Genomic DNA, 56,934 nt, shown 5'->3' on the forward strand with positions numbered 1-56,934 from the left:
TCGTCAGGCGTGCGGCCGCGCAGCGGTGAGTCGATGTCGGCGACCGCGATCTCGATGAGCTGGGCGAGCAGCTGGGTACAGGTAGTGTGTACCGCGGAGCTGACAGCGCTGGCACCGATCGAGCCGACGGTGGCCGCGACGTTCGGGTAGTCGGTATTGCCGATCTCGAAGCGGATCCGATCGAACGGCATGCCCATGGCGTCGCAGGCGACCTGCGACATGGCGGTCGCGACACCGGTGCCGAACTCCTGGGTGCCCGCCTGGACAACGAGCGAGCCGTCCGACCGCAGCCTGGCGTGCGCTCGCTGCGGTTGGCCCGGTTCGTACACCGGGTAGCCCGCCGTGCCGACGCCCCAGCCGATGAGCCAGTTCCCGTCGGTATGCGATCCGGGGGTCTGCTGACGACCGTCCCAGCCGAACCGCTCGGCCGCCAGCCGCAGGCATTCGGGGTAACCGTCCGAGCTCCACGGGTTTCCGCTCTCCGGGTCGACGGCGGCATGATTGCGCAGCCGCAGTTCCACCGGGTCCGCGCCGAGCTGTTCGGCGAGCTCATCGACGGCGCATTCCAGCGCGACCATGCCGGAGGCCTCGCCGGGCCCGCGCATGAAGGTCGGCGTCATCGTGTTGCCCTTGATCAGCCGATACTGGCCCTCCCAGTGCGGAATTCCGTAGGCCTTGCTCGCCACCTCCAGCGACGGCTCCGCCCAGTCGTCGAAATGCGAAGTGACGGAAAGCTTGTGGTGACGCAGGCCGGTGAACCGGCCCTCGGCGTCACAGACCAGGGTGACGCGCTGCTCCTGCTCCTCGCGTAATCCGGTGCCGTAGAACATCTGCTCGCGATTCAGGATCACCCGGATCGGCCTGCCCAGCTCCCGGGCGATCAGCGGGGCGAGCGTCACGTGCGGCCACATCATGGCTTTGCCGCCGAACCCGCCGCCGACATAGTCGGTGACAACGCGCACCTTGCTCGGCGAAATACCGAGGTGTGCCGCGATGGTCAGCTGGCTGGCGACGATGCCCTGGGTGGCGTCATAGACAGTGACCGAATCCCCGTTCCACATCGCGGCGGTGACCGAGCATTCGATCGGATTGTGATGGTTGGCGGCGAACCGGAATGTCGCGTCTACGGTGTGCGCGGCGGCCTTACTCGCACTCGCGAAATCGCCGCGCGACTGGGACGCCGGGATCTGGCCCGCGAAGATGCTGTCCGGCGGGTACTGCTCGTCACGTCCGTCGTCCAGGCGCACCAGCGCGGGCCGCTTGTCATAGGTGGCCTCGACCAGGCGGGCGGCCTGCTGCGCGACCTCGAAGGTGTCCGCGACTACGACGGCGATCGGCTGACCGAAGTAGTGGATTGTGGTGTCCTGCATGGGAAAGAAACTCTGCCCCGGCGCAGGTTGACCGAACATGGACGGCAGCAGTGGCACCGGCGCGACGCGCGGCAGATTCTCATGGGTCAGCACGGCGACCGCACCGGCACGCAGCGCGTGGCTGACGTCGATGGATTTCACTGTGCCGTTGCCGATCTCGGCGCCGACGATGACGCCGTATGCGGCGTTCGGCATCGGGATCTCGGCGGTGTAGCGCGCGGCGCCGGTGACTTTGGCGTGCCCGTCGATGCGGTCGAGTCCCTGGCCGACGAGCTTGGGGACGGTGGGTGTGCTCATTTCCGGCCTCCCCGCTGCGCGATCCGCTCGGTCACCATCTCCAGGGTGCGCACCATGGTGCGTTGTGCCAGTTCGATTTTGAACCGATTCATCGGATAGCTGTCGTCGGCGGCGGCCAGCTCGGTGGCGGCCGCGGCCGCGAAGTTCTCCTTCGTCGCGGGCTTGCCGACCAGCAGCGCCTCGGCCATCTTGGCGCGCCACGGCTTGGTCGCCACACCGCCGAGGCCGATACGGACATCCCGTATCTCGCCGTCCGCCAGATCCAGCGCGACGGCCGCGGAAGCGGCGGCGAACTCATAGGATTCGCGGTCGCGCACCTTCAGATAGTGCGAGTTCGCCGCGAACGGCAACGGCGGCACGTCGATTCGGACGATGAGCTCGTCGGCGGTGATCGGATGTTCGAGATGCGGTGTGTCACCGGGCAAGAGGAAGAAATCGTCGAAGGCGATGGCCCGGGTGCCGCGCGGTCCCTGCACGTGGACCACCGCGTCGAGTGCGGTCAGCGGGATGGCCATGTCGGAGGGGTGCATGGCGAAACAGTGCTCGCTGGTGCCCAATACGGCATTGCCGCGGTGCAGTCCGTCCAGTGCGCCGCATCCGCTGCCCGGTTCCCGCTTGTTGCAGGCGAACGCGACGTCGCGGAACTGCGGGCAGCGCACCCGCTGCATCAGGTTGCCGCCCATCGACGCCATATTGCGGACCTGCGCGGACGCGCCCTTCCACAGGGCGATGGACAGGAACGGAAAGCGTTCGACGACACCGGGATCGGCGGCCACCTCGCCCATCCGGACCATCGCGCCGATGCGCAGCCCACCGTCCGGGCGGTGCTCCAGATCGGTGAGCGGCAGCCGGTTGATGTCGACGACGTTGTCCGGCTCCATCGCGCCGATCCGCAGCATGTCCACCAAAGTGGTACCGCCGGCGAGGAATACGGTGTTCGGGCGGGCGGTCACCGCGGCAAGGGCCTGGTCCACTGTCTCGGCGCGGGCAAAGGCGATGGGCTTCATCGGTTTTCACCCATCTCGTCGCGCGCGCTCTTGATCGCGTCCCTGATGTTCTGGTAGGCGGCGCAGCGGCAGATATTGCCACTCATCCATTCGGCGATCTCTTCGTCGCTGTCGGTATGCCCCTCTTCGATGCACTTGATCGCCGACATGATCTGTCCCGGCGTGCAATACCCGCACTGGAAGCCGTCGCAGCTGATGAACGCGCGCTGCACCGGGTGCAGCTCTTCCCCCTCCGCAACACCCTCGATCGTGGTGATCTCACGCCCCTCCACACTCAATGCCAAGGTGAGACAGGACAATTCACGCTTACCGTCGACCCACACCGTGCACGCGCCACAGGCTCCCTGGTCGCACCCCTTCTTGGTGCCGGTGAGCCGCAGGTATTCGCGGAGGGCGTCGAGCAGGCTGACCCGAGGTTCCAGCGCCACCGGGAAAATGTGGCCGTTCACTCGCAGTGTCGCCAGCGTGTAATCGGGACCGGCGAACTCTGGCTGCCGGGTGTCCTGCTTGGGTAGCTCACCAATAGTCATAGACGTATCTCCTGCTCATGAGCGCGCGTTAGGGGCGGCATCTTGAAGTACAGAATGCGAACGTAAGACCAAACAACACTCTAGCGTCCAGTCAGCAAACATGCTTGTCAAACAACGAGCATGTGTTGCCAGCCCATGACTTTCGATAAAAAGCAACGAACCCGGGTGCTACCGGCACCCGGGTTCGCGCGTCGAGATATCGGTCAGGCAGCCGCCCACTCGGGGCGCAGCGTATTCATCGGCGGTCGATCAGCCAGCGACACCTCGGTGCTGTGCGCGGTGAAGGCATCCCCGACCAGCGGGAACTGGGTGAGCGCCGCCCCGGAGTCCTGCACGCCGCTGCGGCCGAGCACGGTGCCGAGGATCTGCCTGCTCATCACGCCGAGGTCGGCCAGCGGGCGGTTCCGGTGCGTGCGCACCCCGAGGTTCACCTGCCCGATCGCGGACAGGCCGAGCTGATCGTAGGTATCGAGCAGCAACCCGATCTCCACGCCGTAGCCCGGCGCAAACGGGACCGCGGTGAGCAGCTCGCGGGTGCCCGCGTATTCGCCGCCGAGCGGCTGCAGCACCTGGGAGAGCTCGGGCCGCAGCGCGGCGAGCAGTGGACGGGCGACGAGCTCGGTGACCCGGCCGCCGCCGTGTGCGTCCACCGCACCACCCTGCCGTAGCGGCCTGCGATAGTAGGCCTTGACCAGGTGCATCGCATCGACCGTGAGCAGCGGGCCGAGCAGTTTCGGCACGAATTCCGGATCCGGGTCGATGAGGTCGGAGTCGACGAAGGCGATCAGATCGCCGCTGGTGACGGCCAGCGAGCGCCACAGCACCTCGCCCTTGCCCGGCACCGGGTCCAGTTCGGGCACCGCCTGCTCGCGGCTGATCACCTCGGCGCCCGCGGCGCCGGCCCGTTCGGCGGTGGCATCGGTCGAGCCGGAATCGAGCACGATCAGCTCGTCGACCAGGGTGCCGAGCAGCGGCATGATGCTGGCCACCACGTCGGCGACGGTGTCTTCTTCGTTCAGCGCGGGCAGCACCACCGAAACGGTGCGGCCGTCTTTGGCGGCGACGAGTTCGTCGACCGACCAGTGGGGGCTGTCCCAGGTGTTTGTCGTCGCCCACGCGGGGCTGTGTTCGCGGCCGTGGGGGTGGTGGAATTTCATACCAAACCTCGCAGGGTGCGTGCTGGGGGCCGGATGCCTTGGATCGCGGCGATCATGTCCACTACTCGCCGGGTGGCGGCGACTTCGTGGACTCGGAAGACTCGGGCGCCGGCGGCTGCCGACCATGCTGTTGCTGCCAATGTGCCCTCCAACCGTTCGGAAAGATCGACACCTAGAGTCTCCCCGATGAAATCCTTGTTGCTGAGTGCCATCAAGACAGGCCACCCGGTATTTACAAGAACGTCCACTCCGCGCAACAACTCGAGCCCGTGATAAGTGTTCTTGCCGAAATCATGGGTCGGATCGATCAAGATCGAATCCGCCCGCACGCCCGCGGCGACCGCTTTTTCGGCCGCCAGGACCAATGTTTCGGTCACTTCGGCCACAATGTCGGCGTAACGGACACGATGCGGGCGGGTGCGCGGGACCTGTCCGCCGGTGTGGCTGCAGACGATGCCGACGCCGTTCTCGGCGGCGACCGGTACCAGGTCAGGGTCGGCGCCGGACCAGGTGTCGTTGATCAGATCCGCGCCCGCCCGCACCGACGCCAGCGCCACATCGGCCCGCCAGGTGTCGATGCTGATCAGCAACTCCGGATACTTCTCGCGGATGGCCGCGACGAACGGGACCACCCGGCGCGATTCCTCCGCGGCGTCGACCAGTGCGCCCGGTCCCGCCTTCACGCCGCCGATATCCACGAGATCCGCGCCTTCGTCCACCGCGCGGGCGACGGCCGCCATGGCGGCCTCGTCGGTAAAGGTGGCGCCCTTGTCATAGAACGAATCGGGGGTGCGATTCACGATCGCCATCACCAGCGCCCGATCGGTCGCCACCGGCTTGCCGCACAAGGTAGGAAGCGGCGTTGCGGTGGTGCGAGACATTCTCTGACTGTACCGACCGGTGTGCCAGCGGTGTCTCCGCCCAGCGGCCTTGCTGACGGTCAGGCCGGCCGCTGGGCGGTAAGGCTAGTTCTTCGGTGCGCGGCCTGCGGCTACGTCGGCGGGGTAGTCGTCGTAGAAGGGAACGTAGCCGTCGGCGCGGCCCGCGAGGACGTACAGGCTGCCGTCGCCGTCGGACGTGTAGCCCTGCTTGCGCAGTTCGACCTTGCGACTCTTGAAGGTGGAGGTCTGCTCCAGTTCCTTGACGACGCGGATGAACAGTGGGACGGCATAGGCGGGCAGCTGCTGATAAACCTGCCCGGCGATCGCCTTACCGTCGAATTCGGTATCCGGACTCAGCGTCACGGCCGCCATACCCGCCTTACCGTCGGTGCCCGGCACATCTACGCCGTAGACGACCGCTTGGGACAGCGCGTGGGATCGGGTCAGTGCGCCCTCGACCTCGGTGGTCGCGACGTTCTCGCCCTTCCAGCGGAAGGTGTCGCCGAGCCGGTCGACGAAGGCGATGTGATGCCAGCCCTGATCGCGGACCAGATCGCCGGTGTCGAACCAGATGTCGCCCTGCTCGAAGCCGTCGCGGACCAGCTTCGCCTCGGAGGCGTCCTTGTCGGTGTAGCCGTCGAACGGTGAACGGTCGGTGACCTTGGACAGCAGCAACCCGACACCACCGGTGCCGACCTTGTGCAACCGGCCGGCCTTGTCGCGCTTGGCTTTTCCGGTCTCCTCATCGTAATCGACCACGGCGTACGGCAGCGGCCCGAAGCCGGCGGTGCGGTCGACGCTGAACGCGTTGATGAAGGCGATGTTGGCCTCACTGGCGCTGTAGAACTCGACGATCCGATTGATGCCGAACCGGTCCTTGAACTCGTCCCACAGTTCCGGGCGCAGCCCGTTGCCGACCGCAAGCCGGACCTTGTGCTGCCGGTCGGTCGGCTTGGCGGGCTGGTTCAGCAGGTAGCGGCAGAGCTCACCGATGTAGATGAAACCCGTTGCCTGCTCACGGATCACCTCATCCCAGAACCGGGACACGGAGAACTGCCTGCCCATTGCGAAGGTGCCGCCGGAGCCGATCACCGCCGACAGCGCGACGGTCATCGCGTTGTTGTGGTACAGCGGCAGGCAGCAGTACAGAGTGTCGTTGCCGCGCAGGCGAATTCCGAGTCCGGCGATACCCGCCAGGCTCTTGGTCCAGCGCAGGTGCGTCATTACGCTGGCCTTGGGCAGGCCCGTGGTGCCGGAGGTGAAGATGAGGAAAGCGCGTTCCTTCGCGGTGATTTCCGCGCACACCGGCGGGTCGGTGGCGTCCGCGCCCTGTGCGGCGGCCTGCAAATCGTTGGCGGACAACACATTCGCGAGCGGCTCGGCCAGCGAGTCCAGCGCCTCTTTGCATTCCTCGCCGACCACGTTGAGCACGCTGTTCAGCAGGCCGAAGCTGTGCGCGAGCACCTGGTCGCGCTGGTGGTGGTTGAGCAGGCCGACGGTGGCGCCGAGTTTCACCGAAGCCAGTGCGGTGAACAGGGTTTCGGGCCGATTGGTCATCAACAGGCCGACCACGTTGCCGCGCTGCACGCCGCGCGCGGCCAGTACCGCGGCGTAGCGATTCACCTCGGCATTGGCCTCGCCGTAGGTGTATGCGATGCCTTCGAAGCGCAGGAACGTGCGGTCCGGATGACGATGCGCGGCACGCTGAAAGTACAGCCCGACAGAGGATTTGTCGTCCGGCCCGACCAGCATGCCTGCCACATTGCGCAGCATGGCCGGTACCTCGAGCGCCATCGCGGGCAGGTTTTTGGCCAGGCTTAATAGGCTCACCGTCGAGCGGCCATCAGAACTCACTGTGAAGCTCTCCTCATCAGGAAGGTATTGCTCACGCCTCCAGTGCGGTGAAGGCGGACGAAAGATCGGTGACCACGGTAATGCGGTCCATGGCGGGCTGGGGCACGAACTTACGGTCGTAGAGTTCGTCGATCCACTGGAAAAGGCCTCGGTAGAAGCCGTTCGGGTCCAACAACACCACCGGCTTATTGTGCTGTCCCAGATAGCCTCCGGTCCAGGTTTCGAAGAACTCCTCCAGGGTGCCGATGCCGCCGGGCAGAGTGAGGAACGCGTCGGCGCGGTCCTCCATGATCTGTTTGCGCTGCCGCATGGTGTCGGTGACGACCAGCTCGTCGGCATCGACATCGGCGACCTCGCGGTGCACCAGATGCTTCGGGATCACCCCGATGGTGTTCGCGCCGCCGGCCCGTGCCGCGGTCGCCACCTCGCCCATCATCGAGACATTGCCCCCGCCGGACACCAATTGCCAACCGCGCCGGGCGATCTCGGTGCCGACCTGGGCGGCCAGCGCAAGATAGGTGGGATCGGCGGTGCTTGCCGAACAGTAGACACAGACGGAATAGGGCCGCTCGCTCACCACTGATCCTCCGTGCCGAGTACGTCTTCCGCGCCGTTGCCCTCCGCGCTGGCGAGGATGATCTGCACGACCTCCTCGACGCTGTCGGTGACGTGGATCAGGCCGAGGTCGCCGGGCGAGATCTTGCCGGAGCCGCCGAGCGAATCGCGCAACCAATCGACCAGGCCGGACCAATATCTGCTGCCGAACAGAATGATCGGGAACCGGGTGATCTTGCGGGTCTGCACCAGGGTGAGCGCCTCGAACAGCTCGTCCAGAGTGCCGAAGCCGCCGGGCAGGCAGATGAACGCCTCCGAGTACTTCACGAACATCGTCTTGCGCACGAAGAAGTAGCGGAAGTTGATGCCCAGATCGACCCAGTCGTTGAGGCTCTGCTCGAACGGCAGCTCGATGCCGAGGCCGATCGAGTAACCGCCCGCCTCGCACGCGCCGCGGTTGGCCGCCTCCATCGCGCCTGGGCCGCCGCCGGTGATCACCGCGAAACCCGCCTTGGCCAGCGCCGCGCCGATCGCCCGGCCCGCCTGGTATTCCGGATGATCCGGGCCGGTGCGTGCCGAACCGAAAACGGTGACCGCGCGCGGCACCTCGGCCAGCGCGCCGAAACCCTCGACGAACTCGGCTTGGATGCGCAGCACCCGCCACGGGTCGGTGTGTACCCAATCGGTGTCGCCGCGCCTGTCCAGCAAATTCCGGTCGGCTGTGCCGGTCCCGTCCTTGCGGTCCCGGCGGAGCATGATCGGCCCGCGAAACTTGGCTGTCGACTTCTGCGTATTGGCAACCTCGCGGTCAGCGGCGTCGGTGGACATACCGCCCACGCTACCGGGGACTGCGCACCGCAACTGCCTGGAGGCGAGAAGTCGTCCGACGTTCAGTGGCTCGACCCGGGCCCGAGACGGGCCCGCAACCTGCGCCCCAGCAAACCCGTGATTCAGCGCCGTTGTGATCGAACAGATAAGGCGGGTCAGTCAGCCCACTGCGCCGGTCAAATAGTTGCGCAGCATGGCGGTGACGGCGGTGATCTGGTCGACGGGGACGTGTTCGTCGCGCTTGTGGGCGAGGTTGGGGTCGCCGGGGCCGAAGTTCACGGCGGGGATGCCGCGGGCGGCGAAGCGGGCCACATCGGTCCAGCCGTACTTGGCGCGCACACCGCCGCCACCGTGGCTGTTCACCGACGCGATCAGGTCCTTGGCGGCCGGGGCGGTCAGGCCGGGCAGCGCGCCGGGTGCGGAGTCGGTCACCTCGAAGGTCAGCTCGAGACCCGCGAACACCTCGCGGACGTGCTCGATGGCCTGGGCGACCGTGCGATCCGGGGCGAAGCGGAAGTTCACCTCCACCTCGGCGGCATCGGGCACGACGTTGCCCGCCACCCCGCCGGAGGCGCGCACCGCGGACAGCCCCTCGTGGTAGACGCAGCCGTCGATGTCGACCTCGCGGGCCCGATAGTCGGCCAGCCGCTGCAGAATCGGGGCCAGGCGGTGAATCGCGTTGTCGCCCAGCCAGGCTCGCGCCGAATGCGCGCGCGTGCCTGCGGTGGACAGCCGAACCCGCAGCGTCCCTTGACAACCCGCCTCGATCCAGCCGCCGGACGGTTCGCCGAGCACCGCCAGATCACCCTCGAACCATTCCGGCAGCTCGCGTTCGATATGCCCGAGGCCGTTGAACTCCGAGGCGATCTCCTCGCAGTCGTAGAAGATCAACGTCAGATCGTGCACGGGTTCGGCCACCGTCGCGGCCAGATGCAGGAACACCGCATCGCCGGACTTCATATCCACCGATCCGCACCCGTAGAACACCCGCTCGCCCGCCGCGTTCACCGTGAAATGCCCCGGCACGTTATCCGCGATCGGCACCGTATCCAAATGCCCCGCCAGCACCACCCGCGTCGGCAACCCCCGATTCGTCCGCGCCAGCACCACATTCCCGTGCCGCACCACCTCGAACCCACTCGTCTGCTCCCGCAACGCCCGCTCGACGAGATCGGTGATCGCCACCTCGTCCCGCGAAACACTCGGAATATCGACAAGAGCAGCAGTCAACGTAATCGGGTCAGCACGCAGGTCGAGGGTCACGCCCCCACCCTACGACCGCCCCCCAAGCACCGCGCACACATCCGCCCGCCGCGCACCGATCGGCATGCCGCGCGCCGAACATACGGCAAGAACGTGCGCGCGACGCAGATCCGTGCGCGGCACCCTAGTCACGCGACGGCCGCTGGACCGCAGCCAACCAGCACGCCGCGAGAACGGCCATGACACCGCACGCATCCGCCCGCCGCGCACGAAGCAGCCGCCGATTCGGTGCGCGTGACGCGAATCAGTGCGCTGCACTCCTGTGCGCAGCTGTCATTCAGTCCGCGGCTAACCTGCGCGCGCCGCAGCACGAGAGCCGTGTTGAGCGCGGCCGCGCATGTCTTGGTACGCCGCGCACAACACAGCCAGCGATTCCGTGCGCGTGACGCGAATCGGTGCGCGGCACGTCCGTAGCCGTGTGGTGGGGCACATCGACGGAGCGGGCTCACCACTGGTGGGGATGGGTCGGTAACCTCTGTTGACGTGAGCATTCAGGGAGCAGCAGCAGTCGGTATTGCCAATGTGACCGCGGACGGGACCGTGCTGGACACCTGGTACCCGAGCCCGGAGCTCGGCGAGTTCGCCGAGACGGGGACGAAGCGGCTGGATGACGCGCCTGCGGAGTTCGCGGCGCTGCTCGGGTTCGACGAGGCGCGCGGGGTCGACGTGGTCGCGGTGCGCACGACGATCGCCGACCTGTCCGCCGCCCCGGTCGACGCGCACGACGTCTACCTGCGGCTGCATCTGCTCTCGCATCGGCTGGTCCGGCCGCACGGGGTGAACCTGGACGGTCAGTTCGGGCTGCTCAGCAATGTGGTGTGGACCAATCACGGCCCGGCGGCGGTGGAGGGCTTCGAGACCACCCGTGCCAAGCTGCGCGCCCGCGGCCCGGTGACCGTCTACAGCATCGACAAGTTCCCGCGCATGGTCGACTACGTCATCCCCTCCGGCGTGCGCATCGGCGACGCCGACCGGGTCCGCCTCGGCGCGCACCTCGCCTCCGGCACCACCGTCATGCACGAGGGCTTCGTGAACTTCAACGCGGGCACCCTCGGCAACTCCATGGTCGAGGGCCGCATCTCGGCCGGTGTCGTGGTCGGCGACGGCTCCGACGTCGGCGGCGGCGCCTCCATCATGGGCACCCTCTCCGGCGGCGGTACCACCGTCATCTCCATCGGCGATCGTTCCCTGCTCGGCGCCAACGCGGGCGTCGGCATCTCCCTCGGCGACGACTGCGTCGTAGAGGCCGGCCTCTACCTGACCGCGGGCACCAAGGTCACCACCCCCGATGGCACGGTCGTCAAGGCCGCCGAATTCAGCGGCCAGAACAACCTCCTGTTCCGCCGCAACTCCGTCACCGGCGCGGTAGAAGTGGTGCCCCGCAAGGGCACCGGCATCGAACTCAACGCCGCCCTGCACGCCAACGACTGACCCACCGCCACGCCCCCTTCCGCCTGCCGCGCGCAGAATCCCCAGCTGATTCGTGCGCGGCAGGCGAACCCAAGCGCAGCAAGCGGATTCGCGCGCGACAAGCGTGCGCCGGTGCGGCACTGCGGCCGCGCGCATGGCAGCCCGACGCGCACGTTTCGAGGTGTCGCGCACACAATCGCTATCGGATTCGTGCTCGACAGGCGAATTCGTGCGCACCACGGCCAGTTCCAGCGGCGCGCGCGTCCTGGCGACGCTGCTGACGACTCAGTCCGCTGCGCACATTTGAGGGCGCTGCGCATGAAATCACTGGCTGATTCGCGCGCGGGAGGCTGATTCGCGCGTGGCAGGTGCCAGCACTCGGCGAGCGGGAGTCAGGCGAGGCGCTTCTTTTGGACCTTGCCCATGGCGTTGCGGGGTAGGGAGTCGACTATGCGGATCTCGCGGGGGCGTTTGTGGGTCGAGAGTTGGTCGGCCACGTGGTTGATCAGGTCTTGTTCGATGGAAGTCGGTGCGGGGGCGCGTAGTACGACGAAGGCGACGATGCGTTGGCCCAGGTCGGGGTCGGGGAGGCCGACTACGGCTGCCTCGGCGACGGCGGGGTGGCCGAGCAGGGCGGTCTCCACTTCGCCTGCGCCGATGCGGTAGCCGCCGGACTTGATGAGGTCTACCGATTCACGGCCGACGATGCGGTGGAAGCCGTCCGGGTCGATGGCGGCTACGTCGCCGGTTTTGAACCAGCCGTCCTCGGTCCAGCTTTCGGCGGTGGCGTCGGGGCGGTTGAGGTAGCCGTCGAAGAGCATCGGGCCGGAAACCTGGAGGCCGCCGATGCTTTCGCCGTCATGCGCGACGTCGGCGCCGGCTTCGTCGCGCAGCCTGGTCTGGACGCCGCGCACCGGAGTGCCGACCCAGCCGGGGCGGCGCTCACCGTCGGCGCGGGTGGACAGGGTGATCATGGTTTCGCTCATGCCGTAGCGTTCGATCGGCGCCTGACCGGTGAGCTCGCGCAACCGCTCGAACACCGGAACGGGCAGTGGCGCACTGCCGGACACGAGCAGCCGCGCGTCGGCCAATTGCTTTGCGGCATCCGGATCTTCGACAACCCGCGACCACACGGTGGGCACCCCGAAGTACAGCGTGCCGTGCGCGGCGGCATACGCCTGCGGCGTCGGCTTGCCGGTGTGCACCAGCGGGCTGCCGACGCGCAGCGGGCCGAGCACACCGAGGATCAAGCCGTGCACATGGAACAGCGGAAGCCCGTGCACCAGAACATCGTTCGCGGTCCAGGCCCACGCGTCGGCGAGCGCGTCAAGCCCGGCGGCGATCGCACCACGGCTGAGGACAACACCTTTCGGCAATCCGGTCGTTCCGGACGTATAGAGCACGAAAGCGGTTGCCGTAGCGTCGGGTTCGGGATAGGTATGCCATGACCTGGCGTGCACCCGCACCGGCACCACCGGCAACTCACTGCCCTCGGGCGCCTCCCCGAGCCAGGCCTGCGCCCCGGAATCGGCCAGGATGTGCGCCAGCTCAGCGGTTCCCGAATCCGGCGGCACCGGAACAACTGTCACGCCGGCGATCAGGCAACCGACCACCGCGAGCACGGTACTCACGGTCGGCTTGGCCAGCACCGCAACCCGATCGGCCCTGGCCACCCGCTCGGCTACGGAGGTCGCGGCACCGAGCAGATCACTGCGCGAGAGCGTCACCCCGTCGATGGTGACGGCATCCGGAATGTCCGCCCCGCCTGCGACGGCGAGCGGATTCAGGGAACTGAGCAGCAACGGCGTACCGAACGACATGCGCCCAAACTACTTCGCCCACCCGGCCGCGCCCCCGACACCTCGGCCGATCACGGCTGAATGAACCTTCGATGTGACCGTTGACACATTAGATGAGGCGGTGAGACAGTTCATGCACAGCCTTCTCAATGAGACAGGGGTCAACGATGACCAGGCCACTTCGCGCATCGACGCCCGCGACCGCGTTGCCGGACGAGCTCGACATCACCCGGTTCATCGACGGCATCGCCGGCCTGCTCGGCGGCACCGCGAACGTCATCATGCAGCTCAGCACCCGCCCGGTCGGCTACGGCGTGCTGGAGAGCACCGTCGACAGCGGAAAGGTCATGCTGCACCCGGTCAAGCGGTTGCGCACCACGGTCACCTACCTCGCCGTCGCCATGCTCGGCACGGACGCCGAGCGCGCCGATTACCGCGACGCCGTCAACCGCTCGCATCGCCCGGTGCATTCGACCGCGTCGAGTCCGGTGCGCTACAGCGCCTTCGATCCGAGCCTCCAATTGTGGGTTGCCGCTTGCCTTTACTGGGGCGCGAAGGACCTCTACGAGCGCATGCACGGCCCGATGGACGAGCCGACCGCCGATGCCTTCTACCGCTACAGCGCCCGCTTCGGCACCACCTTGCAGGTGCGCCCGGACAGGTGGCCCGCCGACCGGCAAGCCTTCGCCGCGTACTGGGACAGCCACCTGGCCGACACCACCATCGATCCACCGATCCGCGACTACTTCAATGACCTGATCGATCTGAAGATGCTGCCCCGCGCGGTCCAACTCGTCTTCGCTCGCCCGCACCGCTTCGTCGTGGCGGGCCTGCTCCCCGAACACCTCCGCGACCAGATGGGCTTCACCTGGACCGCCCGCGACGACCGCGCCCTGGACCGCATCCTGCGCACCATCGGCACCACCCAGACCTGGCTCCCCCGCCAGGCCCGCATGTTCCCGGTCAACGCCTATCTGCTCGACCTGCGCCTGCGCCGCCGCCTCGGCCTCCCCCTGGTCTAGATGGGCAATTGATCAGCAACCGCGTGTCGCGAGCACATGTTCACTGCTGAGCGGTGTTATGTCGAAGAGCACACCGGGGGCCGAGCCAGGAGGAAACGATGGGCTATCGGACTGTTGCGACCGCGGCCGCCGCCGCGGCAACCTACTGCGCACTCTTCTCGCCGACCGCCGACGCGGAGCCACCCGATCCCGCGGTGGTCCCGCCACGCACCGCGATCTCCATCCGCTCCACCTTCGGCGCGAACTGGAGCACCGCGAACGAACACGAAGCACGCACCAGCCTGTCGCTGACGAAGCTCTACCTCGCCGACTACGCCCTACGGCACGGCGACGGCTCCCGCGCGGACCGCGACCTCGCCGAACGAATGATCCGCTACTCCGACGACGGCGCGGCCACCACGATGGAGAACAAGTACCCACAAGCACTCAAATCCGTTGCAGCGGAATACCATCTGACCGACACCCACTCAGCGGGAAGTTGGGGCGCGGCCTACACCAGCACCGCGGACCTCGCCGACTTCCTGGACGCCAAACTGCGCACCGACCCCAACTCCCCGATCCTCGAATGGATGGCCGAAGCCGGCGAGAACGCCACCGACGGCACCGAACAGGATTGGGGCACCGCCCGTTTGCCGTTCGTCCTCGGCACCAAGTGGGGCTGGTCTGACTTCGGCGAGCCCGATGTCGCCTCGGCCTCCTACGGCCCCGGCTTCGCGGTCGCGGCGCACACCCACGGCACCGCGACCGAGCAGACCCTCGACGTCCTCGGTGCGCTCCCGCTGGCCGCCCTCGAACTCGCCACCGGCCACTGAGCCGGTCAGGGCACCCGGAACGACACCACAATGTGATCGCGCGCGAACTGCCGGATCGCTACCTCGTCATGCAGCGGAATGACGGTCTGCGGCGTCAACGCCAGCGATAACGCCGTGCGCGCGATCAATTCCGCGAGCGGCTCCGGGTCGTAGGCGGGCAGCTTGCCTTCCTGCTGCAGCCGGGCGATGAACTCGGCCAGGTAATCCCGGCCGAGCTCGAGCACCGGCGCGCCCTTGATGGTGAGATACGGCAGCACCAGTTCGGGCTCGGTCGCGAGCAGCCGGTGCACGAGCCGGTTGTCCCGCAGTCCCGTGATGAACGCGGCGAACAGTTCGACGATCTGTTCCTCCGCGCCCGCATCCCGATCGACCTGCCGCTGCAAGGCCGCGTCGACCTGCTCGACGAATTCGCGGGTCTGCCGCAAGCCGACCGCCTCGATCAGCTCGGATTTGCTGGCGAAGCGCCGATACAGCGTGGCGAGCGAAAGCCCGCAGCGCCGGGCGACCTCGACCATGCTGGTGCGCTTGATGCCGAAGTCCAGGAACGCCAGCATCGCGGCATCGAGCACGCGCGCCTGATTGCGGTCCTCCGGACCGGCGCCGCGCACCAACGGCAGCAGTCTGCTGAGCCTCGCCATGCTTGTCAGCCTATCCGGATCGCCGAAACGATGACACAAGAAGCATCGCAGCGCATCATTGACATGATCGACGAGACAGTGAGAAGGTGAGTTAAGAACCTTCTCACTGTTCGCTTGTCCGGGCCGCTCCGGACACAGAAAGTCGAGGTCAATGATGACCGCACCGCTGCGCATCGCCGAACCGGATCCGAACCGGGCCGCGCTAGCCCTCACGCCGGAAAGCGTCCAGCAGTACATGGACGGCATCGCGGCATTCCTCGGCGGCACCGCCAACGTGATCATGCAGCTGAGCCTGCGCCCGGTCGGCCGCGGCGTGCTGGAGAGCACCGTGGACAGCGGCAAGGTCACCCTGCACCCGGTCAAGCGGCTGCGCACCACGCTGACCTATATCGCCGTCGCCATGATGGGCTCCGACGAGGAGCGCGCGGCCTACCGCGCGGCGGTCAACCACTCGCACCGCCCGGTCCACTCCGGACCGCAGAGCCCGGTGAAATACAACGCCTTCGACCCGAAGCTGCAGCTGTGGGTGGCGGCCACCATCTACTGGGGCATCGACGACCTCTACACCCGCATGCACGGCCCGCTGGATCCGGCGACCGCCGAGGCGCTCTACCAGTACAGCGCGCGGCTCGGCACCACCCTGCAGATGCGCCAGGAGCTGTGGCCCGCCGACCGCGCGGAGTTCTTTCCGTGGTGGGAGGAGAACCTCGCCCAGCACGGGATCGAGCCCGCCCTGCGCGAGTACTTCGACGGCATCATCGACCTCGAAATGATGCCGCCGCCGATCCGATTCACCTTCGCCAGGCTGCAGCGGTTCATCGTGACCGGGCTGTTGCCGCAGCACGTGCGCGACGAGATGCGGATGACCTGGACCGACCGGGACCAGCGCCGATTCGACCGGATGCTGCGCGGCATCTCGGTCGTGCACACTCGGCTGCCGAAGCAGGCGCGGATGTTTCCGTTGAACATCTATCTGTTCGATCTGCGCAGGCGGCTGCGGCTGGGAAAGCCACTGGTGTAGGGACTTTCAGGACTTGCTGACGAGAGCGCGTAGAAAGAACCCGAGATTGGCGGGCCGCTCCGCCAGCCGCCGGGTGAGATAGCCGTACCACTGACTGCCGTAGGGCACGTAGACGCGGACCGCATTTCCCGCCGCGGCCAGCCGCAGCTGTTCGGCATCGCGGATGCCGTACAGCATCTGGTATTCGAATCGACCAGTGCCACGGCCGCTTTCCGCCGCGAGACCCTCGGCCTCGGCAATCGGCACCGGGTCGTGTGAGGCCACCATGGGATAGCCGTCGCCGCGCATCAGCTCTTCGAGGCAGCGCAGGTAGGACTCGGTCACCTCGGACGCGCGTTGGAAGGCCACCTCGTGCGGCTCACGATAGGCGCCCTTGCACAACCGGATTCGCGAGTCCGGTCCGGACAGTGCACGGCAATCCGCTTCGGTTCGATGCAGATATGCCTGCAGAACCGCGCCTAGCCAAGGGAATTCACCACGCAACTCGCGGACCGTGGCGAGCGTGGCATCGGTGGTGGTGTGGTCTTCGGCGTCGACGGTCACCCACACGTCGGCCTGGGCTGCCTTGGTGCACAGAATGCGCAGGTTCTCGGTGGCGATCGCAGGCCCGTCCACCGGCAGGGCCTGGCCGAGTGCGGACAGCTTCACCGACACCTCGACGGACGGGGCGTCGATGCCGGGCAGTGCCGGACGGTCCAGCGCGGCCAATTCATTGATCAGCGACAAGTATTCGGCCACGGTGGCATCGGCCTGGCTCCGGTCGGTGGTGTTCTCCCCGAGGAAGTCCACACTGACCATCCGCCCGCTGTTCAGCAGCGTCTGCGCCACCTCGATGAGGTCGTCCCTGGTCTCCCCTGCCACGAATCGCCGCACGATGTCGGCGGTGATCGGGATACCGGTGAGCGCACGTTTCAGCCGCGGCGAGTCCGCCGCCGCGAGGATGAGGGGTCGCAGCGGATTCACCGGGTCACTCGCCCATGTGCGGGTAGCGGTAATCGGTTGGTGGAACGAAGGTTTCCTTGATCGTGCGCGCGGACACCCAGCGCAGCAGATTCAGCGGGGAACCTGCCTTGTCGTCGGTACCGGACGCGCGGGCGCCGCCGAACGGCTGCTGGCCGACCACCGCTCCGGTCGGCTTGTCGTTGATGTAGAAGTTGCCCGCCGCGAATCGCAGTGCGGCGCCTGCCTGTTCGACCGCTTGACGATCCTGCGCGAACACCGCACCGGTCAACGCATACGGTGACGCCGCGTCGACCTCCGCCAAAATGTCCGCGTACGAGCCGGGTTCGGCGTCGTCATAGACATGTACCGACAGGATCGGCCCGAAATACTCGGTGGCGAAGGACTCGTCGTGCGGATCGTCGGCCAGCAGCACCGTCGGCCGCACGAAGAATCCCTCGCTGTCGTCGTAGGCGCCGCCGACCGGGATGGTCAACCCGGCATCCCTGGCCCGCCGGATCGCGGCGGCGTTCTTGTCGAAGGCACGCTGATCGATCAGCGCACCACCGAAATTGGACAGATCGGTCACGTCGCCGTAGGTCAGTTCCGCAGTGCGGTGCAGGAATTCGTCGCCCATCTCGCGCCACACGGAACGCGCGATGTAAGCGCGCGAGGCCGCCGAACACTTCTGCCCCTGATATTCGTAGGCCCCACGAATCAGCGCGGTCCGCAACGCATCCGGATCGGCCGACGGGTGCGCGACGACGAAATCCTTACCGCCCGTCTCGCCGACCAACCGCGGATAACCGTGATACCGATCGAGATTCGCACCCACCTGATGCCACAGATACTGAAACGTCTTGGTGGAGCCGGTGAAATGAATTCCGGCCAGCCACGGATCGGCCAGCGCCACCTCCGACAGGGCGATGCCGTCACCGGTCACCATATTGATGACACCCGGCGGCAGCCCCGCCGCCTCCAGCAATCGCATCGTGTAGAACGCCGACAGGGTCTGCGTCGGCGACGGCTTCCACACCACCGTGTTCCCCATCAACGCGGGCGCGGTCGGCAGATTCCCGGCGATAGCGGTGAAATTGAACGGCGTGATCGCGTAGACGAACCCTTCCAGCGGCCGATAGTCCAGCCGATTCCACACCCCCGCACTCGACTCCGGCTGCTGTGCCATGATCTCCCGCGCGAATGCCACGTTGAACCGCCAGAAGTCGATCAACTCACACGGCGCGTCGATCTCCGCCTGCTGCGCCGACTTCGACTGCCCGAGCATGGTCGCCGCGGCGATGGTCTCCCGCCATGGCCCGGCCAGCAGATCCGCGGCCCGCAAGAACACCGCGGCCCGCTCGTCGAACGGCAACGCCCGCCACCCCGGCGCCGCCGCCAGCGCCGCGTCGATCGCGCCCTGCGCTTCGGAATGCGTGGCATCGGTATAGGTCCCCAGCACCTGACGGTGCCGATGCGGCGCGACAATATTGTGCCGCTCACCGGTCCCCGGCCGATGTTTACCGCCGATGACCAGCGGCACCTCGACGCGGTCCGCGCCGATCTCGGCCAGCTTGGCGACCAACAGTTCCCGCTCGCGACTGCCCGGTGCGTACGAGTGCACCGGTTCGTTGCTGGGAGTAGGAACAACCGTGACAGCGTCCATACTTCAGGCTAACGCCAGCTCGCGCCCTGCGCCCTTGCCCGCCGTGCGTGTCGGCCGGCCGCGCGCGTGGTCTACGCGGTCAATCGTTCGACGGCGGCGGCGATGCGTTCATCGGTGGCGGTCAGCGCGATGCGAACATGCTCGGTGCCGGTGGGACCGTAGAAATCTCCGGGCGCGGCGAGGATGCCACGCTCAGCGAGCCAGTCGAGGGTGGTGCGGCACGGTTCGCCGCGAGTCGACCAGAGGTAGAGCCCCGCTTCGGAGTGGTCGATGCGGAAACCGGCTTGTGTCAACGCTTTTCGCAGAACCTCGCGACGAACCCGGTACCGCTCACGCTGTTGCGCCTCATGCGTGTCGTCGCTGAGCGCGGCGGTCATCGCGGCCTGGATCGGGAACGGCACCATCATGCCGGCGTGCTTGCGCACTTCCAGCAGTTCGGTGACCAGGGCCGGGTCGCCCGCGACGAAGCCCGCGCGATAGCTGGCCAGGTTGGAGGTCTTCGAAAGCGAGTGCACGGCAAGGAGGTTGGTGTGGTCGCCGTCGCTGACCTCGGGATCGAGGATGGAGACGGCGCGCCCCTCCCAGGTGAGACCGAGGTAGCACTCGTCGGAGGCGATGATCACGTCGCGTTCGCGGGCGAATTCCACCACCTTGCGCAGGTGATCGACGCCGAGCACCCGCCCGGTCGGGTTCGACGGGGAGTTCACGAACATCAGGGCGGGCGTCCGCGGTCCGAGCTGCGTGAGCCCGTCGGCCCGCACGATCTGCGCGCCGGCGAACACCGCACCGACCTCGTAGGTCGGGTAGGCCACCTCGGGGATGACGACCAGGTCGTCGGCGCCGAGGCCGAGCAGCCGGGGCAGTCCGGCGATCAGTTCCTTGGTGCCGATCGCGGGCAGCACCGCCGCCGGGTCGAGTCCGGTGATCCCGTAGCGCCGCTTGAGCGCGTCGACCGCGGCCGCGCGAAGCTCCGGAGTGCCGTGCGTCGCCGGGTAACCGGGCACCGCGGACGCCGAACTCAGGGCTGCGCGGATGAGCGGATCGACCGGGTCCACCGGGGTGCCGACCGACAGGTCGACGATCCCGCCGGGATGCGTCGCCGCCTTCGCCTTCACCGAAGCGATGGTGTCCCAGGGAAAATCGGGGAGCAGACTGCTGACCCGAGCACGTGCCGACACGGCCGAGCTACTCGCTCGCCATCGGCGGCAGTTCCTTGATGAACGGCGGGTCGTAGTCGACCTGACCGACCTTGGTGGCGCCGCCCGGCGAACCCAGCTCGTTGAAGAAGTCGATGTTGGCGTTCACATACCCGCTCCACTGGTCCGGGGTGTCGTCTTCGTAGAAGATCGCCTCCACCGGGCACACCGGTTCACATGCACCACAGTCCACGCACTCGTCGGGATGGATATACAGCATGCGGCCACCCTCGTAGATGCAGTCCACGGGGCATTCCTCGATGCATGCCTTGTCCTTCACGTCAACGCACGGTTCAGCGATGATGTACGGCACTGCCGTTCTCCTAGTCTGTCCTCACCTTGCGGGGATAGTCCGCCCAGCGAAACCCTATCCGGACACCCCAAGGTACTACCGATAAGCCTGCCCTAACCTACTGCTGCGGAACGACCTCTAGATCCGCCCATTTCAGTTCGAGCGGAAAGGGATCGGATACGGAGACCGCCATTGGACCCATATCTCGGTGCGCAGTGCCGATGTGCGCATATGGCCCGGTTCGCCCGGACAACGCATAGCGTTCGATGGTCAGAGCGCCGACCTTGTCGAAGCTGACCAGCCAGTAGTGCTGGGATACCCGCATCGGCATAGTCGCTCATCTTGTGCACTCGGTCACGGCGTGCAGACCACGTGGACAGCACCTCCACGACAATCAGGCAGTGCTCGGCGGTGAGCTGCTCATAGTCCGGCAGACACCGATGCAACACCGCATTCGGCTTACGGGCTGTCGGTGGGACTTCCCACAGCAGCACATCAATCTCGGTATTCGTCTCGTAGCAGGATCCGCCGCCACTGCGACGCATCTCGGCGACAGCCGCTTGCTCTAGTGCAAGCGACAACCGAGTTCCGACCTTCTGGTGATCGCGACCGCGTTGCTCGCGCGGGACAACATAGCCGTCGACTATCTCGAGCTCACGCCGGATATCTTCATCGAGATCCAGGAACGTCTCCCACGCGATGGGGGCGTGTTGCGGTCCCTCCCAGCTGACGGTCACGATTCGATCGTAGTCCTGCTCGACCGAATCACCCGACCGGCAAGTGCAGCGCGGGAACCCGGTGCTGCGGAACGCCGTACGTGGTGGTCCGTTCGCGGGCCGGGCGGCCGATGCCCGCGGCGATATCCACCAGCTCCGCGACGGTCTTGGCCGAGCCGTGCTGCGAACCGGCCATCCGGGAGATGGTCTCCTCCATCAACGTGCCGCCGAGGTCGTTGGCGCCGCTGTTGAGCATCACCCTGGTGCCGACGGTGCCGAGCTTCACCCAGCTGGTCTGGATGTTGTCGATCCGGCCGTGCAGCATGATCCGCGACAGCGCGTGCGCGGCCTGGTTGTCCCGGTTCGTCGGGCCGGGCCTGGCAGCGCCCGCCAGGTACAGCGGCGCGCTCTGATGCACGAACGGCAGCAGCACGAATTCCGTGAAACCGCCTGTCTCGTCCTGGATTCCGCGCAGTACGCGCAGGTGCCCGACCCAGTGCTTCGGGTTGTCCACGTGGCCGTACATCATGGTCGAGCTGGAACGCAGGCCGATCTGATGCGCGGTGGTGATCACCTCGATCCACGCCGAGGTCGGCAGCTTGCCCTTGGTGAGCACCCAGCGCACCTCGTCATCGAGGATCTCGGCGGCGGTGCCCGGGATGGTGTCCAGGCCCGCTTCCTTCAGCGCGACCAGCCAGTCGCGAATGCTCTGCCCGCCGCGCGAGGCGCCGTTGACGATCTCCATCGGGCTGAAGGCGTGCACGTGCATGGACGGCACCCGCTGTTTCACCGCACGCACGATGTCGGCGTAACCGGTGACCGGCAGGTCGGGGTCGATGCCGCCCTGCATGCAGACCTCGGTGGCGCCGTCGACGTGCGCCTCCCAAGCCCGATCCGCGACCTCGTCCATGCTCAGCGTGAACGCGTCGGCGTCGCCCTTGCGCTGCGCGAACGCGCAGAAGCGGCAGCCGGTGTAGCAGATGTTGGTGAAGTTGATGTTCCGGTTCACCACGTAGGTGACGTCGTCACCGACGGTGTCACGACGCAGTTGATCGGCCAGCGCGGCCACTGCCTCCAGGTTCGCACCGTCGGCCGTGGCCAGCGCGAGATATTCGGCGTCCGACAGTGCCGCCGGGTCGCGCTCGGCGGCCTTCAGCGCGGCGAGCACCTCGGAGTCGAGCCGTTCCGGCGCGACGACCGCGAGATCGCGGGCCTGTTCGCGGATGGTGTCCCAATCGCCGAAGGCGCCGACCACGTCCTGGCCGATCGCGGAATCGCTGCGGCTCTCGGTGTTACGGCCCTCGGTGTCGATGGCGGTGTTGAGGTCGACGCGTCCGGCGGATTCCCAGGACTGGTCCGGTTCCTGCCAGGGCAGGCCGACCGGCATCGCGTCCGGGTTCGCCAGACCGGTGACCGGATCGCTGAGCGCGGCGACGTGCACGCCGATCCGCGGGTCGATCCACGGGCTGCCCGCGCGCACATACTTCGGATGCGCGGAGGTCCGCTCGACCAACTGGTATCCGGCCTTCTCAGTGATCTCGCGCAGCGTGTCCAGGTTCGGCCACGGCCGCTCCGGGTTCACGTGGTCGACCGTCACCGGCGACACGCCACCCCAGTCGTCGATGCCCGCATCGATGAGCGCCAGGCAGTCTTCGTGCGACACCAGGTTCGGCGGCGCCTGCACCGGCACGTCCGGGCCGAGCAGCAGCCTGGTCACCGCGATGGTGGCCAGGAACTCCTCGATGCCCGCGTCGGGGACATCGCGCATGGCGGTGTCGTCCTTGGCCCGGAAGTTCTGGATGATCACTTCCTGGATGTGCCCGAAAGCCTTGTGCTGCTTGCGAATCGCCATGATCGACTCGGCGCGCTCGGTCAGCGTCTCACCGATGCCGACCAGCAGGCCGGTGGTGTACGGAACCGACAGCCGGCCCGCATCGGTGATCGCGCGCAGCCGGACCGCGGGGTCCTTGTCCGGGCTGCCGTAGTGGCAGGCGCCCTTCTCGGTGAACAACCTGGTCGCGGTGGTCTCCAGCATCATGCCCATCGACTGCGCGACCGGCTTGAGCCGGGAGATCTCCTCCCACGACATCACACCCGGATTCAGGTGTGGCAGCAGACCGGTCTCCTCGAGCACCAGGATCGACACGGCGCGCAGGTAGTCCAGGGTGGAGTCATAGCCGCGCTCGTCGAGCCACTGCGCGGCCTCCGGCCAGCGATCCTCGGGGCGGTCGCCGAGCGTGAACAAGGCTTCCTTGCAGCCGAGCGCGGCGCCGCGGCGAGCGATGTCCAGGACCTCGTCGGGTTCCAGGAACATGCCCTTGCCCTCGGCGCGCAGCTTGCCCGGCACCGTCACGAAGGTGCAGTAGTGGCATTTGTCACGACAGAGTCGGGTCAGCGGGATGAAGACGTTGCGCGAGTAGCTGATGGTCTTCGGCCGTCCCGCCGACTCCAGGCCCGCGTCACGCACTCTGGCGGCGCTGTGACTCAGATCTTTCAGGTCGTCGCCGGTCGCATGCAGCAGCACCGCGGCTTCGTCCACGTTCAACGTGACACCGTCGCGGGCTCGTCGCAGGGCCCTACGCATAGCCGAGGGGGAAGGGGGTGCAGCGGGAACGCTCGGGTTCGGCAGTTCAGTCACGTCCTCGATCATGCGCTAACCATCCGGACCTGTCTCCTTCCGATGCTGATGAGTGAGCGTAGCGACCAGAACCCACCGGGCGCGGGACGCCGCGTTCACCACGGCACCCTGTGACAGCGAGGCGCCATGTGAGCGTTGACAACTGCGCGAAGCTCGGTGCTATTCCATCGGCGCCCGCCGAAATCGGTTGTGCGTGGTCACCGGGCTGCGCCGCGCCGCGCACCATCGGCGGCCCACCGGGCCGAACTTCATGGAACCATGGCAGGCATGTCGCAGCCGCGCACGATCATGGCCGATCCGGCCTGGCGCCCCAGTCCGAAGGCGAAACTCTTGTGGACCATCCAGGCCGCCCTGGTCTGGGTGGTTCCGTTCGCGACGCAGCTCGTCTGGGCAGTGCTCGACTCCGGCAATCGGGGATGGCAGCTCACGGTGTTCCTGGTGACGCTGCTGCTCGCCGGAGTGAATATCGGCGTGGTGCCGTGGTGGCGGTATGCGGTGCACCGGTGGGAGGTCACCGAGGAGGCCGTGTACACCCGGGTCGGCTGGCTCACCCAGGAGAGCCGGGTAGCGCCGATCTCGCGGGTGCAGACCGTCGATACCGAACGCGGGCCGTTGGAGCGGCTGCTCGGGCTCGCCACGGTGACCGTGACGACCGCCTCGTCCGCAGGCGCGGTGCAGATTTCCGAGCTCGACCTCCCGGTCGCCGAGGAGACGGTGATCCGGCTGACCCGGATCGCCGCGCAGCATCGGGGCGACGCGACATGACATCGGCGGAGACCGTCGCGCCGGAGACCGATCAACCGTGGTCGCGGCTGGACAAGCGAATGTTGTTGGTACATCCGGTCACCGAGGTGGTGAAGTTCATTCCGGTGCTGATCGGGTCGGTGATCCTCGGCACCAGCAGCGGCAATCACGTGTGGAGCATCATCCCGCTGGCGTTGATCGTCGGGTTCGCGCTCACCCGCTGGTTCACCACCACCTATCGGGTCGGGCCGACCCACGTCGAGCTGCGCACCGGGCTGGTGCAGCGCAAGAAACTCGCGGTGCCGCGGTCCCGGATCCGGTCGGTGGACATCGAGGCGGACCTGCTGCACCGGCTGCTCGGGCTCGCGGTCTTGGCCATCGGCACTGGGCAGCAAGCTGATTCGGGTGAGAAGTTCAAATTGGATGCGCTCGACGCGCGCCTGGTGCCCGAGCTGCGGGCCGCGCTGCTCGCCCACACCGGTAGCGCGCCGCAAGACGCTGCCGGACAACCTGTTTCGCTCGACAAGTCGACCGCCGAGAGTCAGGATGCGCTGCCCGGTCGCGAGATCGCGCATTGGGATCCGGGCTGGGTTCGGTACGCCCCATTGTCTTTGACGGGTTTCGCGATCATCGCGCCGATCGTCGGTCTGGCGTTCCAGTACGGCGTCGGCCAGGTGCTGTTCCGCTCGGACGCGGTGCAGCGGGTGGAGAACGGCGGCGCGGCACTGATCGCCATCGGCACCGCCGGGTTGCTCGTGGTGATCGTGCTCATCGTCAGCCTGGCCGCCTGTGCGCGTTATCTGACAACGTATTTCGGCTTGCGCGTCATCGATGACGGCCGCACGCTGCACCTGCGACACGGCCTGTTCACCACCCGCCAGATCACCCTGGATCTGGCGCGCTTCCGCGGCGCGACGGTGAACGAGCCACTGCTGCTGCGCCTGGCCGGTGCCGCCGAACTAGAAGCCATCATGGTCGGCGCGAGCCCGCGTCAGAAGATTCTCCCGCAGGCGCCGCGCACCGCCATCGAGCACACGCTGAGCCACCTGCTCGCCCCGAACGAGTTCCAGGACAGGGTGATTGCCCCGCCGGGCGCGGGTCCGAGCCCCGGCAGCGCACCGCTGATCGCGCACGGTCCGATCGCCCGCCGCAGGCGGCACACCCGGACGCTGGCGCCCATTGCCGTGGCCGCACTCGTCATGCTGGTCACTTCGGTTGCGGGCGCGAACTTTTCGCCGTGGTGGTGGCTGCTGCCCGTGCTGTTGGTTCCGGTCGCGGTCGCGCTGGCCGAAGACCGCTATCGCGGCCTCGGCCATACCGTGCTGCCCGAAACCGCCACCAGCCCGCGCTGGCTGATCACCCGATCCGGCTCACTCGGCCGCGATCGCGACTGCCTGGAGGCGCCAGGCGTGATCGGCTGGACCGTCCGGCAATCGTTCTTCCAGCGCCGGGCCGGCGTCGCCACCGTGGTCGCGGCGTCCGCCGCGGGCAAGAAGCGCTATCACGTGCTCGATATCCCGCTCGACGAAGCCTGGGCCCTCATCGACGCGGTGACACCGGGCCAGCTCGGCGGCCGCTAACGCCTGCTGAACAACCCGGAATTGACGCGAATGTAGATGTACACCAGCGGCGGCACCAGACCACAGAACAGCAAAAGCACGGTGCGCCAGTCGCTTGCGAGCATGATGTCCCCGCCGGGGCCGGTGCTCGCGCAGATCAGGAACCCGAAAGTCCAAGCGGCCAGCGGCAAGAACATCGCCGCCACCCGCGGCGACACGGCGCGGACACCGAGCACGAGCAGGATGTTCACCACACCGGCCAGCACACCCGACAGCGGAAACGCGGTCGCGCCGAAGTAGGTCGGCAGATACAGCACTTCCAGAGCCAGCGTGATGAAGGCATCGATCACCAGAATCACGAGGATGAGCGGCGCCAGCCAGGGCGCCACCGGAACGGGCGACTCCCGATATGTCACGGGCACCTGATTGCCGCCGACAGCCGCCCTCACGGCACCGGGGGGAAGCCGAGGAGGGTCAGCAGGTGACTCTGCATGTCGACGAACCCGTACAGCACCGACAGGTACAGCTCGTGCTGGGCCTGCCAGTTCGGCTTCATGCTCTCCACGAACGCAACGATCGCGTCCTGGACCGACCAGTTGTACATGCGAGCGAGTCTATTCCGACGCCGCGGACGCCGGGGCCCGCATGATCACTTCTCGCCGTCGATCGGGATGTTGGCGACCACCGGGAACTCGCCCGTGTAACCCATCCGCTCCTCGGCGATGGACAGCACCCGCTTGCGCGCCACCAGCCAGCCGACGATCAGCATCGGAATGATCAACACCAGCGAGGCGACGGTCCAGGTGCCCACCGGGTAGTCGAAGCCGGTCAGCACCACCACGAAGAACAGGAACACCAGCGTGAGCAGCCCGGTATAGGGCGCGCCGAACATCCGGAACGACGGCCGCTCCGCCTTGCCCTGCTTGGACCAGCGCCACAGCTGCAGCTGGCACAGCACGATGGTGGCCCAGGAGGCGACGATGCCGAGCGAGGCCAGGTTCAGCACGATCTCGAAGGCCCGGTCCGGCACCACGCCGTTGAGCGCGATGCCGACCAGCGCGATCAGGCTGGTCAGCAGGATGCCGCCGTAGGGAACGCCGTTGCGGCCCATCACGCCGGTGAACTTCGGCGCGCTGCCGTTCATCGACATCGACCGCAGGATGCGCCCGGTCGAATACAGCCCGGCGTTGAGGCTGGAGAACGCGGCGGTGAGCACGACCAGGTTCATCACGCTGCCGATGCCGGGCACGCCGAGCATGGTGAAGAAGGTGACGAACGGGCTCTCCTTGGCGGTGTACGCCGTGTACGGCAGCAGCAGGCCGAGCAGCACCAGCGAGCCGACGTAGAAGATCGCGATGCGGGCGATCACCGAGTTGATCGCGCGCGGCATGATCTTCGCCGGGTTCTCCGTCTCGCCCGCCGCCGTGCCGACCAATTCGACCGCGGCGTACGCGAACACGACACCGGAGACCACGACGACCAGCGGCAGCACCCCGGTCGGGAACAGCCCGCCGCTGTCGGCGATCACACTCGGCCCGGTCGGGTTGCCCTGCACGGTGAATCGGCCGATCAGGAAGATGGTGCCGACGATCAGGAAGGCGCTCAGCGCGAACACCTTCACCAGCGCGGCCCAGAACTCCATTTCGCCGAACCACTTCACCGAGATCAGGTTGATGCTGAGCACCAGGACCAGCGCGATGAGCGCGAGCAGCCACTGCGGGATGCTGCTGAACCCGGACCAGTAGTGGAAGTACTGGGCGATCGCGGTGGTGTCGGCGATGCCGGTCATCGACCAGTTGAGGAAGTACATCCAGCCGGCCACGAACGCGGCCTTCTCGCCGAAGAATTCGCGGGCGTAGGAGACGAACGACCCGGACGACGGCCGGTGCAGCACGAGTTCACCGAGCGCGCGCAGGATGAGGAACGCGAAGAATCCGCAGACGCCGTAGACCAGGAACAGGCCAGGTCCCGCGTTGGCGAGCCTGCCGCCCGCGCCGAGGAACAGGCCGGTGCCGATGGCGCCACCGATGGCGATCATCTGCAGCTGCCGCGGTTTGAGACTCTTGTGGTAGCCCTCGTCCTCGAGGCTGAGGTGAGCCTTGTCGCCGACCGCCGTCATGAACCGCTTCGCCCTCCACATCGATGAATTCGAGATCACGGGAACGGTACCCGGCGAAAGATTTCGGTGGAACAGCAACCCTCAAGCTACGAATATTCGCAGCTCAGGGCACATTCGAAGAATACGCCGGAATGCGACAGGAAGTGCGGAAGACTAGCCGCACCATCGATAGAAGTTCGTCATTCGAGGCCCGCGAGCAGATCATGTTCGCGGGCATCCGAACCGACCGGTCCCCTCTGACCACGGACAAGGACGAAGCACTCCTCCGGCAGTACCGGCTGAGCAACATTGTTGGAGAGCGCGAATTCGCGCCCGGACGGCGCCACCGTGAGCTGGGTGGCGTGCGCCCGCAGCGCGGCACGTTTGGCGGCGAGCGCGTCGGACACGTCGATGGTGGTGGTCACGGTGCGGCTCGGCACGCTCGCGAGTTCGCCCTCGGCGGGCAACCGCCAGCCCTGCGGCAACCGGCCGGGCAAACCGTCGACCGTGCGCTTGGCCAGCGCGGCCGTGTGCTGGCGCAGCATGTCTGCGTCGGTGACCGTCCAGTAGAACTTCGGCGTGTCCCAGCCGCGCTCGGCGGCGGAATGCACTGCCGCCGTGGTGATCTGGTGTGCTCGAATGTGATCGGGGTGGCCGTAGCCGCCGTTCGGGTCGTACGTGATCACCACTCGCGGCCGCAGTTCCAGCATCACCTCGGTCAACGCGTCAACCGCCGCATCACCCGACTTCACGAACACCCCCGGCTTCTGCGCCGCCGGGGTGCCCGCCATGCCGGAGTCGCGCCAGTGGCCCGCGCCGCCGAGGAAGCGCGGCGGCGCAGCATCCAGCGCCTGCAATGCTCGGGTCAGCTCGAGGATGCGGTAGCCGCCGAGTTGATCGGCGCGATCCGCGGTGAGCTGGGCCCACTCGTCCCCGATCACCTCGCCCTCTTCACCGAGGGTGCAGGTCACCACGGTCACCGGCACGCCGCGGCGGCGGTAGTGCGCGATGGTGCCGCCGGTGGTGATGGATTCATCGTCCGGGTGCGCGTGCACCAGCAGTAGGCCGCCGGTCATTGGATCTTGCGCCACTGTCCGGCGTCACCGAAGATCCCGACCTGGATGCTGCCGCTGAGCGACGCACCATCGACTCGGGGACCGGCCGCGGCGACGACGTTGTCCTGCACGATCGGCAACACCGTGGCCAACTCCCACAGCTTGGGCTCGGCCTCGGCGAGCACCCGGCCGGTATCGATGCCGCGCAGCGCCTCGTCCATCGGCACCTGCAGGGCGGGGTCACACACGCCGGACAGGTTGGCGGGTGCGCGGCGCGCCGGATCCGAGCTCGGCTGCGCGGTGCCGGTGGCACCGGTGCCCGTGCCGGGTTCCGGTGGCGGGCAACCGTATCGGGAGGCGAGCACGATGGCCGGATCGGAGCCCGCCCGCTCCCAGCCGACGATCGCATCGATCGTGCCCTCGACGAGCTCGCGCCCGTACAGCTGATCGGCGGAGACACTGCGCACCGTGGCATCGATTCCGGCACTGCGCAATTGGTCGGCGGCGGTGTTGGCGACGGCGATGGCGGTGGCGTCGCCCTCGACCGCCCCGATCCGAATCGTCAGGGATTTACCGTTTTTCGCGACCGGACGCGGCGTCGGAGCCGGCGACGTCGGCGAATTGACCGGTGGCGGCTCCGGCGCACGGCCATACCCGGCCTCGGCGAGCAAGGCGAAGGATTCCTCGGCGGGCGGCCGGGGCGGCGAGGTCGGCGCATAGCCCGGGTCGGACGGCGAAAGTATCTGTGCGCGAGCCGGTTCCACCCAACCGCCGGTCTGTGCGCCGACCGTCGCGAGCAGCGCCGGATCGAGCAGCGCGAGCACCGCGCGGCGGACCCGAATATCGCTGACCGGCCCGGTCCGGCCGTTGAGCGCCAGCTGCAGCACCCGCGACTGCGGCATGATCGCCGTACGCACCGACGGAATAGCGGCCAACTGCGCCTGAGTCGCGACACCACCGTGCACCAGCGTCATCTGGGCATCGTTGGTACGCAACGACTCCGCCAGCTCCGCGGGAGTCCCACCGCGGCGCAACTGGATCTCGTCCGGTGCGGCAGGCGTGCCCCAGAAGCGGGCATTGCGCTCGAGCAGGATTTCCTCGCGACCGCGGTCGATGTTCTTGATCGCGAATTGTGCGCCGGACACCCGGATGCTCTTCACCCAGCCGTCCTGGAACCCGCCGGGCGAATCCTTCATCAGGTGGGAGGGCAGCAGGTTGGTGAACAGCTGGCGCCACGCCGGGAAGGGTTCGCGCATCTTCACGGTCACCACCTTGCCGCCGCCGGCGGAACCGATGTCGGTGATCAACCGGTAACCGGCCGAGTCGACCACGCCCGGCTGCGAAATCATCTGCTGCCAGAGGAATTGGAAGTCCTCTGCGGCGATCGGCGCACCGTCGGACCAGTTCGCCTCGTTGCGCAGCGTGTAGGTAATGGTGAACGGATCCTGCGGGGTGGCCGCCTCGGGCGCGGTGGTGTCGGCCGTGGCGATCAGGGAGGTGTCCGGCACCCAGTCGGTGGCGCCGGGCGCCACCGGGCTCGGCACCGGCCGGAACGGGCTCGGCAGCACCATCGAACTCAACGCGGCGGTGGCCGGTGACTGGTCAGCGCGCAGATGCGGATTGAAGCCGATGCCGATGGTGTCGATCGCGACGACCACGGTGCTCTTGCCCGGCTTGGCAGGCAAGGTCTTCGGGCTGTCCGTGGTCTCGATCGGCGGTGGCGGATTGGCGGTACACCCGGCGAACACCGTCAACGACGCCGCAACGATCAGTCCGAGCACCCGCCAGGTAGCACGCCGATTCGACCGCGGGCTCACGCTGCGCACGCTACCGCGTCGACCGACGGCGGCAGCGCCGCCGAGGGCGACAACGTCGGCCGCTCCATGCCATTCCCTGCGCCCTCTTTCACGGTTGCGGACTCTACCGCACCCACCTGACGGAATCCTGCCCATACCGAGGGGGTGGTAGCGCCACAATGCGGGCCGAGATGACGCTCGTCAATTGCGTGAACAGAACGCTCGGGCAAACGGCCGGCATTCCCGCCGAAAAGGGCTGTCGGCGTTCGGATCGGCGCCCGCGCTTCGACCAGAACGCTTGCCTGTCAGCAGCATTCGCCACCGATGCCGCCCGCCTGATTAGCGCGGGAATCCGGCGCACATCTCCATTCATGTGCTATTCACCCCGAGCCGACGCCCTAAATTCCCGGTAATTCGAACCCCGGCCTGCGGCGGTATGAATTCCGATAGCAAACGGGATTCCAGCGCGGACGCCGGAATCCCGTTGCGGTCGAAACGATCAGAGAGCGGCGCGGTCCCGTGCCTTGCGGCGGGACAGTTCGCGACCACGCTCGGTCGCGCCCAGGATCACCTTGCGCACCCGGACCACCTCCGGCGTGACCTCGACGCACTCGTCATCGGCACAGAACTCCATCGCGGCTTCCAGGTCGAGCTGCAACGGCTTGGCCAGCGTCTCGAACACGTCGGCGGTCGCGCTGCGCATGTTGGTCAGCTTCTTCTCGCGCGTCACGTTGATGTCGAGATCCTCGGCGCGCGGGTTGATCCCGACCACCATGCCCTCGTAGGTGTCCGCGCCCGGTTCGACGAAGAACTGGCCGCGATCGGCAAGCTGGATCATCGCGAACGGAGTCACCGAACCGGCCCGGTCGGAGACCAGCGCACCGGTGTGGCGGGCCCGGATCTCGCCGGCCCACGGCGCGTAACCGTGCGAGACCGCGTTGGCGATGCCGGTGCCGCGGGTGTCGGTGAGGAAGTCGGTGCGGAAACCGATCAGGCCGCGCGAGGGGACGATGAACTCCATCCGCACCCAGCCCGCGCTGTGGTTGGCCATCTGCACCATCTTGCCCTTGCGGGCGGCCAGCAGCTGGGTGACCGCACCGAGGTACTCGTCGGGGCAGTCGACGGTCAGCTCTTCGTACGGCTCGTGCACCTTGCCGTCGACCAGCTTGGTGACCACCTGCGGCTTGCCGACGGTCAGCTCGAAGCCCTCGCGGCGCATCTGCTCGACCAGGATGGCCAGCGCCAGCTCACCACGACCCTGCACCTCCCAGGCGTCCGGGCGGCCGATGTCGAGCACGCGCAGCGACACGTTGCCGACCAGTTCCTGATCGAGGCGCGACTTCACCATGCGGGCGGTGAGCTTGTGCCCCTGCACCCGGCCGACCAGCGGCGAGGTGTTGGTGCCGATGGTCACCGAGATGGCGGGCTCGTCGACGCTGATGCGGGGCAGCGCGACCGGGTTGTCGATGTCGGCGAGGGTATCGCCGATCATGATCTCCGGGATGCCCGCGATGGCGACGATGTCACCGGCCTCGGCGACCTCGCCCGGCTGACGCTCGACGCCGATGGTCTGCAGCAGCTCGGTGATCTTCACCTGCTTGACGCCGTCGCCGTGCATCCACGCGACGTTCGCGCCCTTGCGCAGCTGGCCGCTGTAGATGCGGACCAGCGCGAGGCGGCCCAGGAACGCGGAGGCGTCGAGGTTGGTGACGTGCGCCTGCAGCGGTCCGGCCGGATCGCCCTTGGGCGCCGGGATGTTGTTGAGCAGCACGTCGAACAGTGCGTCCAGGTTCTCCGCGTCCGGCTCGTGCCCGTTCTCCGGGCGCTCCTTGGACGCCTTGCCCGCGCGGCCCGAGGCGTAGAGCACCGGCAGGTCGAGCGCGAGCTCGGCCGCCTCGGCGGCGGAGTCGTCCAGATCGGAGGCCAGGTCGAGCAGCAGGTCGTGGCTTTCCTCGACGACCTCCTCGATCCGGGCGTCGGGCCGGTCGGTCTTGTTGACCACCAAGATCACCGGCAGCGACGCGGCAAGTGCCTTACGCAGCACGAACCGGGTCTGCGGCAGTGGGCCCTCGGAGGCGTCCACCAGCAGCACGACACCGTCGACCATGGAGAGGCCGCGTTCGACCTCACCACCGAAGTCGGCGTGGCCTGGGGTATCGATCACGTTGATGACGGTGACGGAACCGTCCGCGTGGTGCTTATGCACCGCGGTGTTCTTGGCGAGAATGGTGATGCCCTTCTCGCGCTCCAGGTCACCGGAGTCCATCACCCGATCGACGAGCTCGGCTCGCTCGGCGAAGGCGCCGGACTGGCGGAGCATGGCGTCGACCAGCGTCGTCTTACCGTGGTCGACGTGGGCCACGATGGCAACGTTGCGAAAATCGCGCGCAGACGACACGCTGAATCCTCCTGCTGTTAGGTGTAGGTACCGGCCGACCCCTGCAAACAGGTGGAGAATCGAAACTCACCGGGCATTGCGGCCATATACACCCTACCTGTGTTCGGGTCACCCCTACGCGTCAGGCACGCAACTAAGGGTATGCTAACCGACATGGGCAAGGTCAAGGCTAAGCAGGTTTCGCGTCTGAAACCGAAGAAGAAGTGCTGTCGCAAAAAGACGCGCTGCGTGAAATGCCCTGTGGTCATTATGCGTATGAAGAAGTGTGAAGCCGCAGGCATCTGCGGCAAGGACCTGAAAAAAGCGCTCAAGCAGGCGCGCGCCGCCTGACCTTTTCGACCCGCCGGGCAGCCCGCGAACCGCGTTGCGCCCAACCGATCCGGCAATGACGGACATCACTATCCCGGTAGGAGTAGAACCGGGGTTATGAGTGCCCCGTTGCTGACCGAAACCGAACTCACCGAGTCACTGACCGACCTGCCGGACTGGACCAGGGACGGCGATGTGCTGTCCCGCACCGTGCAGGCGCCCACCTTCCTCGCGGGCATCGAGCTCGTCCGGCAGGTGGCCGAGGCGGCCGAGGCCGCGAATCATCATCCCGACATCGATATCCGCTGGCGCAAGGTCAGCTTCGCGCTGTCCACCCATGATTCCGGCGGTCTCACCGCACTGGACGTCGAGCTGGCCCGCAAGATCGATCAGCTGGCGGCGCGACTCGGCTGACCGCTAGGCGGCGCGCGCCGGGCCCTCGGTGGGCACGCGCGCCGCCTGCTCCGGCTCGGACTTCTTACGCCGACCGGATCGGATCACCCAGACGAAGAACACCAGCGAGCCGATCACGTCCACGGTGCCCAGCCAGGCCAGCACCGCGGGTCGCGGAATGGTCCAGATGGAATCCTGGAAGAACGACAGCACCCACGGGATCCCGATCAGCGTGTTGACCAACCAGTAGCCCGCGATGATCTTGGCCCCCGGCGCCCGCCGCAGCGGCCCGTAGAGCAACCACAGCACCGTCGGCAGCAGCCAGACCCAGTGATGCGACCAGGAGATGGGCGAGACGAGCAGCCCGAACAGCTGCACCATGATCAGCGTGCCCATCCGGTCGTCCGGCTCGAGCACCCGCCAGGCGAAGAACGCCAGCACCGCGACCACCAGCACCCCGGCCAGCCACCACGGTCCGGATTGCACGTCGTAGCCGAGGATTCGGCTCAGCGCACCGCGCAGCGACTGGTTCCACACCGAGCCGACCGGACCGATCCGGTCGGCGTCGCCGAGCAGGGTGCCGAAGTACCGTCGCGCCTCGTGCGGCGCGATCAGGAAGCTGATCCCGACCGTCGCGCCGAACACCACCGCCGACCACACCGCCGCCAGCCAACGCCGCCGGGCGACGAAGTACAGGCCGCTGATCGCAGGGGTCAGTTTGATCCCGGCGATGACGCCGATCAGCCCGCCGGACAGCCACCAGCGCGAGCTGCGCACCGCGATCATCGCGCCGAGCACCAGGAAGACATTGACCTGGCCGTAGTCGATCGTGGTCCGCACCGGTTCCATCCACATGCCGAGCGCGGTCCAGCCGACGGTCGCGGCCTGCCAGCCCGGCTCGCTCGCCCGCTCCGCGCCGAGGATCAACTCCAGCGCGATGCGCACGACGACATAGAGCGCGGCGACCGTGGCCAGCAACCAGCCGACGGCGACGGCAGTGAACGGCAGATAGTGCAGCGGGAAGAAAACCAGCGCCGCGAACGGTGGATAGGTGAACGGCAGCGGGAAGTCCGGCGTCTTCTCCGCGTAGGTGAAGTCGTAGAGCTTGTCGGTGAGCAGCGACGCCGATCCGTCCACGTACACGTGGAGGTCGACGACGTTGATCCCGTTCTTGTTCAAGAACATCCAGAGCAGCCTGGCCAGAATGGACAGACCGAGTGCCGAGACAGCCCATCGGAGTTGACGGTTCAAATCGCAGGCTTTCGACTCGGGTGCGGTGCGTCGGCCCGACACCCGGCGATGCGAGTGTTCGGCGACAAGAACGGACGGCTCCGACTACATTAACCGCAGCGCCGATCCCGGTCGTCGCGCCCTCGTATCCCCAGCCGAATCACTGATAACATTTGCATCACCTTTCACACCAGTAACACCTGATGCGCGCTACCGTCTGATAACACTGATCGTCCGCAACACCAGTAGGGCGACGCAGCTGTACACATAGCCGCGTTATCCCTAGAGTGACCCCCGAAACGATGGCTTTTCAGCATCGGCCCAGATGTACCCGAGGTAAGGACGGCTAGACCAGTGCTTCGCACCCGAGGATCGCGGATTGCATTGTCGGCACTCGCCATCGCGGCGACTGCCACGCTTGCCGCGCCGACGACAGCAGTCGCGGCGCCCGCGCCCGCGCCTGCGGCGACCCCGAACACCGTGCCGATGGTCCCGGAGGGTGTGCCGATCGACGCCCTGGCCGCCCTGGCCCCCGCCATCGTCGGCTCGATCGCCGGCCCCGCCGATATCGCGGCAGGCCCGCAGTCGGCCATCCTCGATCAGGCCCGCAAGCTGCTCGCGACGCTGAACCTGCCGCCGCAGATCAAGTCCACGCTGGAGCGGATCATCACCTTCCTGGACGGCAGCGGTGGCGGTGGCCCCGAGCTGCCGCAGGAGGGCCCGGTCATCGCGCAGTTCCTCTACCCGACCATCGGCAAGGGCTGCATCGGCCCGTCCGCCGACTCGATCGGCACCGCGCTCGCGGTCGCGGGCCCGGCCCAGCTGCCGCCGCCCGGACCCAAGGCCGGTCAGGCCGGGTTCGTATTCACCGCGCTCGGCACCAAAGCGCCGACGGAGGTACAGAATCCGCCGATGACGGTGCAGTGGATGAACCTGGACACCCGTCAGGGCGGCCTGCTGCCGCTGACCGACGAAGCCAAGATCAACCCGGGCGGCCCGGCCACCCTGTCCGCGATCGCCGACACCGGTTCCGGCCGGGTCGTCGCGGTCATCTCCGGCTCGCTGACCACCAAGGCAGACGACGCCGACCCGCGCACCTGCTCATTCCTGCCGACGCTCGGATTCTTCACCGTCGCATAGGTTTAAGTCGAAGGCGGCGCCCTCCGGGGTCGCCGCCTTTGTCGTCTTTACGACATCACCTCTGCGAAACGCCGCGATGACGGATGCCGGGACAGCGAATGTGGTAGACCGCTAACTATGGCGATCGAACATTCGAATCGGCCCGGCCGCTCCATCCGGAGTAAGCACTCGCACCGATCGATACTGTCCTTCCGATCCGAGGGCTCGATCCTGTCCATCGGGTCGGCTTACTCGATCCTCTCGATCGGCAGCGTCGGTTCGGTGTTGTCGATCGGCTCGGTCGGCTCGTTCGGGTCGGCCATCTCCTCGTTCTCGTTCACCAGCCTCGGTTCGGCGTTCTCCGGCCTGTCCCGCTGGTCGCTGTTCTCCTGGCTCGGCGATCACGAAGCACCGGACAGCCGCCCGACTTTACGGGTGGTGCCGGACGAGGAACCCGATCTGCGCGACGCGCCGCTGAGCCACTCGCAGACCTAGCCTCGGCTCACCACTGCCCATATTCGGCGGCGAGTGCGTGATTGAGATCGATGCCGATGCCGTCGAGCGAGCGCTTGTCGATCTCGAACTGGTGCAGGTGCGCGGCGGGATTGATAACACCGTTGGAGCCCCAATTGTGTTGCCAGTACCAGGAACCCAGGCCGGCGGCGCGGGCCAGGTCGATGGTGGGGGCGTTGGCGTACATGCCGGTGTTCTCCTTGCCGAGCACCGACTGCCAGCCGAGCAGGTAGGGCGCGATCATGCTGGCGAATTCGACCGCGGTCGGGTTGTCATCGATGGCGGCGTAGATCGGCACGCCCTCGGGACCGCCCGCGGCGAGGTGTAGGTCGAGTCCGCGCTGCGCGTGTTTCTTGCCCGCCTCCAATCCGCCGCGCCAATCCGCTGTCGGTCCCTTGCCGAACTGGTAGCAGGACACGATCTGCAGGTTCGCCTCGTGCAACTGGTCGACCTCGTTGGCGCGCAGCGGCTTGCCCGCCATCCATTCCGCGCCGGGCCGCCGGTCGGAGACGTACCGGATCACGCCGAGATGCCCGGCGTCCTTGATCGCCTCGGCCGAGGGCACGCCGCCCGCGTAATCGACCAGGGTGCCGAAAGTGCCTGCGGCGGCGGGTTTCGCGGAAACTGTCAGGCCGATCGCGGCCGCCGCGGCGGCATAGCCGAATAGCTCACGCCGAGACACAGCATTGGAACGCATCGTAGGACTCCTTCGCGCAACCCCGACTATGGATGGCAGCGTGCCCGGCGCACCTTCCCCATACATTCAGCGCGCGCCGGGAGCCTCGAACGTGTACTTATTTCACCATATTCACATGGGAACCGCTAGACCCACGGGATACACCCTTTCACATTGGTCACACGCGTTGATGTGCCGATGCGACTGCCGAGCCCGACTAGGCCTGGTCCGAAGTCCTCGGAGAGGTCGCGGAACCGATGCGGGCTGCCACGTCGATGGTCCGACCGGAACTGTCGGCGAGCTCTTTGCGCACGACACCCGCGACCTGGGCGATCACCTGCTTCTTGATGCCCGCGAGCGCGCCGAGCGTCGCCGCACGCACGCCGTGCGCCTTGAATTCCAGCCGGATGTCGTCCGGGTCGGGCGGCGGCACATCGATGACCACGAGCAACGGGTCGGCGGCGCGCGCGGTCAACACCAACGGGACCTCGACGTCGGCACGGTAGCGGTTGGCCTTCAGCACATCCACGGTGATGTCGAGGCTGACCGGCAGCGTCAGATCGAAAGACCGTGGCGTGTCGGTCTTGTCGTCCAGTTGCGGCACCCGGACACTGCCCCGCACGGTGACGGTCGCCGATTTACCCGGCCCGGTCTTCAGCGGGCCGATCTCGATCGGCCGTCCGGCCATCCGCTCGACCACATCGAAAACGCGCTCGCGCGTCACGATGCGCGAGAAGAACCGGTGCCCGAATTCGTCGTAGCCGATCCAGTCGAACTCCGCCTGCTCCCGATGCGTGGACTTGGTGCCGTTCACGATGGCCTCGACATCGAAGACGCGGCTGCGACGGGCCTGCGGATCGGCGAGCATGGCGTTCACCCGGGACGCGACCTCGCGTTGCACCAGGCCGGCGATCGGGTCGAGCAGCATCTCGCCCGCCGCGTCCATCGCCTGGGCGCGCAGCACGAAGCTGACGTCGCGCTGGGTGATCGGCGGGATGTCGATGACGATCAGTAATGGGTCGGCGGTGCGCGCGTGCAGGGTCAGGTCGATTTCGACGCGGGCTTCCAGCCGCAATTTCTTGCCGCCGAGCATCACCTTCAGCGCCAGCGACACCGGCACGGTGACCTCGAACGTGACGTGTGGTCCGCTGTGCAGCACCTTGGGCGTGCCGACCTTGCCCTCCGCGACGAAACCCGCGAGGCCGGCCGGGCCGAGCGAGAACGGGCCGATCGTCATGCCGCGTCCGGCCATCCCGGACACCGCGGCCTCGATCCGATCCTTCGTCACCGCGTGCGTGACGAAGCGTTCCCCGAAGTCGGCGTAGTCGATCCACGCGGGATCGCTATTCGGTGCGTCGGTCGACTGCATCAGATGTTCCGGAACCCTCACCGCTCGATGGACACCCGACACGGTACGCGACCGACATTGCCCGGAACTTGCTCGAGTCTGAACCCGAGATCCCCGTCCTGCCGATGAGGGGGAGGCAGGGCGGGGATCGGCGACGGCGCTGCCGGGCGCCGTCACTATCCATCGTAGGGCTAACGCGCGCGCCCGACGGACGTGCGCACCCACCAACCACCGCCGTTAGCCGTCCATACATCTCACAGTCGGCCGAATCCGACGATTCCCGGCACCTCGGCCAGCGCGAATGTGTGGATGCTCACCTCGCCGAACTCATTGCCGCCGATGGTCGTCACGGCGCCCGCGCCGGACTTCAGCACGATGTTCGTGTGCTGGCCGAACGGACTGGTGTTGTCGTACATCAGCACGTCACCGGTGCGCGGCTGGTAGCTGCCGACCGGGGCGAAGCGGCCCGCGCTCGCGTAGTACTCCTGCAGCGTGTACACGCCGGGGATCCGCCACGAGCCCGAGTTCGGGTTCGCCAGCGGCGCACCCGACTCGCGCATCACCCAGCTCACGAAGTCCGCGCACCACGGTTCGCTCGCTCCTTCGGCGTATTTGGCGCCCGCGCCTGGATCGCGGAATTCCCGCCTCGTCACCGCCACCACCTCGGCCTGCGTCGGGTCGAGCATCGAACTGTCGACCGCAGGGAACTCGGTGCCGCGCTGCCCGACGATCGCCGCCGGGTTCGAATGGTCTTGCCACCAGCGGACTCCCACCACCCCGGTCACCGCGAGCGCGAGCACGACCAGTCCCACCGCGAGCCACGGGCCCGCACGCCTACCCGACCGGCCGTGCCGAGCGCCGTCCGTGCGTTGACGGACCCGATGCGCGGCTCTGACCTGCTGCTCCGACATCTCTCCCCCGGTTTGTTTGTGATCGCGACCGTCTTGGTCCTTGCTGAATTGGACGAACGAACCGCTCGAACGGTTCCCGTCGAAAAACCATTTCCCCCCCTCACCGACCACTCAGGTAGAGTTCTACCATCCCGGTCCAGGAGGGTAGAGGCCATGGGCTTGAATATAAAAAATGAGAAGGTGCACGCCTTGGTGCGTGAGGCAGCGGAGCGGACGGGGATGTCCCAAACCAGCGTTGTCGAGGAGGCACTGAAACGCATGTTGAAAGAACTGGACGCCGAGCAGCAGACTCGGCTCGAAGATCTCCGGCTGATCGTGGCCGATATTCACACGATCATGAGGGAGTCCGGGCAACCGCCGTTGACCACCGACGATCTCTACGATGATGAGGGGCTGCCCGCATGATCGTCGACGCGTCTGCCCTGCTCGCCATCCTCAACGAGGAACCCGAATCCGACTCGTTCACCGAGATTTTGGGATCGACCCACAGCATTGCGATGTCGGTCGTCAACCATTTCGAGGTGTCGATCAAGGTCGACCGGCATCCGAACCCGGTGCTCGCCCGGCGCACAGACCAACTGATGGAAAGCGCACAGATCGAGCTTGTTCCGGTCTCGCTCGAGCAGGCCGTCATCGCCCGAGCCGCGTATCGCGATTTCGGCAAGGGCAGCGGGCATCAGGCCAAGCTCAATCTCGGCGACTGCTTCGCCTATGCACTCGCCACCGTTAGGAAAAAGCCGCTGCTCTACAAGGGCAACGACTTCGTACACACCGATATCAGATCTGCGGTCTGACCTCGGAGCTCGATTCCGGGCGGCGGCGCACCGCCCGGAATACCGTCCGGGCGAGGCGAATCCGCGCTACCCTCCCAGGACACCGGGCGACGGGGAGGTACGACCCTGGACACGCTGTGGACTTTCGTAGTGCACCGGCGACATCAGCTGCTCATCGACTCCTACCTGCATGTGTCGGCGGTGTTGCAATCGGTGCTGATCGCGACGATCGTCGCGGTGCTGATCGGAATACTGGTGCACCGCAGCCCGCTCGGCTCGTCGATCTCGACGGCCGTCGCCAGTGCCATTCTCACGGTGCCGTCGTTCGCGCTGCTCGGCCTGCTGATTCCGATCCTCGGTCTCGGCGTCGCGCCGACGGTCACCGCGCTGGTGCTCTACGCGCTGCTGCCGATCCTGCGTAACACGATCATCGGGCTGTCCTCGGTGGATCCCGCGGTGACCGACGCGGCCCGCGGCGTCGGCATGAATCGACTGCGGGTACTCACCGCCATCGAACTCCCGCTCGCCTGGCCCGCCATCCTGGCCGGCATCCGCGTCAGCACGCAGCTGATCATGGGCATTCTCGCCATCGCCGCGTACGCCAAAGGACCGGGACTCGGCAACCTCATCTTCTCCGGGCTGGCCCGGCTCGGCAGCCCGAACGCGGTGCCGCAGGCCCTGGTGGGCACGGTGCTGATCGTCGTACTAGCGCTCGTACTGGACGGGATCTACGTCCTCGTCGGACGCCTCACCACCTCGAGGGGAATCCGTGACTGACACCGAAACCCGTTCCGGCGGCATCGAATCGGCGGTGTCCGGCGAGGAGATCGTGCTCGACGCGGTCACCAAACGCTATCCGGGCCAGCGCGATCCGGCCGTCGACGAGGTGTCGATGACCATCCCGGCGGGCGAAATCGTGGTACTCGTCGGGCCTTCCGGCTGCGGCAAGACCACCACCATGCGGATGATCAACCGGCTGATCGAGCCGACCTCGGGCACCATCACCATCGGCGGGCGCGACGCCGCGTCGATGAATCCGGACCAGCTGCGCCGCGGCATCGGCTACTCGATCCAGCAGGCCGGACTGTTCCCGCACATGACGGTCGCCAAGAACGTCGCGACGGTGCCCGGCCTGATCGGCTGGGACCGGAAGCAGATCGCCGCCCGCACCGACGAGATGCTGGACCTGGTCGGCCTCGACCCGGACACCTATCGCGACCGCTACCCGCGCCAGCTGTCCGGCGGCCAGCAGCAACGCGTCGGCGTTGCCCGCGCGCTCGCCGCCGACCCGCCGGTGCTGCTGATGGACGAGCCGTTCGGCGCGGTCGATCCGATCACCCGCGGCCTGCTGCAGGACGAATTGCTGCGACTACAAGGCGAATTGGGCAAGACCATCGTCTTCGTCACGCACGACTTCACCGAGGCGGTCAAGCTCGGCGACCGAATCGCGGTGCTGGGCAACCAGTCCCGCATCCTGCAGTACGACACCCCGGCGGCGATCCTCGCCGATCCCGCGGACGAGACCGTCGCGGGCTTCGTCGGCGCGGACGCCTCGCTCAAGCAGCTCACGCTCACCCGGGTGAGCGATGTCGAAATGCGCCGATGCCCGACCGCCGTGCAGGACGAACCGGTCGATACGCTGCGGACCGCGCTGGCCGGGCAGGACTGGCCGTGGGCACTGGTGCTCGACCAGCAGCGGCGGCCGCTGCGCTGGGTCTCGGCCGATCACCTCGCGCACGCGAACTCGTTGCGCGGCACCGGAACACCGATCGGCGAGCCGCTGTCGCTGCGATCGACGCTGCAGGACGCGCTGGAGGCGTTGCTCGCCGACCAGACGGCGAACGCGGTCGTCACCGGCAAGCGCGGCGAATACGTCGGGCTGATCACCATCGACACCCTCGTCGCGCACCTGTCGGCGATGCGCGCCGAACACGGATCCGGCCATCCCGCGGCGGGTGACGCGCCGTGACGGCGGCCATCGGCACACCGCCCGCGACTTCCTCGCCCGCGGCCCAGCGGCGGGCCGAGCGGATCCGGCTGTTCGTCCAGCCGGTGGTCGTGCTGCTGCTCACCGCGGGTGTGCTGGTGTGGGCCTTCGCCAGGGACCTGACCATCACCCAGCAGGCCAGCCTCAACACGCACAACATCGTGACCGTCACCTGGCAGCACATCCTGATCTCGGCGACCGTCGTGCTGATCGTCATCGTCATCGCGGTGCCGCTCGGCACGGTGCTCACCCGGCCCGGATATCGCCGTCTGGCACCGCTTTTCGTCGGCATCGCCAATATCGGCGCGGCCGCACCGGCCATCGGCCTGATCGTGCTGTTCTACCTCGCCACCCGCACCACCGGCTTCTGGATCGGCGTCGCGCCGATCGCGTTCTATTCGCTGCTTCCGGTGCTGCGCAACACGATCCTCGGCTACCAGCAGGTGGATCAGACGCTCACCGATGCCGGACGCGGACAGGGTATGTCGGCGCTGACGGTGTTGCGCCGCATCGAGTTTCCCCTTGCCGTGCCCTACATCCTGGCCGGCCTGCGTACCTCGCTGGTGCTGGCGGTCGGCACCGCGACACTGTCTTTCCTGGTGAGCGCGGGCGGTCTCGGCATCCTGATCGACACCGGCTACAAGCTGCGCGACAACGTCACCCTCGTCGTCGGCGCGGTGCTCGCGGTCGCACTCGCGCTACTGGTCGACTGGCTCGGCGCACTCGCGGAGCAGTTCCTCGGGCCGAGGGGGCTGAAATGAACCGGCGGTGGCGCGGTGTGGCGCTGGCGGCCGGGATAATGCTGGTGGCGGCGTGCGGGTTGGAATCCGGTGGCGCGGTGCCCCTTCGGGTGAGCCCGGGCAGCATCGGCCCGGTTCCCGAACTCGACGGTGTCCGAATCATCGTGGGGTCCAAGGACTTCACCGAGCAGAACATCCTCGGCTACATCATCGAGTTCGCCATGTCGGCCGCCGGAGCGCAGGTGCGCGACCTGACGAACATCCAGGGCTCCAACAGTCTTCGCGACGCCCAGCTGCACGGTCAGATCGACGTCGCCTACGACTACACCGGTACCGGCTGGGTCAACTACCTCGGCAAAGAGACCCCCGTCCCGGACGAGGTAGGACAGTTCAACGCCGTGCGCGACGCCGACCTCGCCGCGCACGGCATGGTGTGGGCGGACATGGCGCCGATGAACAACACCTACGCGCTGGTGATGAGCCCGGCCACCGCGCAGGAGACCGGCGTGCGGACGCTGTCGGACTACGCCGCGCTGATCGAGAAGGACCCGGCCGCCGCGGCCACCTGCGTCGGCACCGAATTCAATGTGCGCCAGGACGGTTACCCCGGCATGGCCCGCAAATACAACATCGATGTCGGCAAGGTGCACAAGCAGATCGTCCAGGATGCTGTGGTCTACCAGGCCACCGCCGACGCCAAGCAGTGCAAGTTCGGCTCGGTCGCCACTACCGACGGCCGCATCCCGGCGTTGAATCTGGTACTGCTGCAAGACGATCAGCGCTTCTTCCCGAAATACAATGCGGCAGTGGTGATGCGCAAGTCGTTCGCCGACGCGCATCCGCAGGTCGCCACTATTTTGGATCCGATCTCGCAACGGCTCACCAACGAGGCCGTCACCGAGCTGAACCGCTTGGTCGACCTCGAGGGCAAAGAGCCCGCCGACGTCGCCCGCGACTGGATGGTCGCCCAGGGGTTCGTCACCGCTCGTTGACCCGGTGCAGTACAACGGTTTTCGCTGGCCGAGGTGCGCGACATAGGCCGCGCACCCTCGCCCCACCTCAGACGCGCGGGACGCGACCGAGGTAGCGCAGCAATTCGGCGACCGCGCTGTCATCGGACGTACCGTCGACGATCGCGGCGTAGGCACCCCACTGACGCAGCGGCTCAACGATTTCCGCTTCTTCGCCACTCCCCGGTGCAGGCTGCGCAGTACGCGCGGCGGTGAGCAGGTACCCGGCCAGCTCCTCGGTCAATGGCGACGCCTGGCCCGTGCCGATCGCGATGTCCCAAGCGTGCACCGCGGCATCCAGTGCGCACATCACCGCGCCGACCGCGGTCGGCAAGGAGCCGTGCGGCAGCGGCGTCGGCACGGCCTCGGTGTCGTCGGCGACGGTCGCCCAGGCGGCCGCGGTCTGCTCGATCGCGTCATCGACCAGCGCCACCTTCGACCCGTCGACACTGCCGGAGGGCTGGAAGGGGTTGTCGGAGGGCCCGGCGCCGATACCGAGCGCCGCGGCGTAGGCGAGCTGATCGCCCGCGGCATGCTGAACCACCTGCGTCACAGTCCATTCCGAGCACGGCGTCGGCAGCTCCCACTGATCGTCGCGGACGCCGGCGACGACGGTTGCCAGGGCGCGGTAGGACTCGTCGAGGACGTCCCGCCAGACGGGGCTCAGGGTGGCGATGGAGGTGGTGGCGACGTTCATGTCAGGACCTTTCGAGATGGTGTTCCTTGCTTCTGACATCAGCCTATGAGTCCATTAGGCTGATTTCGTTCCTAATTTTCCGGAGGCGAAATGTGACACCGACCACAGTGCGAGTACTGCGTTTGCTGGCCCTGCTGCAGGACCGCGCACACACCGGCCGGGAACTGGCCGAGCGACTGTCGATCACCGACCGCACCCTGCGCAACGACGTCCAGCGCCTGCGCGAACTCGGCTACCCCGTGCAGGCGCAACGCGGCGCGATCGGCGGCTACCGCCTCGGCCGCGGCACGACGATGCCGCCGCTGCTACTGGACGACGACGAGGCCGTAGCCGTCGCGGTGGCCGTCGGCCTGGCCGAGGACGGCGCCACCGAGATCGCGGACATCACCGACAACGTCACCCGCGCCCTCGCCAAACTCGACCAGATCCTGCCGAAACGCTTGCAGCGCAAGGTGACCGCGCTCCGCGAAGCCACCGCCATCGGCCCAGCCACCACCGGCTCGCGCGAACCCGACGCCCCGGTTCCCGCCGCGATCCTGACCACGCTCGCGGGCGCCATCCGCGACGGTGCCACCGTACTGATCGAGCAAACCGACCCGGACCGCGAAGAAGTCGAGCCCTATCGACTCATCAATTGGCAGCGCCGCTGGTACCTGGTCGCCTACCACCTCGAAACCCATTCCTGGAGCGCGATTCCCGTCGCCAGGGTCCAGCAGGCAAGCACCGGCACTCGCCGCTTCGCCGCCCGCTCACTTCCTGACGACGACCTCGTCGCCTTCGTCATGCGCCACATCGCCAGCACCGGCTGGAAGGTGCACGCCCGCGTCACCGTCCTGGCCTCCGCCGAAACCGTCATCGCCCGAATCAATCCCGCGGTCGGCGTCGTGGAGGCCGTCGACGCCGACACCTGCGTGCTGCTCACCGGCGCCGACGCCCTCGAAACCATCGCCATCTACCTGAGCATGCTGATGATGGACTTCCGCGTCGACGGTCCCCCCGAGCTGGTCGAGCACATCCGCACCCTCGCCCGCCGCTACACGAACGCCGTGCCGCCCGAAAACACCAGCGCCACAACGCCTCGCCGAAACCTGGACGAATGATCACGAGGAACTGGTGCTGGAATACCGCGAGGCCGCCGACACCAATTCCCTCTCGCCGAACAACCACCGGCATAAGCTGCGATCCGTGGCCGACAACGAGTTGTTTCTGGAACCTAACATCGGCAAGCCCACCGAGAAGGTCGGCTACTTCGCGACCAAGGCGGGGTTCGATCGATTCGCCGCCGCGTACACCGACGGCCTGGCCGCGCTGCCCGAACCCGCTGAACAGCGGGCGGTGTCGACCTCGTTCGGCCCGGTCCGGGCCTACCGCTTCGGCGATGCGGGCGGCACGCCGCTCGTCCTGCTCTCCGGCCGCCAGGCCTCGACGCCGATGTGGGCCGCGAATCTGCCCGGTCTGATGGCGGACCGCACAGTCTGGTCGATCGACAGCATCGGCGAACCCGGCGCCAGCAGCCAGCACAAACAACTCGTCACTCCGGTCGACCAGACGACGTGGGTGGCCGAGGTGCTCGCCGGTCTCGAGCTGCCGCGCGTACACCTGCTCGGTGTCAGCATCGGCGGCTGGCTGGCGGTGCGGGTAGCGATGCACCCCCGGAATGCGTGGCCTCGGTAACCCTGCTCGATCCGGCGAATACCTTTGCGCCCATTACCTGGAAGGTGATCGTCATATCGCTCGGCAGCATCATTCCCGGTCTGCCAAAGCGCGTGCGTTACTGGCTGCTGAGCTGGATCTCTGGCGGCATCCCGGTGGACGAATCGATTCCCGAGGGACGCCTGATCGCCGCAGCCATGCGCGATTTCAGCTCGGCTCAGCCGACGCCCGTCCGTCCCACCCCTGAAGAGCTGGCCGCCATCGAGGTCCCGGTGCTCGCAATCCTGGCCGGGCGCAGCATCATTCACCACGCGACCCGCGCCGCCGAAACCGCCCGCACCATCCCCGGTGCCCAGGTCGAGGTGTGGCCGGACGCCTCGCACGCCATCAACGGCGAGTTCCCGGACCGCATCACTCAGCGTTTCGCCGAGTTCATCGCAGCCATTGGTTAGGGACGTCGGATGCGCGTCGGCCGAAGTTCCCGGCCCCGTCGATATTCCGATGTTCCCCTTCTCACGTCGCTACTCGGCGCTGCCTCTCTTACGCTCACAGGCAGTTTCTTTGTCCAGTGTGCGTGCATCGACTCTCGAGGTCCGATGTGAGAGAGGTCGGGCATGACCAGCGAGACAATGGCGGCACTTGTGCTGCCGCAGACGCCGCTTGCCGAGAGCGTCCTCGGGCTGGCGCTGCGGGTGGAGTCACCGGCGGTGGCCAATCACAGCATCCGCAGCTTCCTGTTCGCGAGACTCTTCGCCGAGCACGCCGGGGCAACGCCAGCGGCCGACTACGACACCGACTTGCTGTTCGCCGCCTGCGTGCTGCACGACATCGGCCTCAGCGATGCCGCGAACGGCACCCTGCGCTTCGAGGTCGACGGGGCGAACAAGGCCGCCGAGTTCCTGACCGATCAGGGCCTCGGGGCCGCGGCCGTCGACGCGGTCTGGGAGGCGATCGCCCTGCACACCTCCCCGCAGATCGCCGAACATCGCGGCACCCTCTGCAATTTCACGCGCACGGGGATCGCGCTCGACTTCGGCTTCGGCACCGAGTTCATCAGCGACGAGGTCGGCGCGGCGATCCACGACCGGTATCCCCGGCACTCGATGGCCACCTCGCTGGTCGACATCATCGTCGAGCAGGCGACGGCGCAGCCGGACAAGGCGCCGCCTTTCTCCCCCGCCGCCGAATTCTTGCGCGTACGAGCACAACCCGGCGAGGCGACGGTGCTCGAGCACGCCGCCGACCACGGCCGCTGGGGCAACTGACCCCGGAAACAGCGAAGCCGACCCGGGGCAAACCGGGTCGGCTCCAACAGTTCTCAGATCAGGCGTGACCGACCTTGTCCGCCGCGTCGGGCGCCTTGCGCATCGGGATCAGCGCGGTCAGCACGATCGCGACAACGGCGGCCGCCGTGGCGATCAGGAACGTGGTGTGGAAGCCGTCGCGCGACGGGAACACGTGCACGCCGAGCTGCATGGTCATGTGCGCGAGCACCACGCTCATCACGGCCGACGAGGTCGACGTACCGACGGAACGCATCAGCGAGTTGAGCCCGTTCGCGGCGGCCGTCTCGGTGATCGGCACCGCGCCCATGATCAGCGCGGGCATCGCGGCGTAGGCGAGGCCGACACCGGCGGCGACGATCATCGACGCCACCATGATTTCCCAGACGCTGTTCATCAGCACCACGGCGCACAGGTAGCCCGCCGCGATCACCGCGGAGCCGAGCGCCAGCGTGATCTTCGGACCGCGCGCCGCAGACAGCTTGGCCGACACCGGCGAGAGCAGGATCATCACGAATCCGGTTGGCGCCAGCGCCAATCCGGCGTTGACCATGGTCAGGCCGAAGCCGTAGCCGGTCTGCTCCGGCGCCATCAGCAGCTGCGGGAAGGTGAGCGACATGCCGTAGAGCGCGAAACCGACCGCGACGGAGGCGATATTGGTGAACAGCACCCGCGGTCGCGCCGAGACCCGCAGGTCGACCAGTGGCGAACGCTGGCGCAGCTCATAGGCGCCCCAGCCGAGGAACACCACCAGCGACACCGCGAACAGGATCAGCGTCGTCGGGCTGCCCCAGCCCCAGTCCGCGCCCTTGGTGATCGGAATGAGCAGCGCCAACAGCGCGATCGAAAGACCAACCGCGCCGCCGAAATCGAACCGCGCGGGAGTGCGCACCGGCGACTCCGGCACGAAGACGAAAACCAGCGCGGCGCAGATGAGGCCGAGACCGGCCGCGGTCCAGAACAGCATGTGCCAGTCCGCGTTCTGCGCGATCGCCGCGGCGAGCGGCAGGCCGAGGGCGCCGCCGACGCCGAGCGTCGCGCTCATGATCGCCATCGCCGAGCCCACCTTCTCGGCGGGCAGTTCGTCGCGCATGATGCTGATGCCCAACGGAATCGCGCCGACCGCGGCGCCCTGCAGCGAGCGTCCGATGATCTCGGGGATCAGCGCGGAGAACGCCGCGCAGACGACCGAGCCGGCGACCAGCGAGAGCAGGTTGACGAACAGCACCCGGCGCTTGCCGAACATGTCGCCGAGCCGGCCGCTGATCGGGGTGAACACCGCGCCGGCGAGCAGGGTGGCGGTCACCACCCAGGAGGCGTTGGACGCCGAGGTGCTCAGCAGGTCGGGCAGCGTCGGAATGATCGGGATGACCAGCGTCTGCATCAGCGAGACGACGACACCGACCATACCGAGGGTGGCGATGAGGACGGCCGGCGATGGACGCCTTCGGTCGTCGGTATCAGAGACGGTCGAAGACGCGTCGGCAGCAACAGTCACAAATGTGCACGCTACACATCTTGTGTATCGTGCACAATTGGATATAACGTGACGCACCCGACATAGTGAGGCCCATGTCCGAATTCGGTCCCGCCGATAACGCAGCGCTCACCCGCCTGGTCTACGAGCTGACCCTGCTCGCCAGGCACTTTCCCGCGTCGCTGCTGCGCCGTCCCGGCTTCCAACTCGACCGCTCGGCCTTCCTGATCCTGACCAGGCTGGAGTACGACACCGCGCTGAGCCTGCGCGAGCTGTCCGAGACGTTCCAACTCGACATCTCCACGATCAACCGCCAGGTCGGCGCGATGCTCAAGCAGGGGCTCGTCGATCGCGTCCCCGACCCGGACGGCGGCATCGCGCGCAAGATCCAGGCCACCGTCAAGGGGTTGGATGCGCTGGCCGCCGATCGCCTGCAGAGCCGTGACGGCATCGGCGCGGTGGTCGCCGACTGGGCCGACGCCGATGTGGATCAGTTGAGCAGGTTGATCGCGCGGTTCAATCAATCCGTCGAGCACATCGAAGACAATCCGTGGCCACGGCCGCCTGAAGTGCGGTAGTCGCTAGCGGACGCCTTTGGCGGATGTCAGCTCGGAGCGCGTCCGCCCACCCGCCTTTATCGTCGCGAGGACCGGGGCGGTCTCCAGCGTCCGGATCGCCGCGAGCTCGCCCAGTCGACCGGTGAGGTATCGGTGCAGAGCGGCGGGGCTCTGGCACATCGCCTGAGCGACGAGGTTGGCCGAGCCGGTGGTCGCGACGACGAAGGCGAGTTCGTCATGCCCGGCCAGCGTGGTGGCGACCGCATCGAGGTGCGCCGGAGCGACCGACATCCACAGCAGGGCCTGAGTGGTCGCGCCGAAGTGTGCGTCGTCGAATTCGACATCGAAGAAGAGCGCGCCGGTTGCCCGCAGGTCGGCCAGCCGCCGGGTGACTGTCGCCGGTGACCAGCCGGTCGCCGTGGCGAGTTCGGCGAGGCCGGCGCGGCCGTCCCGGCTCAGCGCGCCGAGCAGGGCGGCCTCGGCAGCGGACAGGGTCCGATGTTGCGTCGGGCTGTCGGATTCGATCTGAAGTTGTTGCTGCTGAGCGGTATTCAATGCGTTGACATGGCCACGCCATACCCCGGGCCCACCGTGATAGGTGTGCAGCACCAGATGCGCGGATACGCCGGTGATGCTCGAGGTACGCGGAATGTCGTGCAGCAGTAGCGATCGCGAGGTCTGTGCGCCGAGCGGGACATCGACGATCAGCAGGATCTCGGTGCCGCCGGACATCAGCTTGACCCATGAGGTGTCAGATCTGCGAGCCAGCGAGTTGGCGAGGTGCTGCGCGGCAGCCATCGTGGTGGTGAGTCGAACCAGCCACTGCGCCTTGCCGATTCCGTGCGTGTCCGGCAACCCGACGACGCGCAGGCCCGCCTCGGCGCGCAGCCGACGGTACCGGCGAGCGATCGTTTGAGTCGACACACCGAGGACCGCACCGATCTGGTTGAACGGTGCCCTGCCATCGATGTGCAGTGCGTGGATCAGACCGCGGTCCACATCGTCCAGTGTGGTCATTCCTTTCATGACACCACGCTGTGTGGAAATTTTCCACTATCCGTGCGCAGTAGATGGATCGATCGACCGTCCCGGTCGCACTCTTGTCCAGGCGGCGGGCATTCGGCCCGCACCATCGAAAGGGGAAGCGACACCATGATTCTCGTAACCGGAGCCACCGGAACCGTCGGCCGCACGCTGATCGAACAGCTGCGTACCGCGGGCGAACGAGTTCGCGCAACCAGCCGACAGCCCGCGGCAGCCCACCTGCCCGCTGACGTCGAGGTGGTTCGAGCTGACCTCGGTGATCCCACCCAGCTGGCCGCCGCGATGCGCGGTGTCGATCGGGTGTTCCTGTTGTCCACCGGACCCGCGATTCCCCAGCACGACGCGATCGTCGCCAGGGCAGCCGCCGAGGCGGGCGTCGCGCGCCTGGTCAAGCTGTCGTCGGGCCGCACCGGCGACGACACCGCCACCGATCCCATCCCCACCTGGCACCGGGCGGGCGAACAGTCGGTGCGCGCATCCGGCGTGCCGTGGACCATCGTGCGCCCGCTCGGGTTCATGTCCAACGCACTGCACTGGGCAGACACGATCCGTGCGCACGGTGCCGTGTACGCGCCGTATGGCCAAGGGCGCATAGCCGTTATCGATCCGCGCGATATCGCGGCGGTCGCGGCCGTCGCGCTCACCGCCGACGGACACGACGGTCAGGTGTACACCCTGAGCGGACCGCAGGCACTGTCTCCCGGCGAGCAGACCGCCGTCCTCGGCGAGGTGCTCGGCCGTTCGCTCGAATTCGTCGAAGTCGCACCGGAACAGGCGCACCAGGCCATTGTCGAGCACGGCGTGCCCGCCGAGCTGGCGGACGCGATCATGGCGCTGCGGGCCACCGCGCTGGCGGCTTTCACCTCCGTCGTGCACGACACCGTCGAACGGCTCACCGGCGTACCGCCGCGCACCTTCCGGCAGTGGGCCGTCGACCATGCCGCCGAATTCCGCTCCGCCGCAGCCTGACTCGGCCCGGACAGCGTCGCGGCAGCAACCCCCGTACGATCAGAGCGTGAGGCTGGGTGTGGGGTTGCTGGCCGTGTCGGTCCTCGCGGCCGGATGCGATGCCGGTGAGAGCAAGTGGTCCGACTGGACCGTCACGGCGTATTACACCGCCGTCGAGTCCTACCATGACGGGCCGCGCGAAACGGTGCACGGTTGCATCTACCTCGACTGTGTCGACGACGACGCCCAACTCGGCGACCTACCAAGCGATTTCGTCGACGCGGTGCGCGACGAAGGCACCGGCCGCATCACCAGCGGCAGCAACGCGGGCGCCTACCTGAACTGGTCCTACGACTCCGGCTTCTGGCTCGACTCACACCCTCGCGACGCCGCAGGCGAAATCCTGCAGCCCTTCCGCAGCGCCGCCGCCGACGGCCTGGAACCCGGCACCCGCCTTCGCCTCACCGACTGCGGCATCATCGACCCCGAAGCCACCGCCACCTGCACCAAATTCCAAGCCGCCGAATGGTCTGTCGGCGACGAATTCATTCCGGGCCCCGGCGGCCCCCACCACCTCGACCTCTACATCGGCGAGGAAACCTCCCCCGACTTCCCCGATTCCCCCGACTTCCCCCTCTTCGCCGGCGCCGCCATAGAACCAATAGACGATCTGCCCGACGGGACATGAGCGCCACAGCCACTCGCTATGTCCGCTCGTCGCACGGAAGCACCGGGCCTGAACACGTAGGTGTCGCGGTGGTGCTCAGCTCAGCGCCTATTCGAGGTCCTAACCAGCGCAACGTGATACAGGCTTTGGCGGTTGTGAGGTGTGGTGGCGCGCTAGGCTCTGCGGCTGGGTCGGACCCGACGGCATGGGAGGCGCTTCGATTCACACGAAACATCATGCGTGGTGGGACAACTACCTCGTGGCCCTGCTCGGCCTCGTGCTCGCGGCCGGATTCGCGTTCGCCGCCATCGCCGCGGCCTCGGGTGGGGCCTATCCGCTGGCGATTGCCCTGGCGGTGCTGGCGGTACCCTTCGCCGTTCCCACCATCGTTCAAGTGCTCGGCGAATTGCTCATCTACTTGATGATTCCGGTGGTGTTGGTCGGATTCGTACTGTTCCTCCCGGTTCTCGCCGTCAGTCCGGCGGCGCGGAAGTGGGCGCGACGGCGGTGGCGGAACCGCTGAGCGCGGGTCGACGAAGATCACATCGATCGGTTGTTAGCCGTCCGTAGAGTTGTCGGCATCGAGCTTGCCGCATGAACCGACGGACGGAGGCCCTAGGTGGGCGGTAGCAAGGCGCGGACCTGGGATATACGTGGAATCGCGTGGTGGTTGCCTGGGCTCGCCATCATCGTGTCGGGCGTGTTGCTGTACTCGCCGTTGGGCGTCTCGCTGATCGAGGGGCGCGTTGTTGTCGTGGTCGCGATGCTGGCGCTCGGCGCGTCGGCCGCCGCTCGGTGGTGGTTTGCGCGGGGCGGCGGTTCATCGGCCGCCGCACCCGATCAGCTGTCCGATGGCGCCCACCTCGAGTCCACCCGAGTTGTGCGCGCTCGACGGTTGCTAGGTGTCGAGGCAGTGCTTGCCGCCGGGTTCGGTGTGCTCGGTATCGCCGCACTGACCATGTCCGTGTCCACGTCGTTGCTGTGGGTCGGGGCGTGTTGGATCGGCATCGGCATCGGCGGACTATCGGCCGGGGCGCGACGCGACGATGTACTCGTCGCGTCCGCGGCACTCGCGGGCTGGCAGGTGCTCGCCGGCTCGATTCTCGCGACGTTCCCCTTTCGCACCGGCCTGGATTTCACCGCGTGGACAGTCATCACCCTCTTGATCACCGGGGTGGCGATGATGGCCCGCGGTCTCCGGCTCACTGCTCCGCTGCCCCGCGCGAGCACCCTGCGCTGGTGGCGCCCGGCCGCGGTGACCGTGCAGTTGATCGTGCTCGCGGTGACCGTCGGCTGGTACGGAACCCTTGTCACCCAAACCGCCCGGCAGGACGCGGAACAAACCCGCCTGGCCGCTTTCTACGAAGTGCCACAAGGCATTTCACCGCAGCCACCGGGCACCGTGATCCGTTCGTCGCCGATGTCACTGCCCGGCGTGCACGGCCACGGCCAGCGCATCCTCTACTGGTCCCAGGACCGCAACGGCACCCCGGCGGTGTCGTCGGGCATGGTCTGGACGCCACTCGCCGAGGGCGCCGATCGCCCCATCCTGAACTTCGCCCACGGCACCGTCAGCCTCGGCGCCGAATGCGCGCCCAGCAGGCAGTCCGGCATCGCCGCGACCATGCCCTGGCTCAACGACGCCCTCGACCGCGGCTGGGTGGTCGCCGCCAGCGACTACGCGGGCGCCGCAGGCACCGGCGACGGTGAGCACTATCTCGTCGCCACCGATCAGGGCCGCGACACCGTGAACGCCGCCCGCGCGGCCCGCAACCTGCCCGGTACCGGCGCGGGCACCGACATGCTGATCTACGGCATCTCGCAGGGCGGTCTCATCTCCCTGGCCGCCGCCGCCCAGACCCCCACCTACGCACCCGAGCTGCACCTCGTCGCCGACGCCGCCACGGCCCCCGCCTCCGACATCGCGGGCATCCTGCGCGAACGCCCACCCCAACTCCTCAACGGCTGGGCCGTTACTCCCTTCCTCACCACCCAATACGCCAAGGCCTACCCCCAGCTCGACCCCAACGCCCTGCTCACCCCGCAAGCCGCCGCCCGCAACGAAGAAATGGCCGGAGCCGGTTGCGCCGCAATACCTTTCGCCGCCCTGTTCGCCCGCATCACCACCGTCCCCGGCATGGGCGACTACTTCAAAGGCGATCCCCTCGCCGACCCGGCATGGCGCCAAGCCTTCGAGGAAAACCGCGCCCCCGACCTACCACCCGGCATCCCCGTCTATCTGGCCCAGGGCCTAGAGGACAAACTCGTCCCGCCGAAATTCACTGCAGCCCTGGTAAACCGCTACTGCGCTGCGGGCACCCGCGTAACAACCCAGTGGAACCCCGACGTCGGCCACGACAACCAAAACGACCAGGCCGTCGCCCCCCGCGTCATCCAATGGTTCGCCGACCACCTCACCAACACTCCCACCCCCGACAACTGCAGCGACCCCCTCCCCATCAGCAACTAGCGGTCCCGACACAGAGCGTTGCAAATCTAGCCAGATTTGCACCATGACTTCTGTTCGAGTGCCCATCACCACCGCATCCCGCAAGGGCGTGTCCGGGTTGGTGGCTGCGAGCGAAGAGCAGCGTGTCGTGCTGACCAGCCATGGCCGAGCGGTGGCCGTTGTCGATTCGGCTGAGCGAATCGACGAGGACATGCGCAAGATTCGCGAAGCCAAGCTCGCAATCCTCGATGCGCAGCCGATCTCGCCTCCAAACGAACGCGGAGGTTCGATCTCGCCGCAGTGTGCGTCCGGCTGGGCGTCGACGAGTCCATGGTGCGCGCGCTGGCGGCCGAGCGAGTCGCGAATCGGTGAGGAAGGGCGAATCGTTTTGCACTGTGCGGTAATCCAGCTGGCAGCCATCCGGAGTGGACGCAGGCGACCTGAACCGTATCGTCGCCGACCGGGGCGAACCACGATGTGACGCAGTGCTTCCCTGCGCGAACGCCGTCTGCATCCGCCGCAAGGATCACCCGGGGCCACACCGCGCCACTCCCTGACTACATCGCCCGCCAATTGTGTTGCCGGACTTCAGATCAGGCCACGTACGGGCGTTCGGTCCGGGCAGAGCGGAGGGCGGAGCCCCACCAGACGAGCTGGTCGAGTAGTTGGTCGGCGGCGGCTTCGGGGGCTGAGGGGTCCGTCAGTTTGCCTGTGGGGTCGAAGAGTTGGGCGGCGCTGTGAAAGCTGACGGTGTCACGGACGGTGACGGCGTGTAGTTCGGCGAAGACGTGGCGGAGGTGCTCCACGGCGCGCAACCCGCCGGAAATGCCTCCGTAAGAGACGAATCCGATCGGTTTGGCCTGCCACTGGGTGAAGTGCCAATCGATCGCGCTCTTGAGTGGGGCCGGGTAGCTGTGGTTGTACTCGGGTGTCACGACGACGAAACCGTCGGCTGTGGTCAGTCGCGCACCGACGGACCGCAGTGCTCGCGCGCCGGCGGGTTCCGGTTCGTTCGACATGTGTGCGGGCAGTTGGTCTTGCGCGAGATCGATGAGATCGACCGCGATGTCGGCGCGCTTTTCGGCGTGTTCGACGAACCAGTTGGCGACCGTGGGACCGAACCGTCCCGCCCGGGTACTTCCCACGATCACGGCGACCTTGACCGGATTCTCCGTCATAACAATTCCTTTCGACGCTGAGTACTGATGCGGGTAAGCGTCGAACATCAACAAAGGTTGATGTCAAGTCGCCTTATCTACTCCGCGGCCCCGCTCCCAGGGACCCAGCCGCGGCCTACTCCGAAATGGGGTACCGCCGAGTCGGCCACGCTCGATCTCGATGGCGGGCCGCTTGCGGTAGTCGGCTTCGAGAATCGGCTCGACATCTCGGTTCTCGTGGACAGCCAGGCACGGCGCTACGAACGCACAAGCCGAGCAGTGCGCCGATGCGGGATTCGGGTAGACGCGCAGATCGGAGTGAACCATGTCCAGTATCTCCCCCGCCAATTGCGCACCAGCCGCGCGTATCTCGTCGATGTTGCGCCTGATTATGGTGCGGCGTAGCCCATTACCTTCGATGTGACTGATCCGGTCGGCGGTCTCCGCCGGTCGGC

At 67.3% G+C, this 56,934-nt stretch carries 57 protein-coding genes and 1 pseudogene (2 of these 58 only partly in view); 25 read left to right on the top strand and 33 right to left on the bottom strand.

Annotation, left to right across the window (positions count from 1 at the left end; genetic code table 11):
* The 9 genes from ABZ942_RS12190 to dapE form a co-directional block, all read right to left on the bottom strand.
* Window positions 1-1,667: the 5' portion of a xanthine dehydrogenase family protein molybdopterin-binding subunit gene (locus ABZ942_RS12190; protein ID WP_357381049.1), read on the bottom strand. It extends 577 nt beyond the left edge of the window; the window shows 1,667 of its 2,244 coding nt (coding positions 1-1,667); the start codon lies at window positions 1,665-1,667; the stop codon falls past the left edge of the window.
* The gene (locus ABZ942_RS12195) at window positions 1,664-2,674 is read right to left on the bottom strand and encodes a xanthine dehydrogenase family protein subunit M (protein ID WP_357381050.1); all 1,011 of its coding nucleotides are present in this window, start codon (window positions 2,672-2,674) and stop codon (window positions 1,664-1,666) included. Before ABZ942_RS12195 ends, ABZ942_RS12190 begins: the two co-directional genes overlap by 4 nt.
* A complete protein-coding gene (locus tag ABZ942_RS12200; RefSeq protein ID WP_357381879.1) occupies window positions 2,671-3,138 on the bottom strand; it encodes a (2Fe-2S)-binding protein in 468 nt (155 codons plus the stop codon). Before ABZ942_RS12200 ends, ABZ942_RS12195 begins: the two co-directional genes overlap by 4 nt.
* A gap of 269 nt (window positions 3,139-3,407) precedes the next feature.
* A complete protein-coding gene (locus tag ABZ942_RS12205; protein WP_357381052.1) occupies window positions 3,408-4,361 on the bottom strand; it encodes a glucosyl-3-phosphoglycerate synthase in 954 nt (317 codons plus the stop codon).
* Window positions 4,358-5,242 (bottom strand): dihydropteroate synthase, encoded by an 885-nt coding sequence (gene folP / locus ABZ942_RS12210; protein ID WP_357381054.1) that lies wholly within the window; start codon window positions 5,240-5,242, stop codon window positions 4,358-4,360. The genes ABZ942_RS12205 and folP overlap by 4 nt, the downstream gene beginning before the upstream one ends.
* Before the next feature lie 84 nt (window positions 5,243-5,326).
* Window positions 5,327-7,096: a long-chain-acyl-CoA synthetase gene (locus tag ABZ942_RS12215; RefSeq protein ID WP_357381056.1), complete on the bottom strand. Its 1,770-nt coding sequence runs from the start codon at window positions 7,094-7,096 to the stop codon at window positions 5,327-5,329.
* Between the two features lie 31 nt (window positions 7,097-7,127).
* Window positions 7,128-7,673, bottom strand: coding sequence for a TIGR00730 family Rossman fold protein (locus ABZ942_RS12220; protein ID WP_357381058.1), 546 nt, complete (start codon window positions 7,671-7,673; stop codon window positions 7,128-7,130).
* Complete coding sequence (locus tag ABZ942_RS12225) at window positions 7,670-8,479, bottom strand: TIGR00730 family Rossman fold protein (protein WP_357381060.1); 810 nt, start codon at window positions 8,477-8,479, stop codon at window positions 7,670-7,672. Before ABZ942_RS12225 ends, ABZ942_RS12220 begins: the two co-directional genes overlap by 4 nt.
* A gap of 159 nt (window positions 8,480-8,638) precedes the next feature.
* Complete coding sequence (dapE, locus tag ABZ942_RS12230; protein ID WP_357381062.1) at window positions 8,639-9,742, bottom strand: succinyl-diaminopimelate desuccinylase; 1,104 nt, start codon at window positions 9,740-9,742, stop codon at window positions 8,639-8,641.
* A 483-nt stretch (window positions 9,743-10,225) separates the two neighbouring features.
* Between dapE and dapD the strand changes: the two genes are divergently transcribed.
* A complete protein-coding gene (gene dapD, locus ABZ942_RS12235; RefSeq protein WP_357381064.1) occupies window positions 10,226-11,173 on the top strand; it encodes a 2,3,4,5-tetrahydropyridine-2,6-dicarboxylate N-succinyltransferase in 948 nt (315 codons plus the stop codon).
* A 371-nt stretch (window positions 11,174-11,544) separates the two neighbouring features.
* Here dapD and ABZ942_RS12240 read toward each other — a convergent pair whose 3' ends face one another.
* Window positions 11,545-12,972 (bottom strand): acyl-CoA synthetase, encoded by a 1,428-nt coding sequence (locus ABZ942_RS12240; protein WP_357381066.1) that lies wholly within the window; start codon window positions 12,970-12,972, stop codon window positions 11,545-11,547.
* Window positions 12,973-13,118: 146 nt separating this feature from the next.
* On the opposite strand from ABZ942_RS12240, the gene ABZ942_RS12245 reads away from it, so the two are divergent.
* Both ABZ942_RS12245 and ABZ942_RS12250 read left to right on the top strand, forming a co-directional pair.
* The gene (locus ABZ942_RS12245) at window positions 13,119-13,973 is read left to right on the top strand and encodes an oxygenase MpaB family protein (RefSeq protein ID WP_357381068.1); all 855 of its coding nucleotides are present in this window, start codon (window positions 13,119-13,121) and stop codon (window positions 13,971-13,973) included.
* A 98-nt stretch (window positions 13,974-14,071) separates the two neighbouring features.
* Window positions 14,072-14,785, top strand: coding sequence for a hypothetical protein (locus ABZ942_RS12250; RefSeq protein ID WP_357381070.1), 714 nt, complete (start codon window positions 14,072-14,074; stop codon window positions 14,783-14,785).
* 5 nt (window positions 14,786-14,790) lie between these two features.
* Here the strand turns inward: ABZ942_RS12250 and ABZ942_RS12255 are convergent, their stop codons facing one another.
* Entirely contained in the window at window positions 14,791-15,423 is a 633-nt protein-coding gene (locus tag ABZ942_RS12255) for a TetR/AcrR family transcriptional regulator (RefSeq protein WP_357381072.1), read from the bottom strand.
* A 154-nt stretch (window positions 15,424-15,577) separates the two neighbouring features.
* Here ABZ942_RS12255 and ABZ942_RS12260 point away from each other — a divergent pair, with 154 nt between their 5' ends.
* Complete coding sequence (locus tag ABZ942_RS12260; protein ID WP_357381074.1) at window positions 15,578-16,444, top strand: oxygenase MpaB family protein; 867 nt, start codon at window positions 15,578-15,580, stop codon at window positions 16,442-16,444.
* Window positions 16,445-16,450: 6 nt separating this feature from the next.
* Here the strand turns inward: ABZ942_RS12260 and ABZ942_RS12265 are convergent, their stop codons facing one another.
* The 7 genes and pseudogenes from ABZ942_RS12265 to ABZ942_RS12295 all read right to left on the bottom strand — a co-directional run bounded on the left by ABZ942_RS12265 (window position 16,451) and on the right by ABZ942_RS12295 (window position 23,900).
* Entirely contained in the window at window positions 16,451-17,407 is a 957-nt protein-coding gene (locus ABZ942_RS12265) for a proline dehydrogenase family protein (protein WP_357381076.1), read from the bottom strand.
* Window positions 17,408-17,411: 4 nt separating this feature from the next.
* Window positions 17,412-19,046, bottom strand: a complete 1,635-nt coding sequence (gene pruA, locus ABZ942_RS12270; protein ID WP_357381077.1) for an L-glutamate gamma-semialdehyde dehydrogenase — start codon at window positions 19,044-19,046, stop codon at window positions 17,412-17,414.
* Window positions 19,047-19,117: 71 nt separating this feature from the next.
* A complete protein-coding gene (gene dapC / locus ABZ942_RS12275; RefSeq protein ID WP_357381079.1) occupies window positions 19,118-20,224 on the bottom strand; it encodes a succinyldiaminopimelate transaminase in 1,107 nt (368 codons plus the stop codon).
* Window positions 20,225-20,231: 7 nt separating this feature from the next.
* On the bottom strand, window positions 20,232-20,555 hold the full coding sequence (gene fdxA, locus ABZ942_RS12280; protein WP_357381081.1) for a ferredoxin: 324 nt from the start codon (window positions 20,553-20,555) through the stop codon (window positions 20,232-20,234).
* A gap of 97 nt (window positions 20,556-20,652) precedes the next feature.
* Window positions 20,653-20,865: a hypothetical protein gene (locus tag ABZ942_RS12285; RefSeq protein WP_357381914.1), complete on the bottom strand. Its 213-nt coding sequence runs from the start codon at window positions 20,863-20,865 to the stop codon at window positions 20,653-20,655.
* Between the two features lie 31 nt (window positions 20,866-20,896).
* Window positions 20,897-21,271 (bottom strand): annotated as a pseudogene (locus ABZ942_RS12290) (hypothetical protein); the annotation flags it as partial.
* Between the two features lie 28 nt (window positions 21,272-21,299).
* A complete protein-coding gene (locus ABZ942_RS12295; RefSeq protein WP_357381083.1) occupies window positions 21,300-23,900 on the bottom strand; it encodes a bifunctional FO biosynthesis protein CofGH in 2,601 nt (866 codons plus the stop codon).
* 255 nt (window positions 23,901-24,155) lie between these two features.
* On the opposite strand from ABZ942_RS12295, the gene ABZ942_RS12300 reads away from it, so the two are divergent.
* Together ABZ942_RS12300 and ABZ942_RS12305 are read left to right on the top strand one after the other, a co-directional pair.
* Window positions 24,156-24,653: a PH domain-containing protein gene (locus tag ABZ942_RS12300; RefSeq protein ID WP_357381085.1), complete on the top strand. Its 498-nt coding sequence runs from the start codon at window positions 24,156-24,158 to the stop codon at window positions 24,651-24,653.
* Window positions 24,650-26,212 carry a PH domain-containing protein gene (locus tag ABZ942_RS12305; RefSeq protein ID WP_357381088.1) on the top strand — a complete coding sequence of 521 codons (1,563 nt, stop codon included), beginning with the start codon at window positions 24,650-24,652 and terminating at the stop codon, window positions 26,210-26,212. The genes ABZ942_RS12300 and ABZ942_RS12305 overlap by 4 nt, the downstream gene beginning before the upstream one ends.
* On the opposite strand, the gene ABZ942_RS12310 is transcribed toward ABZ942_RS12305, so the two are convergent.
* From ABZ942_RS12310 to typA, 6 genes are all read right to left on the bottom strand, one after another.
* Window positions 26,209-26,607, bottom strand: a complete 399-nt coding sequence (locus ABZ942_RS12310; protein WP_357381089.1) for a hypothetical protein — start codon at window positions 26,605-26,607, stop codon at window positions 26,209-26,211. The two genes, ABZ942_RS12305 and ABZ942_RS12310, sit on opposite strands and share 4 nt — an antisense overlap.
* 29 nt (window positions 26,608-26,636) lie before the next feature.
* A complete protein-coding gene (locus ABZ942_RS12315) occupies window positions 26,637-26,795 on the bottom strand; it encodes a hypothetical protein (RefSeq protein ID WP_357381091.1) in 159 nt (52 codons plus the stop codon).
* A gap of 45 nt (window positions 26,796-26,840) precedes the next feature.
* Complete coding sequence (locus tag ABZ942_RS12320; RefSeq protein ID WP_357381881.1) at window positions 26,841-28,310, bottom strand: amino acid permease; 1,470 nt, start codon at window positions 28,308-28,310, stop codon at window positions 26,841-26,843.
* A 179-nt stretch (window positions 28,311-28,489) separates the two neighbouring features.
* Window positions 28,490-29,365, bottom strand: a complete 876-nt coding sequence (gene mshB, locus ABZ942_RS12325; protein ID WP_357381883.1) for an N-acetyl-1-D-myo-inositol-2-amino-2-deoxy-alpha-D-glucopyranoside deacetylase — start codon at window positions 29,363-29,365, stop codon at window positions 28,490-28,492.
* A complete protein-coding gene (locus ABZ942_RS12330; protein WP_357381093.1) occupies window positions 29,362-31,161 on the bottom strand; it encodes an ABC transporter family substrate-binding protein in 1,800 nt (599 codons plus the stop codon). Before ABZ942_RS12330 ends, mshB begins: the two co-directional genes overlap by 4 nt.
* Window positions 31,162-31,639: 478 nt before the next feature.
* Window positions 31,640-33,538 carry a translational GTPase TypA gene (gene typA, locus ABZ942_RS12335; protein WP_357381095.1) on the bottom strand — a complete coding sequence of 633 codons (1,899 nt, stop codon included), beginning with the start codon at window positions 33,536-33,538 and terminating at the stop codon, window positions 31,640-31,642.
* A 153-nt stretch (window positions 33,539-33,691) separates the two neighbouring features.
* Here typA and ABZ942_RS12340 point away from each other — a divergent pair, with 153 nt between their 5' ends.
* Both ABZ942_RS12340 and ABZ942_RS12345 read left to right on the top strand, forming a co-directional pair.
* Window positions 33,692-33,868: a hypothetical protein gene (locus tag ABZ942_RS12340; protein ID WP_191093947.1), complete on the top strand. Its 177-nt coding sequence runs from the start codon at window positions 33,692-33,694 to the stop codon at window positions 33,866-33,868.
* A 96-nt stretch (window positions 33,869-33,964) separates the two neighbouring features.
* Window positions 33,965-34,261: a 4a-hydroxytetrahydrobiopterin dehydratase gene (locus ABZ942_RS12345; RefSeq protein WP_357381098.1), complete on the top strand. Its 297-nt coding sequence runs from the start codon at window positions 33,965-33,967 to the stop codon at window positions 34,259-34,261.
* Between the two features lie 3 nt (window positions 34,262-34,264).
* Here the strand turns inward: ABZ942_RS12345 and ABZ942_RS12350 are convergent, their stop codons facing one another.
* Entirely contained in the window at window positions 34,265-35,533 is a 1,269-nt protein-coding gene (locus ABZ942_RS12350) for a mannosyltransferase (protein ID WP_357381100.1), read from the bottom strand.
* Window positions 35,534-35,824: 291 nt separating this feature from the next.
* Between ABZ942_RS12350 and ABZ942_RS12355 the strand changes: the two genes are divergently transcribed.
* Both ABZ942_RS12355 and ABZ942_RS12360 read left to right on the top strand, forming a co-directional pair.
* The gene (locus ABZ942_RS12355) at window positions 35,825-36,610 is read left to right on the top strand and encodes a hypothetical protein (RefSeq protein WP_357381102.1); all 786 of its coding nucleotides are present in this window, start codon (window positions 35,825-35,827) and stop codon (window positions 36,608-36,610) included.
* Window positions 36,611-36,727: 117 nt separating this feature from the next.
* Window positions 36,728-37,084, top strand: a complete 357-nt coding sequence (locus ABZ942_RS12360) for a hypothetical protein (protein WP_357381104.1) — start codon at window positions 36,728-36,730, stop codon at window positions 37,082-37,084.
* A gap of 7 nt (window positions 37,085-37,091) precedes the next feature.
* On the opposite strand, the gene ABZ942_RS12365 is transcribed toward ABZ942_RS12360, so the two are convergent.
* The 3 genes from ABZ942_RS12365 to ABZ942_RS12375 all read right to left on the bottom strand — a co-directional run bounded on the left by ABZ942_RS12365 (window position 37,092) and on the right by ABZ942_RS12375 (window position 40,037).
* The gene (locus ABZ942_RS12365; protein ID WP_357381106.1) at window positions 37,092-37,799 is read right to left on the bottom strand and encodes a DUF1906 domain-containing protein; all 708 of its coding nucleotides are present in this window, start codon (window positions 37,797-37,799) and stop codon (window positions 37,092-37,094) included.
* A gap of 196 nt (window positions 37,800-37,995) precedes the next feature.
* Complete coding sequence (locus ABZ942_RS12370) at window positions 37,996-39,147, bottom strand: hypothetical protein (RefSeq protein WP_357381108.1); 1,152 nt, start codon at window positions 39,145-39,147, stop codon at window positions 37,996-37,998.
* Between the two features lie 233 nt (window positions 39,148-39,380).
* The gene (locus tag ABZ942_RS12375) at window positions 39,381-40,037 is read right to left on the bottom strand and encodes a CHAP domain-containing protein (protein WP_357381110.1); all 657 of its coding nucleotides are present in this window, start codon (window positions 40,035-40,037) and stop codon (window positions 39,381-39,383) included.
* A gap of 153 nt (window positions 40,038-40,190) precedes the next feature.
* On the opposite strand from ABZ942_RS12375, the gene ABZ942_RS12380 reads away from it, so the two are divergent.
* From ABZ942_RS12380 to ABZ942_RS12405, 6 genes are all read left to right on the top strand, one after another.
* Window positions 40,191-40,442 carry a type II toxin-antitoxin system VapB family antitoxin gene (locus ABZ942_RS12380; RefSeq protein WP_357381112.1) on the top strand — a complete coding sequence of 84 codons (252 nt, stop codon included), beginning with the start codon at window positions 40,191-40,193 and terminating at the stop codon, window positions 40,440-40,442.
* Entirely contained in the window at window positions 40,439-40,831 is a 393-nt protein-coding gene (locus tag ABZ942_RS12385; RefSeq protein WP_357381114.1) for a type II toxin-antitoxin system VapC family toxin, read from the top strand. Before ABZ942_RS12380 ends, ABZ942_RS12385 begins: the two co-directional genes overlap by 4 nt.
* A gap of 105 nt (window positions 40,832-40,936) precedes the next feature.
* The gene (locus ABZ942_RS12390) at window positions 40,937-41,587 is read left to right on the top strand and encodes an ABC transporter permease (protein ID WP_357381885.1); all 651 of its coding nucleotides are present in this window, start codon (window positions 40,937-40,939) and stop codon (window positions 41,585-41,587) included.
* Entirely contained in the window at window positions 41,580-42,779 is a 1,200-nt protein-coding gene (locus tag ABZ942_RS12395; RefSeq protein WP_357381116.1) for an ATP-binding cassette domain-containing protein, read from the top strand. The genes ABZ942_RS12390 and ABZ942_RS12395 overlap by 8 nt, the downstream gene beginning before the upstream one ends.
* Complete coding sequence (locus tag ABZ942_RS12400; RefSeq protein WP_357381118.1) at window positions 42,776-43,558, top strand: ABC transporter permease subunit; 783 nt, start codon at window positions 42,776-42,778, stop codon at window positions 43,556-43,558. Before ABZ942_RS12395 ends, ABZ942_RS12400 begins: the two co-directional genes overlap by 4 nt.
* Window positions 43,555-44,529, top strand: coding sequence for a glycine betaine ABC transporter substrate-binding protein (locus ABZ942_RS12405; protein WP_357381119.1), 975 nt, complete (start codon window positions 43,555-43,557; stop codon window positions 44,527-44,529). Before ABZ942_RS12400 ends, ABZ942_RS12405 begins: the two co-directional genes overlap by 4 nt.
* A gap of 67 nt (window positions 44,530-44,596) precedes the next feature.
* Here the strand turns inward: ABZ942_RS12405 and ABZ942_RS12410 are convergent, their stop codons facing one another.
* Entirely contained in the window at window positions 44,597-45,244 is a 648-nt protein-coding gene (locus ABZ942_RS12410) for a TIGR03086 family metal-binding protein (RefSeq protein ID WP_357381121.1), read from the bottom strand.
* Window positions 45,245-45,336: 92 nt separating this feature from the next.
* On the opposite strand from ABZ942_RS12410, the gene ABZ942_RS12415 reads away from it, so the two are divergent.
* The 4 genes from ABZ942_RS12415 to ABZ942_RS12430 all read left to right on the top strand — a co-directional run bounded on the left by ABZ942_RS12415 (window position 45,337) and on the right by ABZ942_RS12430 (window position 48,162).
* Window positions 45,337-46,344, top strand: a complete 1,008-nt coding sequence (locus ABZ942_RS12415; RefSeq protein ID WP_357381123.1) for a WYL domain-containing protein — start codon at window positions 45,337-45,339, stop codon at window positions 46,342-46,344.
* An 85-nt stretch (window positions 46,345-46,429) separates the two neighbouring features.
* Window positions 46,430-46,918, top strand: a complete 489-nt coding sequence (locus ABZ942_RS12420; RefSeq protein WP_357381125.1) for an alpha/beta fold hydrolase — start codon at window positions 46,430-46,432, stop codon at window positions 46,916-46,918.
* Complete coding sequence (locus ABZ942_RS12425; protein ID WP_357381127.1) at window positions 46,906-47,349, top strand: alpha/beta hydrolase; 444 nt, start codon at window positions 46,906-46,908, stop codon at window positions 47,347-47,349. Before ABZ942_RS12420 ends, ABZ942_RS12425 begins: the two co-directional genes overlap by 13 nt.
* A gap of 162 nt (window positions 47,350-47,511) precedes the next feature.
* The gene (locus ABZ942_RS12430; RefSeq protein ID WP_357381129.1) at window positions 47,512-48,162 is read left to right on the top strand and encodes an HD domain-containing protein; all 651 of its coding nucleotides are present in this window, start codon (window positions 47,512-47,514) and stop codon (window positions 48,160-48,162) included.
* A 58-nt stretch (window positions 48,163-48,220) separates the two neighbouring features.
* Here the strand turns inward: ABZ942_RS12430 and ABZ942_RS12435 are convergent, their stop codons facing one another.
* On the bottom strand, window positions 48,221-49,678 hold the full coding sequence (locus tag ABZ942_RS12435) for an MFS transporter (RefSeq protein ID WP_357381131.1): 1,458 nt from the start codon (window positions 49,676-49,678) through the stop codon (window positions 48,221-48,223).
* Between the two features lie 74 nt (window positions 49,679-49,752).
* Here ABZ942_RS12435 and ABZ942_RS12440 point away from each other — a divergent pair, with 74 nt between their 5' ends.
* The gene (locus ABZ942_RS12440) at window positions 49,753-50,235 is read left to right on the top strand and encodes a MarR family winged helix-turn-helix transcriptional regulator (RefSeq protein WP_357381133.1); all 483 of its coding nucleotides are present in this window, start codon (window positions 49,753-49,755) and stop codon (window positions 50,233-50,235) included.
* Between the two features lie 3 nt (window positions 50,236-50,238).
* Here ABZ942_RS12440 and ABZ942_RS12445 read toward each other — a convergent pair whose 3' ends face one another.
* Window positions 50,239-51,231, bottom strand: coding sequence for an AsnC family transcriptional regulator (locus ABZ942_RS12445; RefSeq protein ID WP_357381135.1), 993 nt, complete (start codon window positions 51,229-51,231; stop codon window positions 50,239-50,241).
* Between the two features lie 135 nt (window positions 51,232-51,366).
* On the opposite strand from ABZ942_RS12445, the gene ABZ942_RS12450 reads away from it, so the two are divergent.
* From ABZ942_RS12450 to ABZ942_RS12465, 4 genes are all read left to right on the top strand, one after another.
* A complete protein-coding gene (locus ABZ942_RS12450; protein ID WP_357381137.1) occupies window positions 51,367-52,227 on the top strand; it encodes an NAD(P)H-binding protein in 861 nt (286 codons plus the stop codon).
* A 46-nt stretch (window positions 52,228-52,273) separates the two neighbouring features.
* On the top strand, window positions 52,274-52,894 hold the full coding sequence (locus tag ABZ942_RS12455) for a hypothetical protein (RefSeq protein ID WP_357381138.1): 621 nt from the start codon (window positions 52,274-52,276) through the stop codon (window positions 52,892-52,894).
* A 184-nt stretch (window positions 52,895-53,078) separates the two neighbouring features.
* Entirely contained in the window at window positions 53,079-53,396 is a 318-nt protein-coding gene (locus ABZ942_RS12460; RefSeq protein ID WP_357381140.1) for a hypothetical protein, read from the top strand.
* A 96-nt stretch (window positions 53,397-53,492) separates the two neighbouring features.
* Complete coding sequence (locus ABZ942_RS12465) at window positions 53,493-55,343, top strand: lipase family protein (RefSeq protein ID WP_357381142.1); 1,851 nt, start codon at window positions 53,493-53,495, stop codon at window positions 55,341-55,343.
* Between the two features lie 572 nt (window positions 55,344-55,915).
* Here ABZ942_RS12465 and ABZ942_RS12470 read toward each other — a convergent pair.
* On the bottom strand, window positions 55,916-56,500 hold the full coding sequence (locus ABZ942_RS12470) for an NAD(P)H-dependent oxidoreductase (RefSeq protein WP_357381144.1): 585 nt from the start codon (window positions 56,498-56,500) through the stop codon (window positions 55,916-55,918).
* A 63-nt stretch (window positions 56,501-56,563) separates the two neighbouring features.
* On the bottom strand, window positions 56,564-56,934 hold the 3' portion of the coding sequence (locus tag ABZ942_RS12475; RefSeq protein ID WP_357381145.1) for a hypothetical protein. It continues 760 nt past the right edge of the window; only the last 371 of its 1,131 coding nucleotides appear in the window; the start codon falls outside the window, past its right edge — the gene reads right to left on this strand; its stop codon occupies window positions 56,564-56,566.

The organism is Nocardia sp. NPDC046473, assembly GCF_040645995.1.
In the GTDB taxonomy this organism is placed as follows: Bacteria; Actinomycetota; Actinomycetes; order Mycobacteriales; family Mycobacteriaceae; genus Nocardia.

Bases quoted from the DNA above. Each gene is read 5' to 3' on its own strand.
- ABZ942_RS12195 (WP_357381050.1), bottom strand. From the start codon at position 2,674: ATGAAGCCCATCGCCTTTGCCCGCGCCGAGACAGTGGACCAGGCCCTT.
- ABZ942_RS12205 (WP_357381052.1), bottom strand. From the start codon at position 4,361: ATGAAATTCCACCACCCCCACGGCCGCGAACACAGCCCCGCGTGGGCG.
- folP (WP_357381054.1), bottom strand. From the start codon at position 5,242: ATGTCTCGCACCACCGCAACGCCGCTTCCTACCTTGTGCGGCAAGCCG.
- ABZ942_RS12225 (WP_357381060.1), bottom strand. From the start codon at position 8,479: ATGTCCACCGACGCCGCTGACCGCGAGGTTGCCAATACGCAGAAGTCG.
- ABZ942_RS12240 (WP_357381066.1), bottom strand. From the start codon at position 12,972: ATGTCGTTCGGTACGCCGTTGCTGCTCAGTTCCCTGAATCCGCTCGCC.
- ABZ942_RS12245 (WP_357381068.1), top strand. From the start codon at position 13,119: ATGACCAGGCCACTTCGCGCATCGACGCCCGCGACCGCGTTGCCGGAC.
- ABZ942_RS12250 (WP_357381070.1), top strand. From the start codon at position 14,072: ATGGGCTATCGGACTGTTGCGACCGCGGCCGCCGCCGCGGCAACCTAC.
- ABZ942_RS12255 (WP_357381072.1), bottom strand. From the start codon at position 15,423: ATGGCGAGGCTCAGCAGACTGCTGCCGTTGGTGCGCGGCGCCGGTCCG.
- ABZ942_RS12260 (WP_357381074.1), top strand. From the start codon at position 15,578: ATGACCGCACCGCTGCGCATCGCCGAACCGGATCCGAACCGGGCCGCG.
- pruA (WP_357381077.1), bottom strand. From the start codon at position 19,046: ATGGACGCTGTCACGGTTGTTCCTACTCCCAGCAACGAACCGGTGCAC.
- ABZ942_RS12285 (WP_357381914.1), bottom strand. From the start codon at position 20,865: ATGCCGATGCGGGTATCCCAGCACTACTGGCTGGTCAGCTTCGACAAG.
- ABZ942_RS12295 (WP_357381083.1), bottom strand. From the start codon at position 23,900: ATGATCGAGGACGTGACTGAACTGCCGAACCCGAGCGTTCCCGCTGCA.
- ABZ942_RS12300 (WP_357381085.1), top strand. From the start codon at position 24,156: ATGTCGCAGCCGCGCACGATCATGGCCGATCCGGCCTGGCGCCCCAGT.
- ABZ942_RS12305 (WP_357381088.1), top strand. From the start codon at position 24,650: ATGACATCGGCGGAGACCGTCGCGCCGGAGACCGATCAACCGTGGTCG.
- ABZ942_RS12315 (WP_357381091.1), bottom strand. From the start codon at position 26,795: ATGTACAACTGGTCGGTCCAGGACGCGATCGTTGCGTTCGTGGAGAGC.
- ABZ942_RS12320 (WP_357381881.1), bottom strand. From the start codon at position 28,310: ATGACGGCGGTCGGCGACAAGGCTCACCTCAGCCTCGAGGACGAGGGC.
- mshB (WP_357381883.1), bottom strand. From the start codon at position 29,365: ATGACCGGCGGCCTACTGCTGGTGCACGCGCACCCGGACGATGAATCC.
- ABZ942_RS12340 (WP_191093947.1), top strand. From the start codon at position 33,692: ATGGGCAAGGTCAAGGCTAAGCAGGTTTCGCGTCTGAAACCGAAGAAG.
- ABZ942_RS12345 (WP_357381098.1), top strand. From the start codon at position 33,965: ATGAGTGCCCCGTTGCTGACCGAAACCGAACTCACCGAGTCACTGACC.
- ABZ942_RS12360 (WP_357381104.1), top strand. From the start codon at position 36,728: ATGGCGATCGAACATTCGAATCGGCCCGGCCGCTCCATCCGGAGTAAG.
- ABZ942_RS12365 (WP_357381106.1), bottom strand. From the start codon at position 37,799: ATGCGTTCCAATGCTGTGTCTCGGCGTGAGCTATTCGGCTATGCCGCC.
- ABZ942_RS12370 (WP_357381108.1), bottom strand. From the start codon at position 39,147: ATGCAGTCGACCGACGCACCGAATAGCGATCCCGCGTGGATCGACTAC.
- ABZ942_RS12375 (WP_357381110.1), bottom strand. From the start codon at position 40,037: ATGTCGGAGCAGCAGGTCAGAGCCGCGCATCGGGTCCGTCAACGCACG.
- ABZ942_RS12380 (WP_357381112.1), top strand. From the start codon at position 40,191: ATGGGCTTGAATATAAAAAATGAGAAGGTGCACGCCTTGGTGCGTGAG.
- ABZ942_RS12385 (WP_357381114.1), top strand. From the start codon at position 40,439: ATGATCGTCGACGCGTCTGCCCTGCTCGCCATCCTCAACGAGGAACCC.
- ABZ942_RS12405 (WP_357381119.1), top strand. From the start codon at position 43,555: ATGAACCGGCGGTGGCGCGGTGTGGCGCTGGCGGCCGGGATAATGCTG.
- ABZ942_RS12410 (WP_357381121.1), bottom strand. From the start codon at position 45,244: ATGAACGTCGCCACCACCTCCATCGCCACCCTGAGCCCCGTCTGGCGG.
- ABZ942_RS12430 (WP_357381129.1), top strand. From the start codon at position 47,512: ATGACCAGCGAGACAATGGCGGCACTTGTGCTGCCGCAGACGCCGCTT.
- ABZ942_RS12440 (WP_357381133.1), top strand. From the start codon at position 49,753: ATGTCCGAATTCGGTCCCGCCGATAACGCAGCGCTCACCCGCCTGGTC.
- ABZ942_RS12445 (WP_357381135.1), bottom strand. From the start codon at position 51,231: ATGACCACACTGGACGATGTGGACCGCGGTCTGATCCACGCACTGCAC.
- ABZ942_RS12450 (WP_357381137.1), top strand. From the start codon at position 51,367: ATGATTCTCGTAACCGGAGCCACCGGAACCGTCGGCCGCACGCTGATC.
- ABZ942_RS12460 (WP_357381140.1), top strand. From the start codon at position 53,079: ATGGGAGGCGCTTCGATTCACACGAAACATCATGCGTGGTGGGACAAC.
- ABZ942_RS12470 (WP_357381144.1), bottom strand. From the start codon at position 56,500: ATGACGGAGAATCCGGTCAAGGTCGCCGTGATCGTGGGAAGTACCCGG.